Consider the following 54,982-nt stretch of genomic DNA (forward strand, 5'->3'; position numbering starts at 1 on the left):
CACCTGCGCCGCAAGGGGTCGCTCGAATGAGCGGCCGGGTCGTGGTCGTCGGCGGCGGCGTGATCGGCCTGTCCGTCGCCTACCACCTGGCCGAGGCCGGCGTCGGCACCGTGCTGCTGGAGCGCGGCACGCTCGGCTCCGGCGCGTCACGCGCCACGGCCGACGTGCTGCGGGCCTACTTCGCCGGCGACCCGGTCAGCTCCGCGCTGGCCGTGCGGAGCCTGGACGCCTACCGCGACTTCGCCACGCGGCCCGGCGCCCGGCTGCCGATGCGCCAGGTCGGCTACCTCGTGCTGTTCACCGACGCGGACCAGGTGGCGGCGTTCGAGGCCGACCTGCCCGCGCAGCGGGCCGTTGGGGTGGACGTCGAGCTGATCGACGCCCGCCGGGCCAGGCGGCTCAACCCGCTGATCGGCGGTGACCTGCCGCTGCTGGCCGCCGCCTGGTCGCCGCAGGCGTACGTGTCCGACACCGCGGCCATCGTCGACGGCTACGCGCAGGGCGCCAGGATGGCCGGGGTGCGCATCCGCACCGGCTGCCCGGCGCTCGCGGTCCACGACGGCCGGGTCGAGACGCCCGGCGGCACGATCACGGCCGACGCCGTGGTGTGCGCCGCCGGCGCCTGGTCGGCGCCGCTGGCCAGGTCGGCCGGGGTCGATCTGCCGCTGCCCGAGCCGGTCACCCAGGAGCTGCTGGTCACCGACCCGCTGGAAGCGCTGCCCGAGCTCCCGATCACCCTGGACGCCGCCAGCCGGCTGCTGGTGCGGCTGCGCGGCGACCGGCTGCTGATCGGCATGGGCTACCCGGACAACGACAGGGCCGCCTGGCGCGCCGGGGTCGCCGCCCAGCTCGCGGTCACGTACCCGAGCCTGAGCGGGGTCCGGCTGCACACGGCGGTCACCGGCGCGCGCGACGCCAGCCCGGACAGGACCGCGTTCATCGGCCACCGGCCGGGGCCGCCCGCGTTCCTGTACGCGGCCGGGTTCTCCGGGCACGGGCTGTGCAACGCGCCCGCCGCCGGCGAGCTGGTCCGCGACCTCTACCTGGGGCGCGAGCCGTGGCTCGACACGGCCACGCTCGCCGTCACGCGGGAAGGGGTGGGCTGAGCCGTGGACGCCACGACGGACGCCGATACGGGCGCCGATACGGGCGCCGGGGTCGAGTTCGTGCTCGACCCGGCCACCCTCGACGTGCACGCGGACTGCGAGCGGCTGCGGGAGCTGGGGCCGCTGGTCCGGGTGGAGATGGAGGGCGTGCGCGCCTGGGCCGCCACCCGGCACGCGACCCTGGCCGCGGTCCTCGCCCACCCGGACCTGTCCAGGGACATCGCCTACTGGGATCCGGAAGGCCGGGCCGCCGTCCGCGACGGCACCGCGGTGCGCCGGATCACCTTCGACACGTCCATGCTGAACGCCGAGGGGGAGGAGCACCGGCGGCTGCGCGGCCCGATGGCCCGCGTCTTCAACGCCCGCCGGGTCGAGGAGCTGCGGCCGTGGGTGGCCAGGCTGGCCGCGGAGAGGGTGGACCACCTGGCCACGCTGCCGCCGGGGCCGGTGGACCTGCGCGAGCAGTTCGCCTACCCGATACCCAGGGACGTCATCACCGAGCTGATGGGCATCCCGCCGGCCATGCGGGCCCGGGTGCACGAGCTGACCGACGTGGCCGCCGGCGTCGGCGACACGCCGGTGGACGTCACCGAGGCGAGGAAGGTCCTGTACGGGATGGTCGCCGAGATCATCGAGGGCCTGCGCCGCACGCCGGGGCCCGGCCTGATCAGCGCGCTCGTCCAGGAGGGCGAGCTGACCGGGAAGGAGCTGCTGGACACGGTCGAGCTGGTGTTCATCGCCGGGCACGTGACGACCGTCAACCTGCTCACCAACGGCGCCCGCGCCCTGCTGCGCGAGCCCGCCCAGCTCGCCCTCGCGCTCGGGGGCGAGCTGGCGTGGAGCGCCGTGGTGGAGGAGACCATGCGGTGGGACTCGCCGATCGCGCACTTCCCGATGCGGTACGCGGTCCGCGACCTGGAGATCGAGGGGGTACGGGTGCGCAAGGGGGAGGCGGTGGTCGCCTGCTTCGCCTCGGCCGGCCGCGACCCGGAGCGGTACGGGGCGCGGGCCTGCCGGTTCGACGCGGTGGCGGAGCAGCCCGGTCACCTGTCGTTCGGGCACGGCCGGCACTTCTGCCTGGGGGCGCCGCTGGCCAGGCTGGAGGGCGAGGTGGCGCTGGCCGCGCTGTTCGAGGCCTTCCCGGACATGCGGCTCGCCGGGCCCGACGCGGGCACCCGCCCGCTCGGATCCGTGCTCGGCAACAGCACGCGCAGCCTGCCGGTCCTGCTCGGCGAGCGCCACAACTGAGAAGGGCGCCCGCTCCGCCACGGCGGAGCGGGCCGCCTCAGGCCAGGGCGGTGAGGAGTCCGATCGTCAGGGCGGTGCGTTCCGGGATGTGGCCGACGAGGACGTGCTCGTGCCGGGCGTGCGCGCCGTCGCCGACCGCGCCGATGCCGTCGAGCACCGGCCGGCCCAGCCCGGAGACGAAGTTGCCGTCGCTGGCGCCGCCCACCGCGGCCTCCTCCAGCGTCCAGCCCTGCCCGGCGGCCACCGCCTGGGCCTCCTTGAACAGGCGCTGCGACGGCGGGTTCGGCGTCATCGGCGGCCGGTTCCAGCCGCCGGTCACCGACACCGTCACGCGCGGGTCCGCGGCGTCGAGGCCGGCGAACAGCTCGTCGACCCTGGCCATCTCCGCGAAGTCGCTCACCCGTACGTCCACCCCGCACGTCGCCAGGCCGGCGGCCACGTTGCGGCCGGAGCCGCCGCTGATCAGGCCGACGTTCACGGTCGTGCCACGTTCAGGCGCGGCCCCGGCGGCGATGCGGGTGACCAGCTCGGCCAGCGCGTGGATGGCGCTCGCGCCCGCCGCCGGGTCGAGCCCGGCGTGCGCCTCCACACCGGTCACCGTCACGTCGAACAGGCCCACCCCCTTGCGCGACGTCTTCAGCGCGCCCCGCAGCGACGCCTCGAACACGAGGGTGGCCAGCATCCCCTCGCTCGCGGCCTCGATGCGCGGCCGTGACGCCAGGCTGCCGATCTCCTCGTCACCGTTGAACAGGAACCGCACGCCCGGATGCGGCAGCCCCAGCTCACGCAGCCCGCGCACCGCCCAGATCGCCTGCACCAGCCCCGTCTTCATGTCGAACACGCCGGGCCCGGTCATCCGCCCGTCCTCGATCGCGAACGGCCAGGCCGCCAGCGTGCCCGCGGGCCACACCGTGTCGTAGTGGCCGAGCAGCAGCACCTCACCCGGCGCGGTGCCCGCGTACCGCAGCTCCAGCACGTCCCCGTACTGTCCGCCGTCGTGCAGGGTCTCGCCCGCGGGCGGGCCGAGTCGCTCGGCGGTCAGCTCGCGGACGGCGCGCAGCCCGCGGACGAGCGCGGGCTTGTCGTGGCTGGGGGTCTCCAGCTCGACCAGCGCCCTGATGTCGTCCAGCATCGCGGGCAGCGCCTGCCGGGACCACTCCTCGATCGACATGGGGTTCCTTCCTTCAGAGGTGAGACCATCCAAGCGTGAAAGTCACCATGCCCGGCATCACGGTCGCCGACCACGTGTTCACCGTCCCCCTCGACCACGCCGACCCCGGCGGCCGGACCATCCAGGTGTTCGCCCGGGAGATCCGCGACCCGGCCGTCACCGGCGACCTGCCGTGGGCGCTGTTCCTCCAGGGCGGCCCCGGCGGCAGCTCGCCCAGGCCCACCGGCCCCGGTCACTGGCGGCCGCTGCTGCGCACCCACCGCGTGCTCCTGCTCGACCAGCGCGGCACCGGCCGCAGCACCCCGGTCTCGCCCGTCGGCACGGACGAGGAACTGGCGGGTTACCTGCGGCACTTCCGCGCCGACGCGATCGTGGACGACTGCGAGCACATCAGGAAGGCGCTCGGCGTCGAGAAGTGGGAGACGTGGGGGCAGAGCTACGGCGGCTTCATCACCCTCACCTACCTGTCCAGGGCGCCGGAAGGGCTCAGGGCGTGCCACGTCACCGGCGGGCTGCCCGGCCTCGACGCCACCGCCGACGACGTCTACGCCCGCACCTACGAGCGGGTCCGCGCCAAGGTCCGCCGCCACCACCTCCGCTATCCCGGGGACGAGGCCGCGGCCCGGCGCGTCGCCGAGCACCTGGCCGGGGAAGAGGTGCTGCTGCCCGACGGCGACCGGCTGACCGTGGAGCGCTTCCGTACCCTCGGCATGAAGCTCGGCATGGGCGACGGCTCGGAGCGCCTCCACTGGCAGCTCGCGGAGGCCTGGGACGGCGACCGGCTCGCCGACCCGTTCCTGTACGAGGTCATGACGGAGACCGGGTTCGTCGGCAACCCGCTCTACGCCGTGCTGCAGGAGATCATCTACGCCCAGGGCGCCGCCACCCGCTGGGCGGCCGAGCGGTTGTTCCCCGCCGACTTCGGCACGTTCGGCATGTTCACCGGCGAGATGGTCTATCCCTGGATGTTCGACGCGATCCGGTCCCTGCGGCCGTTCAAGGGCGCCGCCGAGCTGCTCGCCGCCGCCGACGACTGGCCGCCGCTCTACGACCTGGACCGGCTGGCCGCCAACGAGGTGCCGGTCGCCGCCGTCGTCTACCACGACGACATGTTCGTGGACGCCGGGCTGTCGCTGGAGACCGCCGGGAGGGTCGGCAACCTGCGCGTGTGGGTGACCAACGAGTTCGAGCACGACGGCTTCCGCGTCGCCGCGGATCAGATCGTGCCCCGGCTCATGCGGATGGTGATCGACCCCCGTTAGCCTCACGCAGCGGCAGCCGCACCTCGAACCAGGTCTCGCCCGGCACCGAGCGCACCTTGATCTCGCCGCCGTGCCGCCCCGCCACGATCCGGTACGAGATGTCGAGCCCCAGCCCGGTGCCCTGGCCGACGGACTTGGTGGTGAAGAACGGCTCGAAGATCCGATCCTTGATCTCCTCCGGCACGCCGTGGCCGGTGTCGCCGATCTCCACGATCGCCTCGTCCTCGTCGTACGCGGTGCGGATGGTCAGCGTGCCCTCGTCGTCCATGGCGTCGAGGGCGTTGTGGATCAGGTTGGTCCACACCTGGTTGAGCTCGCCGCCGTAGCAGGGCACCGGCGGCAGCGTCCGGTCGTAGTCGGTGACCACGGTGATGCCCGGCGGCAGCTTGCCGCGGAAGATCGCGATCGTGCTGTCGAGCAGGCCGTGCAGGTCGAGCACCTGGAACGGGGCCCGGTCCATCTGGGAGTACTCCTTGGCCGAGCGGATCAGCGTGGTGATCCGCTCGGTGGCCTCGGTGACCTCGTTGAGCATCTGCGAGATCTCCACCGCCTCCGACAGCCAGCGCAGCGCCGCCGGCGCGTGCTCCGCGCCGGCCTCGCGCCGCACCTTGTCGAGGTGCTCGGTGCCGAACCCGGCGCTGACCAGGGCGGGAGCCAGGTCCCACGCGTCCTCGACGCCGAGCTCGTCCAGCGCGTCGCCCAGCTCGTCCTCGGCGTCGGAGATCTCCAGCGGGCTGCGGGAGGGCAGCTTGCCGACCGCCTCCATGCACGCCTCCTGCATCTCGATGAGCGCGCGCAGCCGCTCGGGCGGGATGCCGTTCTCGGCGAGCTGGGCCAGCTCCACCCGCGACGACCTGACCAGTGAGCGCAGCTCGCTCACCGCGCGGACCGCGGCCGCCGCCGGGTTGTTCAGCTCGTGGGTGAGCCCGGCCGTGATGGTGCCGAGCGCGGTGAGCCGCTGCCGCCTGTCGATCATCTCCCGCTGCATGCGCCCGCCGGACTGCAGCCCGTCGAGCAGGTGCATCGCCATCGGGAACCACTCGGTCACGATGTAGGCGAACTTCTTGGCCGGGAGCACGAACAGCCGCGACGGCGCGGTGGCCCGCAGCGTGTGCTGGTAGGTCTGCGGCGCCCGGTCGCCCAGGTAGGCGGAGGTGGCGCCGCCGTAGACGCCGGGCTGCGAGGTGCGGGGCATGGCGACGGTGCCGGCGCTGACGGTCTCGGAGATCATCTGCACCTCGCCCTCCATCAGCACCACGAAGCAGTCGGCCGGCTCGCCCTGGCACACGACGTCCTCGTCCTGCTCGGCGGTCGTCATCCGGCCGCTGGTGGCGAGCTTGGTGAGCTGCTCGTCGGTCAGCCGCTCGAACAGGAAGAGCTTGCGCAGTTCGTCGATGTCGACTGTGTCTGTCACTGCTTCTCCAAATAGCGGTGTACGAGCGCGACGGCCATCGCGCCCTCCCCGACGGCGGAGGCCACCCTCTTGATCGACTCGGCGCGCACGTCACCGGCCGCGAGCACCCCCGGCACGTTCGTCTCCAGGAAGTAGGGCTGGCGGCGCAGCGTCCAGTTGCGCGGCCGCTGCCCGCCCTGCACCAGGTCGGGCCCGGTGAGCACGAACCCCTTCTCGTCACGCTCGACCGTGTCGTCCAGCCACGAGGTGTACGGCTGCGCGCCGATGAACACGAACAGCCACTGCGCGTCGACGACGCGCTCCTGGCCCCCGCTCGACAGGGTCAGGTGCTGCAGGTGCCCGTCGCCCTTGCCGCCGGTCACCCGCGTCTCCAGGTGGACCTCGATGTTGGGGACCGCCTGGATCTGCTCGATGAGGTAGTGGGACATGGACTTCTCCAGACCGTCACCTCTCACCAACAGATGCACGGTCCTGGCGAATCCCGACAGGTAGACGGCCGCCTGGCCGGCCGAGTTGGCGGCGCCCACGATGTAGACGTCCTGACCGCGGCACGACGGCGCCTCCGTCAGCGCCGCCCCGTAGAAGACGCCCCGGCCGACGAAGTCGTCCAGGCCGGGCGCGTCGAGGCGGCGGTAGGCGACGCCGGTGGCCAGGATGACCGCGTGCGCGGCGATCTCGCCGCCGTCCTCGAAGCCGACCACCCGCGCCTGCCCGCGCGGCTCCAGGCGGGTCACCCTGCGCGTGGTCAGCAGCTCGGCGCCGAACCGCAGTGCCTGCCTGCGGGCCCGGTCGGCGAGCTGCTGCCCGGACACCCCGTCGGGGAAGCCCAGGTAGTTCTCGATGCGCGAGCTCTGGCCCGCCTGCCCGCCCGAGGCGTGCGCCTCCACCAGCACCGTGCGCAGCCCCTCGGAGGCGCCGTAGACGGCCGCGCCCAGCCCGGCCGGGCCGCCGCCGACCACGATCAGGTCGTAGAAGTCGGTGGCCGGCGTGGTCGACAGGCCGACCGTCGAGGCCAGTGTGGACTGGTCGGGCGCCTGCAGCATCGACCCGTCGGCGGTGACCACCAGCGGCAGGTGGCAGTCGTCGCCGGCCGCCGCGACGAGCTGCGCGCCCTCCGGGTCCTCGGCCAGCATCCACTGGTAGGGCACGTGGTTGCGGGCCAGGAACTCACGCACCTTGTAGGACGGCCGGGACCAGCGGTCGCCCACCACCCGCAGCTCCGCCACCTCCACCCGGTCGGTGCGCTGCCAGGCGTCGAGCTGGCCGTCGATCACCGGGTAGAACTTCTCCTCGGGCGGGTCCCACGGCTTGAGCAGGTAGTGATCCAGGTCGACCACGTTGATCGCCTGGATGGCCGCGTCGGTGTCGGCGTAGGCCGTCAGCAGCACCCGCCGGGCGTACGGGTACATGTCCATCGCCGCTTCGAGGAACTCCACCCCGTTCATCTGCGGCATGCGGTAGTCGGCGAGGATGGCGCAGACCTCGTCACCCCGCAGCCGCATCTCACGGACCGCTTCCAGCCCCTGCACGGCCGTCTCGGCGCGGACGATCCTGTAGTGCTGCCCGTAACGGCGCCGGAGGTCGCGAGCGACGGCCCTCGACACCCCCGGGTCGTCGTCGACCGTCACGATGACCGGCTTGTCCATGCCCCTGCCTTCCATTTGTCCCCTATGTGCAGGATGCCTTCTTTCCTGCCCGTCGGGTCAAGCGATGACGCGGCTTTCGCCGCCGTCCACCAGCAGCGAGATCCCGTTGACGAACGAGGCGCGCTCGCTGGCGAGGAACGCCACCACGTCGCCGACCTCCTCCGCCCGGCCGACGCGCCCCAGCGGCACGTTCGCCCCCCGCTCCGCCAGCCCTTCCACGCCGCCGGACAGGTCACGCAGCCGGTCGGTGTCGATGGGCCCCGGCATCACGTTGTTGACCAGCACGCCGTCGCCGCCCACCTCGCGGGCGAGGGTGCGCACCATGCCGGCCACGGCCGAGCGGGTGGCGTTCGACAGGGCCAGCCCGTCGATGGCCTCCCTGGCCGACCTGCTGGTCACGGTGACGATCCGGCCCCAGCCGCGGGCGCGCATCTCCGGCAGCGCGGCCCGCATCAGCCGTACGGTGCCGAGCAGGTTGCGCTGCACCGCCACGTCCCATTCGGCCGCGGTCACGTCCACGAACCGGCCCGGGGGCGGCCCGCCCGCGTTGGCGACCAGGATGTCGATCGGCCCGAGGACGTCGCGCGTCTCGCGTACCAGCCGCTCGGCCGACTGCGGGTCCTCCACGTCGGCGAGCACGGCGTGCACCACCTTGCCGTACTCCTGGAGCTCCACCACCGCGTCGGCGAGGCGTTCCGGGTTGCGCGCGGCGACGCACACGTCACAGCCCTCCCGCGCGAGGCTCTTGGCGGCGGCGAGCCCGATGCCCGCGCTGCCGCCCGTGACGAGTGCGACCTTGCCTGAGATACCGAGATCCATGACTGGACTATAGAGCCGGACGGACTCTCACATCGGCGGGCGCACGCGGGTGAGTTTGTCCGGATTGAGCACTCCGTACATCGTGCGGACCCGGCCGTCGCGCATGTCCACCGCGAGCAGCTGCATGTGGTCGCCCAGCAGGCTCCAGAGCACGGGCTGGCCGTTGGCCGAGCCGATCGCGGCCCTGCCGTACGGGTAGCGCGTCCACAGCCCGGCCAGGAAGCGCACCACCTTGTCGCGGCCGACCACCGGGCGCAGCGCGGAGCGGACCTTGCCGCCGCCGTCGCCGTAGAACACCACGTCGTCGTGGAGCAGCTCCGCGAGCGCTTCCAGCTCGCCTTCCGCGGCCGCCGCGATGAACCGGTTGAACAGCTCGGCGTGCTCCTCCGGCGACGGCCGGAACCGGTCGCGCCCCTCGGCCAGCCGGCGGGTGGCGCGGTGGTGCAGCTGGCGCGCGTTCGCGACGGACACGCCGATGATCTCGCGGATCTGGTCGTACGGCAGCTCGAACGCCTCCCGCAGCACGAACACCGCGCGCTCGGGCGGCGACAGGCGCTCCATCATGTGCAGGGTCGCGAACGACACCGTGTCGCGCAGCTCGGCCGTGTCCATCGGCCCGGCGTCGCCGTCCGCGACCGGCTCGGGCAGCCACGGGCCGGCGTAGGCCTCCCGCTTCACCCGGGCCGAGCGCAACTGGTCGAGCGCCAGCCGCGACACCACGGTGATCAGGAACGCCCGCGGCTCCCGCACGTCCTCCCGGTCCGTCGCCGACCAGCGCAACCACGCGTCCTGGACCACGTCCTCGGCGTCCCACATGCTGCCCAGCAGGCGGTAGGCCAGCCCGATCAGCATGGGACGGTAGGCCTCGAAGTCGTCCACCGTCATGCCGCGCAGCGTACCCGTCATGGACCGCCGCTCCTCCGCCGGGCGCATCCGCTTCGCCGGCGAGCGGAGCCGGGTGTGGCGGGGCACCGGGTGGAAAACCCGGGGCGGGCGTGATGAGCTTGGCGGGTGGCACGCAATCTGATCCTGTCAGGAGGCCCGTTCCACGACTTCGACGCGACCTCGGCGGCGCTCGCCGAGGTGCTCGCGGAGGTGGGGGTCGAGTCGGAGGTCACCGAAGACATCGCCGGCGCGCTGAGCGAGCCGCCGGAGGTCCAGCTCATCACCGTCAACGCGCTGCGCTGGCAGATGGATCTCGACCGGTTCGCCGACCTGCGCGACCGGTGGCGCTTCACGCTCCCCGCCCAGGCCCGCACCACTCTGCTCGACCACCTGGAGCAGGGCGGCGGCCTGCTGTGCATGCACGCCGCGGCCATCTGCTTCGACGACTGGCAGGGCTGGCCGCGCGTCCTGGGCGGCTGCTGGGCCTGGCCCAAGTCCCACCACCCGCCGCTCGGCTGGACCGGCGTGCGCGTCCACGGCGGCCACCCGGTCGTGGACGGGCTGCGCGACTTCGACGTCGTGGACGAGGTCTACAGCGACCTCGACCTGCTGCCCGACGTGCGGCCGCTGGCCTCGTCCAACGGCCAGCCGCTCATGTGGGCCCGCCCGGTCCGGCGCGGCCGGGTCTTCTACGACGCGCTGGGCCACGACACCCGCGCCTACGACAACGAGGTCCATCGGACACTGCTGCAACGTGCCGCGCTCTGGCTGCTGAAACGGCCGGTCACGGTCCGAGACTGAAAAACGTCACACCCGCCTGCGATCGTGGGCGGGTGAACCAACTCGTGGAACGCGTCGACGAACAGGACGATGTGCTCGGCGTGGCCGACCGCGCGGAGGCCGCCAGGCGGGGCTGGCTGCACCGCGTCGCCACCTCGATCTGCCGTGACGAGGAGGGCCGGATCCTCGTCTTCCGGCGCTCCGACCGCGCCGACCGCTTCCCCGGCTACTACGACGTGACGGTGGGCGGGGCCGTCACCCCAGGGGAGTCCTACGAGCAGGCGGCGGCCCGCGGGCTGGCCGAGCAGCTGGGCGCGCGGGTGCCGGTGCGGCCCGTGGTCAGGTTCCTGTGCCGGGGCGTGTCCGGCTCCTACTGGCTGGGGGTGCACGAGGCCGTCCTGGCGGGGGAGCCGCGGCCCGACCCCGAGCGGGTGCCGTGGCACGGGTGGATGAGCGAGGGCGAGCTGCGGCTGGCCGTCTGGCGCTGGCCGTTCACCCCCGACGGCCAGGACGCCTTCACCCGCTATCTCGCCCTAGCCCGCCGCTGACTCCTTCAGGAAGCCCGCGAGGGCCGCCGCCAGCTCGGCGGGCGCGTCCTCGGCCAGGTGGTGCCCGCCCTCCACGGCGTGGCCCCGCACGTCCTCCGCCCACGAGCGCCACACCCCGACCGGGTCGCCGTACAACTCCTCCATGTCGTCGCGGGTCGCCCAGAGCACCAGCACCGGGCAGCCGATCCTGCGGCCCGCCGCCCGGTCGGCGTCGTCGGCGGCGCGGTCCGGGCCGAGCCCGGCCCGGTAGTCCTCACACATCGCGTGCACGGTCGCGGGGTCGTGGATGGCGCGGCGATAGTCCTCGTACGCCTCCGCGCCCATCTGCTCGGGACCGGAGCCGTACCACGCGTCCGGGTCGGCGTTGATCACCCGCTCGGCGGGCTTGGCCGTCTGACCGAGGAAGAACCAGTGCCACCAGCGCGCCGCGAACTCCGCGTCGCAGCGGGCCAGCGCCTCGCCGATGGGGACCGCGTCCATGATCACCAGGTGCGTCACCGCGTCCGGGTGGTCGGCGGCCAGCCGGTGCGCCACGTAGGCGCCCCGGTCGTGGCCGGCCACGGCGAACCGGTCGTGGCCCAGCGCGCGCATGAGGGCGACCAGGTCCCGTGCCATGGCGCGCTTGGAGTAGGGCTCGTGGCCCGGAGTGGTCTGCGGCTTGGACGAGCGCCCGTACCCCCGCAGATCAGGACAGACCACCGTGTGGCGGGCGGCGAGCAGGGGAGCCGTCCGGTGCCAGGTGGCGTGCGTCCTGGGGTGGCCGTGCAGGAGCAGCAGCGGCGGCCCGTCGCCGCCGTGCCTGACGTACAGCTCCGCCTCGCCGGTGTCCACGCGGCTCTCCGCGAATCCGTCGAACATCCGGCCCGCTCTACCCGGCGGCGGGCCCGGGATGCGTCAGGGGCAGCCCTGCCCGCCCGGCACGTGGCCGGACGCGTCCTCCAGCCGGGTCAGCACGATGCGCTGGAGCGCGTCGACGAACCGCTCGCGCTCGCCGGGTTCGAGGTCGGAGAGCAGGTCGTCCTCGACCGCCCTGATCTCGGCGGAGGCGGCCTCGCAAGCCTCGCGGCCGGCGTCGGTCGGGTCGACCAGCCGCGCCCGCCGGTCGCGCGGGTCGGGGCGGCGGCGCACCAGGGCCGACGACTCCAGCTCGTCCAGGATGGCCACCAGCTTCGTCTTGTCCACCGGCACGGCGGCGGCCAGCGCGAGCTGGGTGCGCGCCGGGCCGCTCACGACCTCGACCAGGACCGTGTAGCCCCACAGGCTCATGCCGTGGCGGGCGGCGATCCGCTCCTCGATCCCGTGCAGGCCGATCTTGAGCCGGGCGGCCAGCCAGTGCAGGTCTCGCCGGAGCGGGCTGCCCATCTGACCACACATAACGCAAAGCGTATCAGCGACAAATAATTTGCCTTTGAGACGATTTATGATTGCATCTATCTCGTACGCCAACGAATCGGTCCGAACGAGAGGAGCAGGCATGGACACCGGCCTGCGAGAGCGCGTCGTCCTGGTGACCGGAGGGTCGTCCGGCATCGGCGCCGCCACCGCCGTGGCCTTCGCCCGTGAAGGCGCGAAGGTCGCGATCACGTACCGGAAGGGGGAAGAGGCGGCCCGCGCGGTCGCGGCGGCGATCACGGAGGCGGGCGGCGAGCCGTTCGTCACCCCGATGGACCTGGAGGACCTGCCGTCGGCGCGGCGCGCCGTGGACGCCGTGCTGGCGCGCTGGGGGCGGGTGGACGTGCTCGTGGCCAACGCCGTCCGCTGGGGCGGCGACGCGCCGGACCCGGCGGTCCGGTTCGAGGACGTGCCGGTCGAGGAGTGGCTGGCCATGGTCGGCGCCAACCTGGTGGGCGCCGCGGCCGCCGTGCGGGGCGTGCTGCCCGGCATGCGTGCCCGCGGCTGGGGGCGGATCGTGCTGATCTCCTCGGGGGTCGCGGAGGAGGGCCTGCCCGGTCCCGGTCCGTACGGGACCGCCAAGGCGGGGCTGCACGGGATGGCCCGCGCGCTGGCGTGGGAGGGCGGGCGCGACGGCATCCTGGTCAACGTGGTCGCGCCCGGCTTCACGCTGACCGAGAAGGCCTCCGGGTTCCCTCGGACGATCATCGACGAGCTGGCGGCCGGCGTGCCGACGCGGCGGCTCTCGGATCCGGAGGACGTGGCCAGGCTCGTGGTCTTCCTGGGCTCGGCGGCCAACGGCAACCTGACGGGCGAGCTGGTCCGCGAGGGGTCGTCGGCCGCCCGCGCGCCTCACGTGGGCTGACCGGGCCCCCCGCGAGTGAAGCGGCGGGCCGACTCCGACTCCTGGGCGAGGCGGCGCAGCGCCTCCAGTGCCCGCCCGTACAGGACCGTGCCGAGCACCAGCGCCTCGACGGCGGTGTCACGGTCGTCGCTCACCGGGATGGCGTCGAGATCCACCTCCCGCACCAGCCGCTCCGCCATCTCGGCATATTTGCGGATATCGTCGCCCATGCCGAGCCGGCGCATCCTGGCCATGGTCTGGGTCAGTTCGTTCCTGCCCGGGGCCTCGGGGTTCACCTGCCAGCCGAGGTCGGCGATGAGCGCGTCCACCTCGGCCTTCGCGGCCTCCCACTCGGGCGTCGGCTCCGGCTCGACCTGAGGGCTCAGCGCGTAGTGGGCGGTGCCCAGCATGTGGTGGAAGGGCAGCGACTCGTCCTCGATCGCGGCCACCACCTTCTTGACGGCCGCGATCGGCAGCCTGCCGACCTCCACCATGGCCCTGATCAGGCGGAGCCTGCGCAGGTGGGACTCGTCGTATTCGGCGCGGGTGGCGGCCACCTGCTCGCCCTGGTGGAGCAGCCCCTCGCGCAGGTAGTACTTGATCGTGGGTATGGCGACGCCGGACCTGGCGCTCAGCTCGGACATCCGCATCTGTTGGATAGTAGCACTATCCATGCCGTGCCAGATGCCGGGCCGCTCCCAGTAGATCGTGCACCTCGGCCTGGCGGTTCCACAACAGCACGATCTCGATCGGCGGCACGTCCTCCGCGATCGGCACGAACGCCAGCGACTCCGGCACCGGCGTCCCTTCCCGCACACACAACGTGTATCCGGCGCCGTCGGCCACCATGGCGATCACCAGCTCGTGCGTCGAACCCGAAGCTCCCAGCCGGGGATGCAGCCGGTGCCGCACGAACGCCTCCAGGAACCGCCGCGCCCCCGCCACCGCCTCCGACTCCGGCATCACCAGCGGCTCCGCCGCCAGCGCGGCCAGCGGCAGCCGCCCCCGCGACGCGAGCCGATGGTCGCGGGGAAGCAGGGCGCGCACGGGGGAGCGATGCACGAGCATGCGCGCCACCCCACGCGGCAGCGAGCCCGGCGCGTACCCGAGCCCCGCCTGAAGCGTTCCATCCATCAGCGAGACGAGCTGCTCCGCCGTGCCCATCGGCGCGACCCGCAGCGGCGCGTCCGGCAGCGGCGACAGCAGCCGCGCCACCACGTCGCCCAGCCCGTCCGCCACCCCCAGCCGGGTGCACTGATCCGTGCGCCGCGCGGCCGCCACCGCCCGCTCGAACGCCGCCACCGCCACCGTCGCCTGCGCCAGGAACGCCTCCCCGGCCGCGCTGAGCCGGACCCCGCTTGAGGACCGGGTGAACAACTCCACCCCGATCTCCTTCTCCAGCGCCCTGAGCTGCTCCGACAGCGTGGGCTGGGCGATGTGCAGGACGGCCGCGGCCCGGCGCAGGCTCCCGGCGCGGGCGATCGTGATCGCGTACCTGATGTGCCGCAGATCCATCGGACACCTCGCCAGTCAGATGATCGCACCTCTGTCTTACAGAACCCGGCAGCGGGTGTGAAGACCCGGAGTCGATTGCGGAAGGGTGAAATGGTGCCTCACTCGCCGACATGTAGGGGATGTCCTGACAATTCCTGGAGATGAGGGGGCCGACCATGGGGACCGCCCGTGGATGACGACCGGAGGCGCCGGTTCGAGGCCGTGTACCAGCAGACCTACGAGCAGATACTCGGCTACGCCGTACGGCGCTGCGCCACTCCCGAGGACGCCGCCGACGTGGTGGCCGAGACGTTCGCCACCGCCTGGCGGCGCGTCGACTCCCTGCCGCGCGGCGACGAGGCCAGGTTGTGGCTGTACGGGGTCGCCAGGAACGTGCTCGCCAACCACCGCCGGGGCCAGGCGCACCGGCAGTCGAGACTGGCGACGCTGACCGCCGACATCGCCGACGTCTACACCCGCTCACCGGAGGGCGCCGCCGAACGGGACGTGATCGCGCGGGCGTTCGCCGGGCTGCCCGACGCCGACCGTGAACTGCTGGCGCTGGTCGCCTGGGAAGGGCTGGACCACGGCCAGATCGCCACCGTCCTGGACATCTCCCGCAACGCCGTCCGGATCCGCCTGCACCGGGCACGCAAGCGCCTTTCCCAAGCGCTGGAAGACGACGGAATCACCGCCAACCGATTCGCCGTGGAGCCGACATGAACGAACTGCAAGGGCTCGCCCGCGTCCGTGACGAGGACCTGGCGGGCCGATCCACCGGGCCGGCGGCCCGAGCCCTCTTCGACGCGATCCTCACCGCCGAGCCTCCATCCCCGGCGAGGACACGCCGGCCGAGGCGCCGCCTGGTCCTCGGGCTCGCGGTCGCCGCCGCGTTCACGTCGGCCCTCGTGGTCGGCCCCACCCTGGTGGCCGGCCCGCACGGCGCGACCTCGTACGCCAACGCGGCGATGCACATCGAGCTGCGGGACGGCCTCTGGGTGGCCAGGGTGAAGGACCCGCACGCCGACTGGGCCCTGTACGAGGAGGCGTTCCGCGCGGTGGGGGTCGACGTGACGCTGGAGATCGTGCCGGCCGCACCCGACCACGTGGGCCATCACCTCGGTGGGGGAAGGTCCGGAATGACGTCGGGAGGTCCCAACACCCTGGTCACCGGCATCGAGCCGGACGGCTGCCTGATCGGCGAGGAAGGCTGCCATCTGGTCATCAAGGTGGACGAGAACCTGAGCGGCCGCGCCTACATCAGGCTCGGCCGGGCGGCCAAGCCCGGTGAGGTGTACAAGTCGCACGGCACCGCCACCAAGGCGGGCGGGATGCTGAGCGGCTTCCGGGTGGACGAGCGGCCCGTGAGCGTGGTGCGGAAGGAGGCGGAGCGGCGCGGTCTCCAGGTGGTCTACCAGATCATCGAGCCGAACCCGGACGGCCAGGGATTCGGCCTCGATCCTGACGACCAGTCGCTTCCCGTCGGCGACGACTGGATCGTCTGGGACGCCGAACCGCACGCCGACGGCGTGGTCCGGCTCATCGTGTCCGAGGAACGCGTGCCCCTCAACCCCCTCTACGGCGGACCCAAGCCCCGCGAACTGACGAGCGGCCGGTAACGCGCACAGCTATGCCCCTGGCTCTCAAGGCACTCGGAGTCGGGGGCTTTCCGCTGCGGCCGTAAGCATCTATTGTCCCGGCTCAGGGCGGTGGCCGGACGGGACGAACTGCTCGGCCTGATGGAAATCCCCGTCATCCGCACCGCCCACCTTTCTTGGAAGGTGCCGGAAATCCAGGAACGGCCGTTCAGGAGCGTGATGTTCACAAGATGGAGTCGGCCGGTACTGGCCGGATTATGCTGCGCGACCCTGATGTCGTGCGGCTTCCTCGACCAGGACCGAGGTGAACCTCGGCACCGCTACTCCGACATCACGGAGTTCGGCCACGTCGTCGCCAACGCCTTCCGGATCACCCACCCCGAATATTCGCTGACGCGCGCCGACTGGGCATGGGAACGTGAGGAGGGCGAGATGGCCGTCGAACTGGGCATCGAGCCGCTCCTCGGCCCCGAAGCCGGCGCCTCCGCGAATTTCCTCATCCGCCAGGACAGCGACTCAGGACGCCTCTACTACACGGAACCCTATGGCCGCGCGCATCTGCAGGTCGAGAACGTTCTTCATGAACTCGACACGCTGCCTGACACCACCGCGCTGACCATGACGCTTCGCCGCCTCGGAAGGTCCGGAGCCGAGACCGTACCGGCGAAGAAGGAAGTCGACGAGGTGCTGAAAGAGATCGGCCGGACAAAGGATGTGACCGCGGTCGTCGAATGGAAGAAACCCATGACCGCTGAGGACGTTCGGAGCAGGAAACATCTGCATTTCGACAACGCGATTCTCGCGCCTCCCACTCGGCGCGACCCGATCGTCTACTGGGACTACAGCCAGAGGCCCTTCTGCCAGAGCTGTCAGGGTAGCTCCGACAGGATGACGCAGAGCTTCGAGGCCTGGGTGAACCGCCTGGAGCCATCTGACGAGCCGGCGCTGCGTCACTTCGGCTTGAGCCTCGACCGGCTCAGAAAGGCGGCCAGTGGAAAGTCGTACGGCTACATCGAGCAGGACGCGAACCCTGTTCTTCTGCGTAAGCTGCTGAAGCTGAACCATGTCAAGACCATGTACATCGTGCGGACCCGGGATCACTGCGAAGACGATGAACACGGCGAATGCGTTCCCGCCGCCTGGCCCAAGGACGACGACCAGCTTTACGGCTGAAGAAGGACTCGGGCGGCCTGTGAAACTTTCACCGTAATGTCGCAAATTTCGACCGGAAGCCCTGCCTCTCTTCCCAGGTGACCATGAACAGCGTTCCCAAGGACGCCCTTGAAGTGGCATTTAGCGGCTGACCGGATCGGCCGCATCGACGCGCCGTGCTGGACCGGCCTGCGACGCCCTCCTAATCTCCGGGCACCTGGCACTTCCGAAACGGAGAGGTGTGAATTGACCGTACGCTCGAAAGGACGTCGTCTGGCGGCGTCGATCGCCGCCGCCCTCGCGGCCCTGGCCGTCGCACTCCTGCCGATCAGCCCCGCACACGCGGCATACGGCCCGGACCAGCCCGTCTACGTGCAGCTCAATGCGACCGGCGGCTACGGGGCGCTGGCCCTGCTGGACGGCACGGTGGCGTTCGACGACGGGAACACGAAGTACCGCTACGCGCTGCGCCTGTGCTGGCAGAGCGCCTACCCCGCGCCCTACTTCCAGATCATCGTCAACGGCGCGAACTCGACATGGCCCGTGGAGTCCGGCACCACGACCGCTCCCGGGTGCCAGCGGGTCTTCCTGTACAACGCCGAGGTGCAGTTCGGCGGCACCGTGAGCAACGTCCGCTTCGACGTGACCGGAGGCTGGTTCAGCAGCAGCGGATACATGATGCGCACCAGGAGCAGCATCACGTACGACAACCCCTTCAACTGACCACCGCGTCCCCGGGCGCGCCATGACCGCACCGGGCCGGCGACCGGGGCGTCCTCGCTTATCGCGGGGACGCCCTTGATCTTGACGTCCGCCGTTTCCAGGGTCTATCGGGCCAGACGGCCATCGGCGGGGTGGTCAGCGCACGCGAAGCCCTCATCGAACCAGTGACCGCTCATGATCTCCCCACTCAGCGCAAGGGGAGATGACACTATGTGACTGTGCGTCCACCCCGGGCGAGATCCTTCAACACCGCGGGTCCTTGCGACCCGCAACGCCATTACATGTTGCCCCCCACGCCGCGGATCCCCGAGGCGCGAGTGCTGATCGACCTGGATCGATACTTCGCGCTGCACGCGCCCCGGCAGACCGGTAAGACGACCGCGCTGGAAGCCCTGGCATCCGAGCTGACCGCAGAGGGTGACACCGTCGCCTTGACGTTCTCCTGCGAGCGTGCCAAGTCGGCCGGTGACGACTACGCGGCGGCGGAGGAGATTCTGCTGAGGTCACTCCGCCAGGCCGCCGAGTGGTCGGGCTGGCCGGAGGAGCTGCTGCCACCGGATTCTTGGCCGCAGGCTCCGGCGGGCACCAGGTTCGATTCGGCGCTGACCGAGTGGTGCCGTCGCAGCCCGCGCCGGGTGGTGCTGCTCATGGACGAGATCGACGGCCTGCAGGGCAACAGCATGATCAGCATTCTCAGCCAGCTCCGTGACGGCCACAACGCGCGGCCGAAGGGGCGTCCGTTCCCCGCGTCCGTGGTGCTGTGCGGGCTGCGCGACGTGCGTGACTACAAGGTCGCCTGCGGCGGCGACGCCGACCGGTCGAACCCGATCAGCCCGTTCAACATCGTCACCAAGTCCCTGCGCCTGGGCGACTTCACCGCCGGCCAGATCGGCGAGCTGTACGACCAGCACACCGAGGCGACCGGCCAAGAGTTCACCAAGGACGCCGTCGACCGGGCCTTCGAGCTGACCCAAGGACAGCCATGGCTGGTCAACGCCCTCGCCCACGAGATCATCGTGGAGATGGGGGTGACCGATGCCGTCACTGTCGCGCGGGTGGATGAGGCCAAGGAGCGGCTGATCCGGGCGCGGGCCATGCACCTGGACTCCCTGATGGCGCGATTGCGCGAGCCCCGGGTCAAGCGGGTGATGGAACCGATCGTGGCCGGCGACCTCTACACCGACTCCGCCTTGTCCGACGATCTGTCCTATGTCCGTGACCTGGGGCTGATCAAGCAGAAACCCCCGCTGGAGGTGGCCAACCCGATCTACCGGGAGGTCATCCTGCGCGTGCTGGGCGATTCGTCGCAACAGAACGTGCGCGCGGATCCGCGGAGTTTCGTGCTGCCGGACGGCCGGTTCGACCTGCCCCGGCTGCTGGAGGAGTTCGTGGTCTTCTGGCGCGAGCACGGCGAGGTGCTCATCCGTCAGGAGAACTACCACGAGGCCGCCTGCCAGATCATCCTCATGGCCTTCCTGCACCGCCTGGTCAACGGCGGAGGCTATCTCGATCGCGAGTACGCCGCCGGCACCAAACGCCTGGACGTGCTCGTCCGCTGGCCCTACACCGGCCCGGACGGCGAACGCCTGGTGCAGCGCGAAGCGATGGAGCTCAAGGTCTGGCGAGTCGGCAAGGACGACCCGCTGACTGAAGGGCTGGCCCAGCTCGACGGGTACCTCGACCGGCTCAGCCTCACCACCGGCGTCCTGGTGATCTTCGACCGGCGCCCCGAGGCCCCGCCGTGGCAGGACCGAGGCGCCTTCGAGGAGGCGACCACCCCGTCCGGCCGCCAGGTCACGGTTCTCCGCGCATAGTGGAGTACGTGGCGCAGGCGGTGGCCTCGTCGGCTCTCGTCGCAGACAACCGGTGCGGTGTTGGAGTCGATTTATTCACCACTGATCGCGGCTATATGACTACACGTTGAGAGCAATCTGGATAAAGAAATCCGAATTACCGATTACCCAAAAAATCTTGCCCGTTGGGTTTCGTTTGAGACTCCAGAAGGGTTACAGGTTTCCCGTCCTTTAATTTGTGATCTTTGTCATATTGATCAAGGTGATCTTCCGCCTCCTATTTGATGCTGTGAGATGATCTTGCTATGGAAATACCAGCTGAAGACTTCCGGAGAGAAGGCACGAGAGGCTGTTGGGATGCTTCGTATGGTCGGCTCAGCCTTACTGCTCACGAGTGGTGGTTCGGCCGTAGCCGCGCTCGTCTTCGCTGATGGGGAGCCGCCTTTCCAAGTCTTGCTTCTTTTCATCTGCGCAGCGGCCATCGGGATCGGTCTACGGGTCGAAGCCGCCATGCGTGATCGTCGCTGACTACACATGAGGAGGTCATCGCCGCCTGGCGGCAGGAGGTGTGGCCGGCTGCAAGGTCACCGCGGCGGACGGGCGCAATAACGACCCCAAGAGCTCAGCCTGGAGCGACTGCCGCGACCTGATCACGGTGGGTCCACCAGCAATTCCGCACGCCGCTGGTGTGGTGCTGGGACAACCTGAATGCGCACCCGTTCGCCGGCTGGTCGGTTGCGCCGAGGCCAACGCTGACTGGTTGCGCGTCCAACGGCTCCGGGCCTACGCCCCGAGCTGATGCACTGCGCCATGGCCGACTTCGTGTCACCGGCCTGACCACACTCGTCCGGATCATCCAGCGAAAGCTCAAGAAGATCCAAAACCGGCCCCATCTGATCGATGGCTGCCTCGCTCGGGCCGGACTCATCATCGAGGAGACCACCGTGACCACATGGCCGTGTCCATAAATACAACCTGTGGCCGCCGCCGCGCACTCCCATAGAAGGAGACGTCATGATCGGTACCGGCATTTTACGGAAGTGCGCGGCTGCCGCGCTGATGCTCGTGTTCCTGACCGGCTGCGAGTCCGACGGGCGCGACGTCCAGGTGGGCGATGGGCGCGAGCACTTCTATGTCGTCGCCAGGAACGGGATCTCCGTCGCGAATCCCGAGTTCCGCTTCGCCACGGTGTCGTGGCCGGGACGACCTGCCGACGAGCATTCCGTCCGGGTGGCGGCGGAGCCGCAGTGGGCCCGCGCCGGGGAGGAGCCCTATTCCGTCCAATCATTCGACATCTACCGCAACGTCCGTGGCAGCACCCTGATCTCTCCCGCCGGGACGTCCGATATCCACAAGCCGGTGTTCCCCGATACCCGCATGCGCCAGGTGCTGCGGCGACTCGGCGCGGAGAAGCAGCCGGACGACAGCGCCGGCCTGCTCGACCAGTTGGGCAACGGTGTCGCCGTGACGGCCGTCGTCGAGCTGCGCACCCCGATGACCTCCGAACAGTACGAGAACGCTTACGGAGTCCGTGGGGACAACATCCTGATCTCTTCCGGGCTGGCCGGCGACGTCCCCCTGTACTGGGACAGGACCCCGGCATGCGAGGAGCGGCGGGTGGCGCGCAACTGTGAGGACCTGCCCCTCTTCGAAGAGTTCCGCGCGTGGGTCGCCCTGCTCCGCTCGGCCGACCAGAGCGTCCTGTCCGCTGTGGGGCTTCAACTGCCGAACCTGCAGGAGGCCGCCGCACGTGGCCGCATCGTCGGGTACGTCGACGACAACACCGCTCCGAGCGAACTGCGCCTGCTCCTCGACGACAAGCGGGTCCGCGCCGTCCACATCATCGACGCCCGGCTCAACTGCGAGACCGCCGGCAGCATGGTGTGCGAGCCGGCTCTGTGGTGACCGGGGTCCCTGGACGTGTGCCATGTCGCCCGGCCCGGAGCCGCACCGGGCGACATGTCAGTTGCCGGACAAACGGCCGGTGAGCGGGTGCCCCGGCCGGTCCAGCCAGATCCGCTGCCCGTCCGGCCCGACCGTCATGCCGAACCGATCGAAGTCGGGCTCACCCCAGCCCACCCACCGGAAGTAGGCGTCCGTGACCTCCTCCCAGACGGGCCGGTCGCCCACCTGGAACACTTCGTACTCCTCGCAGCCCGGCCGCCAGTCCATCACGGCCCAGGTGTCGGGGTTGCGCGGGTCGGTGACCCACATCCGGTAGAGCTCCCCGTCCTCGTCGGGTTCGTCGCTGCCGTGGGCGGTGAGCCCGGTCATCGCTCCGATGGCGAGATCGGCTCCGATGGGGGCGTAGGCGATCGTGCGGGGGTCGATGCGGGTGGTGAGGTGCCGCTTGTTCTCCGTCTCATGAGGTTGCCGGCCTGGGAGGGAACGCTGGGCACGCATCAGCATGTACGAGGCGAGCCCGGGGAACCGGCCATGGGCGACGCCGTCAGGGGTGACGACGAGCCGGAGCGCGAAGTTGGTCTGGAAATCCTGCATGAAGGGCGCCGCGATCACGGCTCCCGGTCTTGACTGCTCCACCCACGTGTACGGCACCGTACGAACACCGCAGGTGACGTGCACACGGTCGTACGGCGCCCTCGATGGGCAGCCCTCCGCGCCGTCGCCGACGATCAGGTGCGGCTGGAACCCGGCGTCGCCCAGGTTCTTCGCCGCCTGCTCCGCCACCACGGGATCGACCTCGATCGAGGTCACGTTGGCGGTGCCGACCATGTGGCAGAGCAGGGCGGCGGTCCAGCCGGTGCCGGTGCCGATCTCCAGCACCCGGTGGCCCGGCTCGGGGTTGAGCCACTCCAGGAAGCGGGCGATGATGCAGGGTGCGGAGGACGCCGACGTGTGGCGGCCGGAGGCGGCCCTGATATCGGTGGAGCCGTCGTCAAGCTGCGTGACGATGGGGATGTCGGAGTAGACCGCCTCCCACCAGGCGGCGGGGTCGGCCTCCCGGTCGATGACGCGTTCGTCCCCGTCGTCGGGGCATGCCAGGGCGACGGGCGGCACGAACAGGTGGCGCGGCACCGCGCGTATGGCGTCGGCCACCCGCCGGTCCAGGGAGCCGAGATTCTGGATGAGTGCCTCGGCGCGGTTGCGGGAGCTGATCATTTTTTCTTCTCGTCCTTCCCGTCGCCCTTGGCATGCCTGCCCTTCCCGCCCGGCCAGCTGTCGTCCTTCGGATCCTGGCCGGGCTTGAGCGGCTTGTCCTTCTTCGGTTCCCCTGCGTGCTTCCCGCCCATCGGCGTGGTCTCCTCTCGCGGCCTCGGTGACTCCAAGTGATCGCAAGATTACGTCAAGGTGCAAGAACGCGCTTCGGTCAAGAATTATTATTTGCACCGCTTGACCGGGGGCCTGTCTGAGCATAATTTTCACCGCATGGAGCTCCTTGGCCGGATCAGGACCGAGCGGCATGAGATGCCCGACGCGCTGCGCAAGGTGGCCGACGCCATCTTGGAGAACCCCGCCGTGGCCGCCCGCCTGACCATCGTCGATCTCGCCGAGCGCAGCGGCACCTCCACCGCCACCATCACCCGCTTCTGCCGCGCCCTCGGCTTCGGTGGGTACGCGGAGCTGCGGGTCGCCGTGGCCACCGAGATGGGACGGGTCAACCAGCAGACCTGGCAGACCGACATCGGCCAGGAGATCCTGCCCGGCGACACCCTGGAGAAGGTGCTGGGCGTGGTGTCGGGCAACGACATCCGGCTCATCCAGGAGACGGGCGACCAGCTCGACCTGGCCGTGGTGGAGAAGGTGGCGCAGGCCATCGCGCGGGCGGGGCGGGTGCTGCTGTTCGGGGTGTCGAGCAGCGCGGCCGTGGCCAGCGAGATGGAGTACCGGCTGCAGCGCATCCGCATCCCCACCTGGAGCAGGTCCGACGCGCACAGCGCGCTCACCGACGCGGCGCTGCTCGGGCAGGGCGACGTGGCGATCGGCATCTCCCACAGCGGCCGGACGCGCGAGGCGATCGAGGTGCTGGCCGAGGCCGGCAGCCACGGCGCGATCACCGTGGCCGTGACGTCGAACCCGCGCTCGCCGCTGGCCGAGGTGGCCGAGCTGGTGCTGACCACCGCCAGCAGGGAGACGACGTTCCGGTCCGACGGGTTCGCCGCGATCCACTCGCAGCTGCTCGTGCTGGACGTGGTCTACGTGTCGGTCGCGCAGCGTACGTACGAGCGGACCAAGCAGGCCTTCGACGTGACGGTCAGGGCCGTGGCGGGGCACCGCCTCTCGGAAGGTGATTCATGACGATAAATCCGGAAAAATTCGCCGACCATATCGCCGACCTCGTCGAACAGATCCCCGCCGACCCCGCCATCCAGAAAGCCGCCGACCTCTTCGTCAAGGCGTTGACCAGCGGCGGCGTCATCCACGCCTTCGGCTCCGGCCACTCTGAAGCCGTCGCCATGGAGATCGCCGGCCGGGCCGGCGGCCTTGTCCCCACCAACCGCCTCGCGCTCAGGGACATCGTCCTGTACGGGAACGCCCCCCGGGAGACGCTCGACCGCTACGACCTCGAACGCGACCCGGTCGTCGCCCGCACCATCCTCGACCTGGCCCCTGTCGAACGAGAGGACCTGTTCGTCGTCATCTCCAACTCCGGCGTCAACGGCGTCGTGGTCGAGCTGGCGACGCTGGTCAAGGAGCGCGGCCACGACCTGGTCGCCATCACCTCGCAGGCCCACAGCGGCGCGGTCGCCTCCCGTCACCCCTCGGGCCGCAAGCTCACCGACCTCGCCGACGTCGTGCTCGACAACCGGGCGCCGTACGGGGACGCGGTGCTGCCGCTGCCCGGCGGTGGCGCCACCGGCGCGGTCTCCACCATCACCTCCGCGCTCATCGCCCAGCTCGTCGTGGCGCGGACCGTACGCGACCTGCTGGAGGCGGGGCAGGCGCCGCCCGTCTACCTGTCCGCCAACGTGCCCGGGGGCGACGAGCACAACCTCAAGCTCGAAGCGCTGTACGAGGGCCGCCTGCGCCGCGGCACCTGACCACGATCTCGGGGGACCGTTCGACATCGGGGGACCGCACACCAAGGAGAACCCCACCCATGTCACGAAATGTCGGAAAAATCCTGCTGTCCTTAACCCTCCCCCTCGCCCTCCTCATCACCACCCTCGTGGCCTCCCCGGCGGGCGCCGCCCAGTCGGTACGCCTCCAGTACCGCACCAGCGCCCCCGGCGCGACCACCGCCCAGGCAGAGCCCTGGCTCCAGCTGATCAACGACGGCACCACCACGATCCAGCTGAACCAGGTCAAGATCCGCTACTACCTCACCGGCACCGAGACCTACCGCTTCGCCTGCTCCTGGGCCGTGGTCGGATGCTCGACCGTGACGGGACACTTCGTCGACCAGGAGGGCCCGGCCCAGTACCTGGAGGTGGGCTTCACCTCGGGCACCCTGGCCCCCGGCGCGAGCACCCGCGACCTGCAGCTCCGCTTCTACCGCGCAGACTGGCAGACGTTCACCCAGAGCGACGACTACTCCTACGGCCCCCAGACCTCCTACACCGACTGGGACAAGGTCACCGTGTACGTCGGCGGCACCCTGGCCTGGGGCACCCCCTCGGGCAGCGACCCCGGCCCGACGCCCACGCCGACGGACCCGCCGCCCGGCCCCGGCGGCGTGCTGTTCGACGACTTCTCGTACACGAACTCGTCCGACCCGCGACTGGCCCAGCGCGGCTGGACCGTGCGCTCCAGCTCCGGCGGGCCGGGCGTGCCCGGGGCCACCTGGTCGCCGTCGGCGATCACGTTCCCCGGCGGGCTGCTGACGCTCGACTCGCGCACCGACGGCACCGCCGGCGGGACCGTGCACACCGAGCTGTCGACGGCCGGCCGGAAGTTCTTCGAGGGCACGTACGCGGCCAGGGTGCGCTTCAGCGACGCCCCGACCAGCGGCCCGGACGGCGAGCACGTCGTGCAGACGTTCTTCACCATCACCCCGCTCCGCTTCAACCTCGACCCGGACTACGGCGAGCTGGACTTCGAGTATCTGCCGAACGGCGGCTGGGGCGAGCCCTCGAACATCCTCTACGCCACGAGCTGGGAGACCTACCAGGGTGAGCCGTGGCAGGCGGTGAACACCCACACCGAGGAGCGCGCGAGCTTCGCCGGCTGGCACGACCTGGTGATCCAGGTGTCGGGCGGGCGGATCAAGTACTACGTGGACGGCCGCCTGTTCGCCGACCACGGCGGGATCCACTACCCCGAGACACCCATGTGGATCATGTTCAACCAGTGGTTCATCGACCTCCAGGCCGCCACCGGCACCCGCACCTACCGCCAGCAGGTCGACTGGGTCTACCACGCCAGGAACGAGGTCGTCTCGCCCGCCGGCGTGCTGAGCCGGGTCGGCGACCTGCGCGCCGAGGGCACCTCGTTCCGCGACACCGTCCCCAACTCCTGAGAGAGCGCGATGAAGCACCGACTCACCGCCGCGGTGGCGGCCCTGGCCCTGGCCGCGGCGGCGTGCGGCTCGGACGCCGGGACCGGCGCGGCGCCCGAGAGCAGCGGCCCCGCCGGGCTGACCGTCTGGATCATGGACGGCAGCGTCACGCAGGACCTGCTCAAGACGTTCGAGACCGGCTACGAGGCCGCCCATCCTGAGGTGGACCTGGACATCCAGATCCAGGCCTGGGACGGCATCGGCGAGCGGGTGACGGCCGCGCTGGCCAGCACCGACGCGCCGGACGTGATCGAGGTCGGCAACACCCAGGTCGCCCAGTACGCGGCCAGCGGCGGCGTCACCGACCTCACCGCCAAGGTCGCCGACCTCAGGGGCGAGGACTGGCTGCCCGGCCTGGCCCAGCCGGGGAACATCGACGGCAAGCAGTACGGGATCCCCTGGTACGCGGCGAACCGGGTGGTGGTCTACCACAAGGACCTGTTCGCGAAGGCCGACGTCCAGCCACCGAAAACCCGTGATGAATGGCTGGAAATCACGAAAAAGCTGAATCAAGGGGGTAACCAGGGCATCTACCTGACCGGGCAGACCTGGTACGCGCTGGCCGGCTTCATCTGGGACGAGGGCGGCGACCTCGCCGTCCAGGAGGGCGGCCGGTGGAAGGGCGCGCTCGACACCCCGCAGGCCCTCGCCGGCATGGAGTTCTACCAGCGCCTCCAGGCTCTCGGCAAGGGCCCCAAGGACGCCGACGAGGCCAACCCGCCGCAGCACGAGGTGTTCGCCCAGGGCAAGGTCGCGCAGATCATCGCGGTGCCCGGCATCGCCGCCCGCGTCCTGGAGGTCGAGCCAGAGCTCAAGGACAAGATCGGATATTTCCCGATCCCGGGGAAGACGCCCGACAAGCCCGGCTCGGTGTTCACCGGCGGCTCCGACCTGATCGTCCCGGTCGCCTCCCAGCACCAGGAGGAGGCGTACGAGGTCGTCAAGGCGCTGGCCGGGGAGGAGTTCCAGACCGACCTGGCCAAGGCCATGAGCTTCGTGCCGAACCGCACCTCGCTCGCCGGCGTGCTCTCCGGCGACGAGGGCACCGCCGCCATGGCCACCGGCGCCGCCAACGGCCGGGCCACCCCCAACACCCCCAACTGGGCCGCCGTCGAGGCCACCTCGGTCATCAAGCAGTACATGACCGCGGTGCTCACCGGCGGCGACCCCGCGACGGAGGCGAGGAAGACGTCGGAGTCCATCACGGCCACCCTCAACAGCGGGTCCTGAGTGCGCGGCCGTCCCTTCTGGCCCTACCTGCTCATCGCGCCCACGGTGGCCGGTGGGGCCTTCCTCCTGCTCTACCCGGTCGCCAAGGCGGCGGTGATCTCCCTCCAGCACTTCCGCATGGGCGAGCTGATCAAGGGCGGGGCCGCCTTCATCGGCTTCGGCAACTACGCGGAGCTGCTGTCCGGGGACGAGTTCTGGGCGGTGCTGCTGCGCACCGTCTGGTGGACCGCGGTGAACGTGGTGCTCATCGTGGTCCTGTCCACCGCCGTCGCGCTGCTGCTCGTACGGCTGCGGCGCGGCATGCGGCTGGCCCTGATGAGCGCGCTGGCGCTGGCCTGGGCCACCCCGATCATCGCGGCCACCACCGTCTTCCAGTGGCTGTTCCAGTCGGAGCTGGGCGTGGTCAACTGGCTGCTGGTCACGCTCGGCCTCGACTCCTTCCGCGGCTACACCTGGTTCGCCGACGGCGACGCCACCTTCGCGGTGCTCGTCGTGCTGGTGGTCTGGCAGTCGGTGCCGTTCGCGGCGCTCACCCTCTACGCCGGGCTGACCACCATTCCCGCCGAGCTGTACGAGTCGGCGCGGATCGACGGCGGCACCGGGTGGCAGATCTTCTGGCAGGTCACGCTGCCGATGCTGCGCACCCTCTTCGCCCTGATCGTCTCGCTGGAGGTGATCTGGGTGGCCAAGTGCTTCCCGCAGATCTGGGTGCTCAGCCAGGGCGGGCCGGGCGACGCCACGACCACCCTGCCGGTGTACGCGTTCAAGATCGCCAGGGTGCTGCACCGGTACGACCTCGGCTCGGCGGTCGCCATGCTCACCGTGCTGATCCTGGTCGTGGCCCTGATCAGCAACCTGCGACGGATGGTCGGATCATGAGAAGGCTCGCCCTGAACGCCGTCGCGCTGGCCGTGCTGGTGGTGACGATCTTCCCGGTCTACTGGATGTATCTGACGGCGTTCAAGCCGACCCGGGACATCCAGGCGGCCACCCCCACCTTCTGGCCCTCCTCGCCGACGCTCGACCACTTCGTCACGGCCGTGAACGCGCCGGGGTTCTGGACCTTCTGGCGCAACAGCCTGCTGGTGACGGTGGCGGCCGTGCTGCTGGCGCTGGTGGTGGCGATGGCGGCGGCGTTCGCGGCGACGCGGATGCGGTGGCGGGGCCGCGGCGCGTTCGTGGTCATGGTGTTCGCCGCCCAGATGGCGCCGTGGGAGGCGCTGCTGGTGCCGGTGTTCATCATCGCCAGGGACACCGACCTGCTGGACTCGCTGGCCATGCTGACCGGGGTGTACTTCATGATCACCCTGCCCTTCACCATCGTCACGCTCCGCGGCTTCCTCGCCGCGATCCCGCCGGAGCTGGAGGAGGCGGCGCAGGTGGACGGGTGCTCGCGGCTGGTGGCGTTCCGGCGGGTGACGTTCCCGCTGCTGGCGCCGGGGCTGATGGCGACGTCGCTGTTCGGGTTCATCACGGCGTGGAACGAGTTCGCGTTCGTGAACGTGCTCATCATCAAGGACCAGGACAAGCGGACCCTGCCGGTCTGGCTGTCGTCCTTCCGTGACGTCTTCGGCACGGACTGGGGAGCGACGATGGCGGCGGCGGGCCTCTTCGCCCTGCCGGTCCTGCTGCTCTTCCTCTTCCTGCAACGCCGCGTCGGCACGGGCATGACCGCGGGCGCCGTCAAAGGCTGACGCGCCGCGGGCTCAGGCGGGGGAGGTGAACGCGGCGTGGGCCTCCTTCGCGCGGTCCTCCGGCAGGTGGTCGCGGGCCGCCAGCCAGGCCGCCGCGCCCGCCGCGTCGCCCGCCGTGCGGACCTGCTCGCCGGCCAGCAGGTCGAGGACGTGCTCGCGTACGGGGCCGTCGTTGGTGAGGACGCTCCCGGCGAGCACCACGGGGCCCGAGACGTGGATTCTCCGTACGGTGGAGGCCAGGTGTTCGGCGGCCCGCCGGGTGATCGCCAGCGCGGCCGGGTCCCCGTCGGCGGCGGCGCGGCTCACGAGCGGGGCGAGCTCGGCCAGGCGCATGTGGTCGCCCTGGATCAGGCGGACGAACCGGTCGTCGGTCTCGCGCGCCGTGGCGCCTCGCCAGTCGCCGAGGAAGTGGGTCACCACCAGATCGGCCAGCCCGCCAGAGGCGGGGGTGGAGGGAACGTCGAAGGCGGCGGCGGTGTGCTGGGCGGCGGCGCGACCGATCCAGAAGCCGGAGCCCTTGTCGCCCAGCAGCCAGCCGAGCCCGTCGGCGATCCGGTGCAGCCGGTAGGACCTGATGGCCGACGCCACCGCTCCGGTGCCCGAGAGCAGGAGCGAGCCGTCGGGGGCGGGGGTGCCCGCGGTGTAGGCGATCTCGACGTCGCCCGTCAGCCGGGGCGCGGACGGGATGCCCAGGTCGGCCCAGGCCTTGGCCAGGTCGGGCGCCATCTGCTCGACGTGCCCGGCGACCCCGGCGAGCGAGGCCACCACCCGGGAGCCGTCGTGGCCGGAGAGGGCCTCGCGCAGCGCGCCGGTGATGGCGGCCACCGCCTTGTTCAGCCCGTGCGCGGTCGGGTTGCCCGCGCCCGCTCGCGCGTACCCGACCCGGGCGCCGTCGAGGGTGTGGACCGCCACCCGGGTGGCGGTGGCACCGGCGTCGATCCCGACCACGAGCGAAATAGTCACGATCAGATTGTGGGTCTTGACGTGACCGGTAAGCAAGAATAATTTTCGCCGAAAGGCCGGATGTTCGGAAGGAATGTTCGTGACTCCAGGTGCCCTGGGCCGCATCGAGACCGAGCTCCCCGCTCTGCCCGAGGCGTTGCGCAGGGTCGGCGAGGCGATTCTCGAGGACCCGGCCGAGGCCGCGCGCTCGACCATCATCGCGCTGGCCGAGCGGGCCGGCAGCTCGCCCGCGACCGTGACGCGCTTCTGCCGGGCGTTCGGCTTCTCCGGCTACGCCGAGCTGCGGGTGGCGCTGGCCACCGAGACCGGCAGGGCCGCGCAGGCCGGCTGGGGCGCGGGCGTGGGCCACGAGATCGGCCCCGACGACCCGATCGACGCCGCCATCGAGGTGATGGCCGCCGCCGACACCCGGCTCATCCAGGACACCGCCGCCCAGCTCGATCCCGAGGTGGTCTCGAAGGTCGCCGACGCCGTGGTGGCCGCCCGCCGGGTGCTCCTGGTCGGGGTCTCCACCAGCGGCAACGTGGCGACCATGCTGGAGGGCCGGCTGCGCCGCATCGGCATCCCGTGCTGGAGCGCGTACGACGCGCACGTGGCCCTGTCCGAGGCGGCGCTGCTGCGCGGCGGCGACGTGGCCATCGGCATCAGCCACAGAGGCCGCACCCGCGAGGTGATGGAGTCGCTGGCCGAGGCCGGGAGCCACGGCGCGCTGACCGTGGCCGTCACCTCGTTCGCCCGCTCACCGCTCGCGGAGCTGGCCGACCTGGTGCTGACCACCGCCAGCAGGGAGACGACGTTCCGGCTCGGCGGGCTGGCCGCCGTGCACTCCCAGCTGTTCGTGCTGGACGCGGTGTACGTGGCGGTCGCGCAGCGGACGTACGAGCGCACCAACGAGGCGTTCGAGCTGACGATCACTGCTGTCGAGAGTCACCGGGTGGAGAGAGGCTGAATGACGTACGCAACCGTGGCACTGGAGCTGGCCCGTCAGGTCGCGGAGAGCCAAGCGGAGCCGGTCGGGCGGGCCGCCGAGGCGCTGGTCGCCGGGCTCCGCGCGGGCGGTGTGGTAAACGCTTTCGGTTCCGGCCACTCCGAGGCCATCGCCATGGAGATCGCCGGACGCGCGGGCGGGCTGGTGCCGAGCAACCGGCTCTCGCCCAGGGACCTCGTCCTGTACGGGGGAGAGCCGCCCGGCGTGCTCACCTCCGAACTGGAGCGCGACCCGGCGATCGCGCACCGGATCTACGAGCTGGCGCCCGTGGACCCGCGCGACGTGTTCGTGCTGATCTCCAGCTCCGGCGTGAACGGCGCGGTGGTCGAGCTCGCCACGATCGTCAAGGAGCGCGGACACCCGCTCATCGCGATCACCTCGGTCAGGCACAGCGTCCAGATGACCTCACGCCACCCGTCGGGCGGCAAGCTGCTCGACCTGGCCGACGTGGTCCTCGACAACGGCGCCCCGTACGGCGACGCGGTGCTGGAGCTGCCGGGCGGGGGAACCTACGGCGCGGTCTCCACGATCACCTCGGCGCTGCTCGCGCAGCTGATGGTCACCCAGACGGTCGAGCGGCTGGTGGCGCTCGGCGAGACGCCGCCCGTCTACCTGTCGGCCAACGTGGCCGGCGGCGACGAGCACAACAGAGCCCTGGAGAGCCGGTACGCAGGGCGCATCCGACGTTGAGCCAGACAAGTCAGGAGTAGTACCTATGGCGAACACCCCCCACATCACCCGGCGCGGCCTTCTCCGCGCCGCGGCGCTGGTCCCCGTGGCCGGCGCGCTCGCCGCCTGCGCCACCCCGCAGACCCAGGCGCCGGCCTCGTCGGCGGCCCCGGCGGCCACCAGCGCGGCCAACCCGCTCGGCGTCGACGCCAAGAAGCCGCTGGAGGTGTGGATCTTCGACGGCGGCTTCGGCAACGCCTACGCCACCGACATCCACCAGCCGCTGTTCAAGACCAAGTACCCCGACGCCGAGATCAAGCACAACGTCACCAAGGAGATCACCAAGGTCCTGCAGCCGCGGTTCGCCGGCGGCAACCCGCCCGACGTGATCGACAACTCCGGCGCGAACGCCATGGACATGGGCGCGCTCGCCCAGGACGGCCAGCTCCAGGACCTCGCCCCGCTGCTGGACGCGCCGAGCTGGGACGACCCGAACGTCAAGGTCAAGGACACCTTGGACCCGGCCGTCGTCGAGTTCGGCACCTACGACGGCAAGTTCCACGTGCTCGGCTACGTCAACTACATCCACGGCATCTGGTATTCGCAGAAGACCTTCAGGGACAACGGCTGGACCGTGCCGAAGACCTGGGACGAGTTCCTCGCCCTCTGCGAGACGATCAAGAAGGCCGGCAAGATGGCGCCGTTCACATACGCGGGCAAGCACCCGCAGTACCTGTACGAGCCGCTTCTCACCATGGCCGCCAAGATCGGCGGCAACGAGGTGCTGGTCAACATCGACAACCTGGAGGACGGCGCCTGGTCCGCCGAGCCGGTGCGGCAGGCGGCCGAAGCCTGGGCCGAGGTCGGCGCCAAGTACCTGATGCAGGGCACGGCCGGCCTCGACCACGTGCAGACCCAGACGGCGCAGAACAAGAACGAGGTCGCCATGCTGCCGTGCGGCTCGTGGCTGGAGAACGAGCAGAAGACCACCACGCCCGAGGGCTTCGAGTACGGCATGTTCCCCATCCCCGACTTCACCGGCTCCGACAAGATGCCGTACGGCACCCTGCACACCCAGCCGGGAGAGTCGTTCATCGTGCCGTCGCGGGGCGCCAACCCGCAGGGCGGCATGGAGTACCTGCGGGCGATGCTGTCGAAGAAGGCGGCCGGCGACTTCAGCGAGCTCGTCAGCACCGTCTCCGTGGTGAAGGGCGCGGGCGAGGGCCGCGACCTGTCGCCGGGCGCCAAGAGCGCCACCGAGGCGCTCGCCGCCGCCGGCGCCAACACCGTCTACTACCGCTGGCGCAGCTGGTACGGCCAGCTGCACGACGAGGCCGTGGCCGCCACCGGCCAGCTCATGACCGGCGGCGTCACGCCCGAGAAGTACGTGGAGCGGCTGCAGAAGAAGGCGGACGAGCTGAAGGCCGACTCCGCGATCAAGAAGTACAAGCGCTGATGTTCAACACGTACCGCCGGGGCCTGTTCATCCTGTCCTTCCTGGCGGCGCCCGTCACGCTCTACCTGGTCTACGTGATCTCGCCGTACATGCAGGCGTTCTACATCGCGATGACCGACTGGCGGGGGGTGACCGCCACACCCAACTTCATCGGGTTCGACAACTTCATCCGGTTGTTCTCCGACGGCATCTTCTGGAAGGCGGTCACCCACAACGCGGCGCTGCTCGTGCTGCTGCCGCTGCTGACGATCGTCATCGCCCTGTTCTTCGCGTTCCTGCTCAACGTGGGACGCGAGGGGCGGGGCGTGGCGGGCGTGGCCGGGTCCAGGTTCTACCGGGTGGTGTTCTTCTTCCCGCAGGTGCTCGCCGTGACCGTGGTCGCGGTGCTGTTCCAGCAGGTGTTCAGGCCCGACGACAGCGGCATGCTGAACGCGCCGCTGATGGCCATCGGGATGGACCCCGTCGGCTTCCTGTCGGATCCGGACATCGCGTTCTGGTCCGTCCTGGGCGTCATGGTGTGGCAGGCGGTCGGCTTCTACGTGGTGCTGTTCTCGGCCGGGCTGGCGTCGATCCCGCGCGACATGTTCGAGGCGGCCCAGATCGACGGGGCCGGCCGGTTCAGCCTGTTCTTCCGCGTCACGCTGCCGCTGCTCTGGGACACCGTGCAGGTCGCCTGGGTCTACCTGGGCATCCTGGCGCTGGACGTGTTCGCGATCGTGTGGGTGATGACCGACCAGCACGGCGGGCCCGACTTCTCCACCACCGTGATGGCCACCGAGATCTACCGCAACGCGTTCCAGTACTTCCGCTTCGGCTACGCCTCGGCGCTGGGCGTCGTGATGTTCTTCTTCACCATCGGCTTCGCGATCCTGTCGCTGCGCCTGTCCCGCCGCGAACGAATCGAGTACTGACGACAATGACCACGACATCATGGACGGTCGCGAACTCGCGCAGTCTCGCCCGCCGCGAACGCCGCAGGCGGCTCGGGCCGCTGTCGATCCTCACCCACATCGCCCTGCTGGTGTGGACGGTGCTGACCGTGGTGCCGATCCTGTGGACGTTCCTCGCCTCGGTGAAGAGCGAGGAGGAGATCTTCGGCGACGCCTGGTCCCTCCCCGCCGCCCTGCAGTGGGACAACTTCGCCCGCGCCTGGGAACAGGCACAGATCGGGCAGTACATGCTCAACAGCGTCGTCGTCGTGTCGTTCAGCACGTTCGGCACCATGCTGGTCGGGTCGATGGCCGCCTACGTGCTGGCCCGCTACCCGTTCCGCGGCAACCGGGCCGTCTACCTGCTGTTCGTGTCGGGGCTGGCCTTCCCGGTCTACCTGGCGCTGACGCCGCTGTTCTTCGTGGTGCAGAACATGGGGAACGTCCCGCTGGTCGGCCCGTTCATCGGGCTGAACACGCACGCCGGGCTGGTGCTGGTGTACATCGCGTACTCGATGCCCTTCACCGTGTTCTTCCTGTCGGCGTTCTTCCGTACGCTGCCCACCGCGGTCGCGGAGGCGGCCAGGGTCGACGGGGCCTCGCACACCCGCGTGTTCTTCCAGATCATGCTGCCGATGGCCAAGCCGGGGCTGGTGAGCATCACCATCTTCAACGTGCTCGGCCAGTGGAACCAGTACCAGCTGCCGCTGGTGCTGCTGCAGGAGCGCGACAAGTGGGTGCTCACCCAGGGCATCGCCGACATCTCGACCGCGGCGGGCTACGACCAGGACTGGGCGGCCCTGTTCGCCGCGCTGACCCTGGCCATCCTGCCGATGCTGGTGGTCTACACGGTCTTCCAGCGCCAGATCCAGGCCGGGCTCACGGCGGGGGCACTCAAATAACCAATCATGAATATGGCTCGCGTGCACGAGGTGGTGGCCCTACGCTTCAGGATGTGATCGGCGACATCCGCGCGTTGCTGGCCCGCCACCTCCCCGGCTACGAGGTGCACACCGCCGTGCCCAGCGGTGACGGCCTGGACAACACCGTGCATCTGGTCAACGGGGAGCTCATCGTCCGCGCCCGCGTCTCGGACCCGGGCTCCGTCCGGCGCGAGGTCGCCCTGCTGGCCGTGGTCAAGGACCTGGTCGCGGTGCGGGTGCCGGAGGTGCTGTTCGCCGACGAGCGGGCGGGCGTCATCGCCTACCACGCGCTGCCGGGGCTGCCCCTCGACCAGCACCCCGTGCCCGACCCGAAGCGGCTGGCCGAGCCGCTCGGCGGCCTGCTCAGCGCGCTGCACGCCGCACCGGTCGAGCGGATGCGCGAGCTGGCGCCGCCCGACCTCTACCCCGCGCCGACCCTGCTGCACGACGCCCAGCTCGACTACCGCGACGTCGAGCGGCACGTCCCGGCCGGGCAGCGGCCCCTGGTGGAGCGGTTCCTCGCCGCCGAGCCGCCGCCGGAGCCGAGCACCCTCCGCTTCTGCCACAACGACCTCGGCGCCGAGCACCTCCTGGCCGACGCCGCGACCAGCACGCTGACCGGCGTCATCGACTGGACCGACGCCGCCGTCACCGACCCGGCCCACGACTTCGCCAAGATCTTGCGTGACCTCGGACCGGAGGTGCTCGACCTGGTCCTGGCCTCGTACGACGGGCCCTTCGACGGCGAGGACCGGCGGCGGGCGCTGTTCTACGCCCGCTGCGCCCTCATCGAGGACCTCGCCTACGGCCTCAGCACCGGCCCGGCCCGCTACGCCGAGGCCGCCCTGGCCCACCTGGAGTGGACCTTCACCGGCTGAGCTCGGCGCGCAGCCCCGCCGCCGCCGCGACCACGTTCGCCAGCGACGCCTCCACCTCCTCGTAGGTGCGGGTCTTCAGCCCGCAGTCCGGGTTCACCCAGACCCGCCCGGCCGGCAGCACCGCCAGCGTCCGCCGCAGCAGGCCCTCGACCTCGGCCGCGTCGGGCACCCGCGGCGAGTGGATGTCGTACACGCCCGGCCCCAGCCCGCGCCCGAACGACCCGACCGCGTCCAGGATCCGCGCCCCCGACCGGGCCGACTCGATCGTGGTCACGTCCGCGTCCAGCCCGTCGATCGCGGCCAGGATCTGGTCGGCGTTCGAGTAGCACAGGTGGGTGTGGATCTGCGTGCGGTCGCCCGCGCCGGAGGTCGCCCTGCGGTACGCGGCCACCGCCCACTCCAGGTAGCCGGCCTGCGCCGACCGGCGCAGCGGCAGCAGCTCGCGCAGCGCCGGCTCGTCCACCTGGATGATCGGCACGCCGGCCGCCTCCAGGTCGCGCACCTCCTCCCGCACCGCGTCCGCCACCTGGCGCACCACGTCACGCAGCGGCAGGTCGTCCCGGACGAACGACCAGGCCACGATCGTCACCGGGCCGGTGAGCATCCCCTTGACCGGCCGGTCCGTGAGCGACCCCGCGTACGCGGCCCACCGCACGGTGATCGGCTCCGGCCGCGACACGTCGCCGTGCAGGATGGGCGGCCTGGTGCAGCGCGACCCGTACGACTGGACCCAGCCGTTCGCGGTCACCGCGAAGCCTTCGAGGTGCTCGGCGAAGTACTGCACCATGTCGTTGCGCTCGGGCTCGCCGTGCACCAGCACGTCCAGGCCGAGGCGCTCCTGCAGCCGGATCACCCGCTCGACCTCGGCCCGCACCCGGCTCTCGTACTCCTCCGCGTCGAGCGTCCCCGCCGCCACGCCCGCCCGCGCCGCCCGCAGCTCACCCGTCTGCGGGAACGACCCGATGGTGGTCACCGGCAGCAGCGGCAGCTTGAGCCGCTCCGCCTGCGCCCGCGCCCGCACCTCGTACGCACTCCGCCCCGCGCCCACGCTCACATCCGCCGCGCCCGCCCGGTGTGCCCGCGCGTCCTCACCGCCGTCCTGCACCGGCGGGGCCGTACGGGAGAGGGCCACGACCTCGGAGACCTTCTGCTCGGCGAAGGCGAGGCGGCCCCGGAGCGCCGGGTCGAGGCCGGGCTCGGCGGTGACGTCGTACGGGACGTGCAGCAGGGAGCACGACGTGCTGACCGTCACCTGGTCCGCGTGCTCGCGCACCGCAGCCAGGGCGCGCGCCGCCCGCGACGGCGACGTCCGCCACACGTCCCGCCCCGACACCACGCCGGCCACCACCGTCTTGCCCGCCAGCGCGGCCAGCCCGTCGGCGCCGCCGCGCACCAGGTCCACCCCGACGGCCTCCACCGGGGTCGCCGCCAGCACCGGCAGCGCCTCCCCGAGATGCCCGAAGTACGAGGCCACGAACAGCCCCGGCCGGGCCGCCACGTTCCCCAGCCGCTCGTAGGCGGTCCGCACCGCCGCCAGCTCGGCCGGCGTCCGGTCCGCCACCAGCGCCGGCTCGTCGAGCTGCACCCATGCCACGCCCTCGGCCGCCAGCGCCCCGAGCAACTCCTCGTAACAGGCGAGCACGTCGTCCAGCCGCGCCAGCGCCGCCTCGGGGTCCGCCGACAGCAGCAGGAACGTCACCGGCCCGACCACCACCGGCCGCGTCTCGTACCCCAGCGCCCGCGCCTCCCGGACCTCGCCCAGCGGCTTGGCCGCGTCCAGCTTGAAGGCCGTCTCCGGGCCGATCTCCGGCACGATGTAGTGGTAGTTCGTGTCGAACCACTTCGTCATCCGCAGCGGCGCCAGCCCGTCGGCGCCGCGCGCCATCGCGAAGTACGGGTCCGCCGCCTCCCGGTAGCGCTCCGGCACCGCGCCCAGCAGCACGGCCGTGTCGAGCACCTGGTCGTAGAGGGAGAACGTGTTCGACGGCAGCCCCTCCAGGCCCAGCTCGGCCAGCCTGCGCCAGGTCGACGCCCGGATCGCGGCGCCCGCCGCCTCCAGCTCGTCACGGGTGGCGCGGCCGTCCCAGTACGACTCCAGGGCGCGCTTCAACTCCCTGCGGGGGCCGATCCGCGGGTATCCGAGCACGGTGGACTGGGGGAAAGCGGGCATCGAAGCTCCTCAAGACGATCGTGGACGTCCGGGCATCGTGCACGGCTCCGGCCGCCTCGTGCATCATCTATTCGTGACGCTTATGGCCAGGGAGATACAGTGCTTCGCCCGGGTGGCGGCGCGGCTGAGCTTCTCCCGTGCCGCCGCCGACCTGGGCATGTCCCAACCGGCCGTCAGCCAGGCCGTGGCCCGGCTCGAACGCGCCACCGGCGTCCGCCTCTTCGAGCGCAGCGCCCGTACGGTACGGCTCACGGCGGCGGGGGCGGCGCTGCTGCCGTACGCCGAGCAGATCCTGGAGTCGGCGGCGGCCTTCACGGCGGAGGCGTCCCGGCTGGCTCGGCCGGTCATTCACCTGGCTTATCCACCGCTCGCCGGCCCGCTGGCCGCCCGCATCGCCCGGCGCATGGCCGGCCGCACTCCACCGGTGGCGGTCGAACTGCACGCGGCGGGCCGCGCCGCCGCCGCGGCCGCCCTGGACGCGGGCGAGGTGTCGGCCGCCATCCTGGCCACCCCGGCCCCGGCCCGCTTCACCACCGCCGCCCGCTTCCACGTGACCGTCGACCACCTCGCCGTCCCGCCCACCCACCCCCTGGCGGCCCGCGCCCCCGAGCCCCACCTCACAAGACCGTCCCGCACACCCCGTACGACGACGCCGGACACGCCCCGTCCAGCGGAGGCCCTCCGGAAAGAACCAGGCGCGACGGAACCCCGCCCGGCGGAGTCCGGACGGGGCGAGGTGCGTCCGGCGGACCTTGCCGGGCTGGTGGTGCTGACGCCTGGAGGACGGCGGTGGGCGGGGCTGCCGGGGCATCCGCGCATGGTGCGCGACGACGACTTCGGGGCCGCGCTCGACCTGGTGGCCGCCGGGGCGGGGGTGCTGCCGATCCCGCACCTGCTGGTGCGGAGCGTGCGGCGCGACGACGTCGTGTTCGTGCCGCTGGAGGGCGCCGACCTCCAGATCACGTACGCGCTGGCCTGGTCCAGGGAGCGGGTCACGAACGAGCTGCTGGCGCTCGTCCAGGCGATGCAGGACGCGCTGTGGACCAGATGAGCTACTGGGTCGTCCGCAGTGCTCCGGCCTTCAGGCCGGGGGTGAAGCGGACTCTCCCGCGTAGCGGGGCAGGGAAAGCCGGATCGCCCCAGGCGATCCGGCGTCTACCCGGCTCAGACCGGGCGGTTGTGTTGCTGGATGTACTGCCGCAGGACGCTGACCGCAGCGCCGCCCACGCTTCCTGCGAAGGAGAAGCCCGACCACGGCTTGTTCGCCCGGTAGTAGTGGCGGGCCAGTCCGGGGAACTCGGTGCGCAGCCGCCTGGAGGACACCCCTTTCAGCGGGTTGACCAGGTGGGACAGTGCGACCTTCGGCGGGAAGTTCACCAGCGGGTGGACGTGGTTGCTCTCGCCGTTGAACTCGGCCGGCTCGCACTCGAAGTCCGCGCACACCTGCCGCATGATCTGCTCCATGCGCTCCAGGTGGGTCCCGGTGAACACCCGATGCCGGAACCTGGCCGCGGAAACCACGTGGGCGTGCAGGATGAAAACCAGTGTCTACCTGTGCTCATGTGCCCATGCTCAGCCATGAACCAGCGGTAAGGTCATGGCGTGCAGCTCCGGTACAACTTCCGGCTCCACCCGTCTGCTGGTCAGCGTCAAGCGCTGGCTCGGGCGTTCGGGTGCGCACGGACGATGTTCAACGACGGGCTGCGCGCCAGGCGGGAAGCCCACGCCGGCGGCTTGCCGTACATCTCGGACGGGGACCTGTCCAAGCAGGTCATCACCCAGGCGAAGAAGACGCCGGAACGCGCCTGGCTGGGCGAGGTCTCCGCCGTGGTGCTCCAGCAGGCGCTGGCCGACCTGAACACGGCCTACCGCAACTTCTTCGCCTCCCTGTCGGGCGAGCGGAAAGGATCGAAGGTCGCGCCGCCCCGGTACCGCTCCCGCAAGGACAACCGGCAGGCGGTCCGGTTCACCAGGAACGCCCGCTTCACGGTCACGGCGGGCGGGAAGCTGCGCCTGCCGAAGATCGGCGACGTGCCGGTGCGATGGTCTCGTGATCTGCCCGCCGAGCCGTCGAGCGTGACGGTCATCAAGGACGCGGCGGGGCGGTACTTCGCCTCGTTCGTGGTCGAGACCGGCGCAGATCCGTTGCCGCAGGCGCCGGACGAGGTCGGTATCGACCTGGGGCTCACCCACTTCGCGGTGCTCTCAGACGGCCGGAAGATCGACAATCCGAGGTTTCTGCGCCGTGCCGGACGACGGTTGAAGAAGGCTCAGCAGGCCCTGTCCCGCAAGGCCAGGGGGTCGGCGAACCGGAAGAAGGCCGCGGCCCGGGTCGCCCGTGCTCACGTCAGGGTGGCCGACGCGCGCCGGGACTTCGCGCACAAGCTCTCCACGCGGATCATCCGCGACAACCAAGCGGTGTACGTGGAGGACCTGTGCGTGAAGGGCCTGGCCCGCACCCGGCTGGCCAAGAGCGTTCACGATGCGGGCTGGTCGCAGTTCGTGACCATGCTGGAGTACAAAGCCGGACGGTACGGCCGGGGCTTCGCCAAGGTCGGCCGGTTCTTCCCATCGAGCAAGTCGTGCTCGGCGTGCGGCGCCGTGGCGGGCACGATGCCGCTGAACATCCGGTCGTGGATCTGCCCGTGCGGAGCGGTCCACGACCGGGACGTCAACGCCGCGATCAACATCCTCGCCGCCGGACGGGCGGAGAGGCTAAACGCCTGCGGAGGGACCGTAAGACCCGCCGCCTGACGGAGGGCAGGACCCGGCGAAACAGGAAGCCACAGAGGTGCCGCACGTGCGGCACGGGCTGAATGTCCGGCCTTCAGGCCGGAGAGCGCGTCAAGTGATGTTCTTCAGCGCCTCCCGGCGGCTCAGCCCCGAGATGCCCTTGGCCCGTACGTAACGCACCACCTCGTCCGGGTTCGTCTTGGCGTACTCGCGCAGCGCCCACCCGATCGCCTTGCGTGCGAAGAAGTCGTTGTCGGACAGGCTCGGCTCGATGCACGCGTACAGCAGGGCGGTGTCCGTGCGGGCCTTGAACCGGTTCTGGCACAGGATCGCCGTGCGCCGCTTCCACAGGTCGCCGGCGTGCGCCCACTCCAGCATGAGCGGCCGCATCGTCTCAGGAAAGGCGGTCAGCAATCCGCCGACGCGGTGTGTGGCCAACTCGTCCACCAGATCCCACCAGGCGCCGGTGACGATCATCTCCTCGTACATCGGGACCGTGTAGAGGGTCTGGAAGTCGCGGTAGAGGCGGAAGCCGGTCAGCTCGATCGCGGCGTAGCGCTCCTCGCGGAACTCGGCCTCGCGCCACAGCCGCAACACCGCCCGCCGCCACTCGGGCGCCGTCTCCAGGGGGTGGTCGGCGAACACCTGCCTGAGCGCGGCCCGCCGCGGCCCGGCCTGGACGCCGAGGAACGGCATCGCCGACTTCATGTAGGCCCGCATGGCGGCAGCCTTGCCGGGCTCCGCCGCCTTGCGCAAGGCCAGCCGCACCTCGTCGGTCAGGCTCATGCCCGCTGCGAGGTCCGCTCGCCGGTGGCCAGGCCGTCGAACAGGACGGTGACGAAGTGCTCGGCCAGCGCGGCCGTGTCGAGCCTGCCGTCGGGGCGGAACCAGCGCACCGCCACCCAGATCGTGTCGCGGATCATCCGGTAGGTCAGCTTCGGGTCGACGTCGTCGCGGAGCTGCCCGGCCGCCTGGCCGGCCCTGATCTGCGTCACCCAGATCTGCTCGACCTCCTCCTCGGCCTTGACCAGGTAGTTGAAGCGCTCGAACTGACGCAGGTAGTTCCAGTCGTTCTGCATCACGGTGATCGCGGCGCGGTGCGGCTCCAGCGTGCCGAACCCGATGCGGACCATCTCCGTCAGCACCGCGAGCGGGTCGTCGCCGCCCGCGACGGCGGCGCGGTAGCGGGCGGTGACGTCGTCGAGGAAGGTGGACAGCACCTCGTCGACGATCGCCTCTTTCGAGTCGAAGTGGTGGTAGAGGCTGCCCGAGAGGATGCCCGCCTCCTGGGCGATCTGCCGGACGGTCGTGGCCTGGAATCCCTTGGCGGCGAAGAGCTCCGCGGCGAGTCTGACGAGATGTTCGCGGCGCTCGGACGCCGCCCCCGAGGAGGCGGCGCCGGCACGCTTCGCCTGGGTGGCGGTGTCGCCGGAGTTCTTTCGCGTTGTCACGGACACCATTATGCGCCCTCGACCAAGCGCTTGGTGAACAGTTGATTCCACCGCTCCCAGCCATTATCCAGCGCTTCCGGGTCACCATGAACACACGGCAAACCTGTTCACTATCGGCGTCGCGTCGGGGTTCGCTGCCCGACGGCATGATCCTCCGGACCGGACCACCCCACCAGCGCGCCCCTTCGGCGGCGGGCGCGTTTCGTTCCCGGCCCTGACGGCGACCAAGAGATGCGGGGCGGCGGCGGGACTTCATAGGCGGAAGGGTGCTCGCGGGTGACGGTGGGGGACTTCGTCATCACGGGGGACGGGGTGACGTTCGGGAACGCCTCTAGCAAATAAGAAACTTTCCTATTAGATTGCGGTTCATGCCTCCGAGCCGCGATCTCCTCCGCATGACCGACGCCGTCCTCCTGCCGGGTTTCGCGGGGCACACGCCGCCCGAGTGGCTGCGCCGCAGACTCTCCGAGGGGCTGGCCGGGGTGGTGCTGTTCTCCCGCAACATCGCCGATCCCGAGCAGGTGGCCCGCCTCACGGCGGCCCTGCGCGCCGAGAACCCGCACGTGCTGGTCGGCACCGACGAGGAGACCGGCGAGGTGACCAGGCTGGAGGTCGCCACGGGCAGCAGCCGCCCCGGCGGTTACGCGCTCGGCGTCGTGGACGACCCCGCCCTGACCGAGGAACTCGCCCGCGACCTGGGGCTGGATCTCGCGGCCGTCGGGATCGGCATCGACTTCGCGCCCTCCGCCGACGTGAACTCCAACCCCCGCAACCCCGTCATCGGGCTGCGTGCCTTCGGCGCCGATCCCGAGCTGGTCGCCCGGCACACCCGGGCGTTCATCCGCGGCCTGCAGTCCGCCGGCGTCGCGGCCTGCGCCAAGCACTTCCCCGGGCACGGGGACGCCTCGGTCGACTCCCACCACGGCGTGCCGGTCGTCGCGGACGGCGGCATCGAGCAGGCCCTGCGGCCGTTCCGCGCGGCCATCGCCGAGGGCGTGCGGGCCGTCATGACCGGGCACCTGCTCGTGCCCTCGTACGACCCGCACCTGCCCGCCACGCTCAGTCCCAAGGTCCTCACCGGCCTGCTGCGCGAGGAGCTCGGCTTCGACGGCGTGATCGTCACCGACGGGATCGAGATGACCTCCGTCTCCGGTCCGTACGGCATCGGGGGTGCCGCCGCCCGCGCCCTCGCCGCCGGCGCGGACGCCATCTGCGTCGGCGGCGAGAGCTACGACGAGGCCACCATCGACGCGATGCGCGACGCCATCCTCACTGCGGTGACCGAAGGGCTGCTGCCCGAGGAGAGACTGGCCGACGCCGCCCGCAGGGTCCGCGAGCTGGCACTCTGGACCACTTCCCCGGGCAGCACAGACGGTGCCGGCGGTACCGCGGATGCCACGCGGGCCGGTGGTGGGATCGGGATGGTGGCGGCGCGGCGGGCGTTGCGCGTCACGCGCCGGGCCAGCCCGCCGGTGCTGCCGCTGACCGATGCCCCGCATGTCGTGGAGCTCGCCCCCGAGACGCACATGGCCATCGACAAGGCCACTCCATGGGGGGTGGCCGGGCCGCTCGCCGAGCTGCTGCCGGGCACCACCGCGACCCGGTTCGCCGCCGGCGAGGCAACCGGGGCCGCGATCGAGGACCTGCTCGCCCGAATCACCGGCCGCGGGCTCGTGCTCGTGGTCCGCGACGCACACCGGCACCCGTGGCAGGCCGAGGCGCTGCGTCACCTGCTCAGTGCCCGCCCGGACGCGGTGGTGGTGGAGATGGGCCTGCCGCACCGCGCGGACCTCGGCGCCGTCCACATCGCCACCTACGGCGCCGCCCGCGTCTGCGGCCAGGCCGCCGCAGAAGTAATCGCCGGCGCGCCCGTCACCTGAGGACCAAGCGGAGGGGGGGCGCTTCCGTTATCTGAGGGCTGAGCGGGCGGCGGGGGAGAGGGGGAGGCGGTGTGGGGGTGCTGTCAGGTAAGCGTCGAGGGTGGGGAGGGGAAGTTCGTCGGCCGCCCGTTCGAAACGCGTCAGCCAGATGAACACGTTCTCTCCCTCCCGTACGGGAAGCGCAGGGAAGGTGTTGGCCGCGGGCTCGGTCTCGAAGCAGGCGAGAGGCGGCGCCCCGGCCGACACCAGGGCGGGCGCCACCTGGGAGGCGAAGTACGCCGCGAACCCGTCCTCGACGTGGCAGATCGTGGCCACGTACAGGGAAGAGGGGAGAGCGGTGGCCCCCACAGGCGGGCGCGGGCCGGTGGGGGCGAGGGGGCGCGGCCAGGACCAGGCGGGGGTGTGGGGCGCGGAGACGGGGCGGAGCAGGAGGACGTCGTCGGAGTCCAGCATGGTGGCGTTGGCCGCGTCGCGGTTCGCCTTCCAGGCGGGCCCCGAGTAGAAGGCGGTCAGCGCCGCCTTGCGTGCCTCCATGTCAGGAAATGAGCGGATCCAGGGGTACTGGTCGGGGTCGTCGGGATTGCGGAAGTGGCCGACGACCCGCATCCCCGCCTCTTCCTGCGTCTCGACGAACTCCCGCTCGAACAGGTCGATGAGCACGTCACGGGCGCCGGGCACCATGGTGTAGCGGCGAAGCTCGTAGATCATGCGGTGACGCTAGGCCCGGGACACTGACGTCTTCCGTCAGGGATAGCGCAGAACAATCTTCTGATCACCATATGCTGTTGATTGGCTACCCAGGGTTATACGATCGCTTTGGCTTTGACCCCCCCGGGTCAAGGCAGGTCAATGAGGGCGTTCGCCTGCCCTCACACGACGAAGGAGCTGAAGTGATCAAGAAGCTGTGCGCCACGGGCTTCGTGGTGGCGACAGCGGTCGGCGTCACGGTGCTGGCCGCACCGGCGCACGCCGACAGCTGGACCGACAACTGGAGCACCAACACCTCGTCGTCGCAGTCGGGCAACACGTTCTCCCGCGTCGGCTCGGCCAACCACGGCTGGGGCCGGTCGGTCAACGTCAACAACCTCAACGGCTACGCCATCACGGCGGCCAACGGCAGCACCGCCATCACCTACATCTTCTTCTGATCCGAAGGGACCACCAAGAAATGATCAAGAAGCTCGCGCTCGTCGGGTTCACCGCCGCCGGCCTCGCCCTCATGGCCGTCCCCGCTCACGCCGACACCCGGATCGACAACGACAGCCGCAACAGCGAGTCGTCGCAGACGGGCAACAACTTCAGCAACATCGGCACGAGCAACCGCGGCGGCTCGGCCGCGACCAACGTGACCAACATCAACGGCAACGCGGTCGTGGCGACCAACCGCAGCTGGGCCCGCGTGGCCGTCGACGTCGACTAGCAGGTGGATGCGCCCGCGCTGCCCGGGGGCGCGGGCGCTACCATCTCCGGATGGTTCTGTGTGCTTACGTCACCTTCGACGACCCGGATGGCCACGATGACGAGCGCGACCTCGTCCTGGCCGCCTGGCGCGAGGCCGGCCTCGAAGGCCGGACCGAGCGCTGGGACGACCCGGAGGCCGACTGGAGCGCCTACGACGCCGTCGTCGTCCGATCCGTCTGGGACTACTGCGACCGCAGGGCCGAGTTCCTGGCCTGGACCCGGCGTGTGGAGCGCGTCGCCCGGCTGCTCAACCCGGCCGCCGTCCTGGAGTCCAACACCGACAAGACCTACCTGCGCGACCTCGGCCTGCCGATCGTGCCCACCCACTGGTCCTCCCGCGACCTGCCGGACCACCGGGAGTACGTCGTCAAGCCCACGGTCTCGGCGAGCGCCCGCGACACGATCAGGACCTCCGACCGCGCCGAGGCGACGGCCTTCGCCGCCGCGCTCGAGGCCGCCGGCCGCACCCCCATGGTCCAGCCCTACCTCGACATGGTCGAGGCGGAGGGCGAGACCTCGCTGCTCTACTTCAACCGTCGCTTCAGCCATGCCGTCCGCCGCTCGCCCATGCTGGCCCCCGGCATGACGGGCGTCGACAACATCCGGGCGCAGCCGCGCACACCGGCCCCGGACCAGGTCGAACTCGCCGAGAAGGTGCTCGCCGCCATCCCACAGCCCCTTCTGTACGCCAGGATCGACCTGGTCCGGCTACCCGGCGGCGCCCCTGCCCTGATCGAGCTGGAGCTGACCGAGCCGTACCTCTACCTGCGCCAGGTCCCCGGCTCCGCCGCCGCGTTCGCCGCGGCGCTGCGCGAGCTGCTCTAGGCCGTGATCCCGCCGTCCACCGGGATGACGGTCCCGGTCAGGTAGGCGCCGGCGCGCGAGGCCAGGAAGATCGCCGCCCCGGCCATGTCGTCGGGCCGCCCGATGCGGCCGAGCGGCACGTTCGAGGCGATGGAGGCCCGGGTCGACGGGTCGTCCAGCGCGAAGGCCATCATCTTGGAGTCGAACGGGCCGGGGGCGATCGCGTTCACGGTGATGTGCTCCGGGGCCAGCTGCCTGGCCAGGTGCCGGGTCAGCATGTGCACGGCCGCCTTGGTGGAGGAGTAGGCGTACGTCTCCATCACCGGCACCCTGATGCCGTCGACCGAGCCGATGTTGATCACCCGTGCCGGGTCGTCCTCGCCCGCCGCCTCGCGCAACCGCGGCAGCAGGCGCTGGACGAGCGTGAAGGCGCCCTTGACGTTGATGTTCCAGAGCTTGTCGAAGGCGTGTTCGGGATACTCCTCCAGCGGCGCGCCCCAGGTCGCGCCCGCGTTGTTGACCAGCACGTGCAGCGGCCCCGTGACGGCCGACACCAGCGCGTCCACCCCCTCGGGCGTGGACAGGTCGGCGACCACGGGCGTGCAGCCGAGTTCGGCGGCGGTCCGCTCCACCTCGGCGGCCTTGCGCGCGGAGATGACGACCTTCGCGCCGGCCGCCGTGAACCCGGCCGCGATCATGCGTCCGATGCCCCGGGAGCCGCCGGTGACGACGACTGTCTTGCCTTCCACCGAGAACAGAGTCATGTTCCGGAAGCATGCCATACCGACCGGTTGGTCGCCATCCCTCTCAGATGCCCGGGAGGCGGCCGTTCCTGAACAGGTCCACGAACCGCTGGTGGTCCTCCCTGGCCTGGGCCCCGTACCGGTGCGCGAACTCCACCAGCATCCCGATGAACCCGGCGCGATCGTCCCCCGCCACGCCCACGATCGCCTCCTCCGTGGAGAAGGTGACCAGGTCGTGGGCGGACTCGTCGTCGGCCACCGCGTGCATACGCGCCACCGCCCGGCCCAGGTCGAGCATGATCGCGTGCAGCTCTTCCGGCTCGTTCACGTCGTCCCAGTCCAGATCGGCCGAGTACGGTGACACCTCGGCGACGAGCTGTCCGGCGCCGCCCAGGGTGGTGTAGCCGAGCCACGGGTCCGCGTACGCCTGCAGCGCACGCTGCGACTCCGCCGTCCGGTGCCCCTGGTGGCGGAAGTAGCGGGTCACCTTCTCGTCGGTGATGTGCCGAGCCACCGCCGGCACCTGGGCCTGCTTCATGTAGAGGATCACGTCGTTCTCCAGTGCCTGCGAGCGCCCCTCCAGCAGCAGGTTGTACGAGGGCAGCCCGGCCGAGCCGATGCCCACGCCGGTACGCAGCGCGATGTCCTTGATCACGTGCTCCACCGGGTTCGACGGGGTGGGCAGCGTGGTCAGGTAGTCCTCGAACGCCGACCGGACCGCCTGCCGGGTCGTGTCGGCGACCGGCTCGCGGCCTTCCATGAACGCGAAGCGCCGCTCGTAGTCGTCGATGACCGTCTCGATCTCCAGCATCGCCACCCGGGTGCGCAGTCGGGCCGTCTGCAGCACCCGGTGCAGCACTCCCGAGGTGGTGTCCAGGGTGAGCGAGCCGACGGCGTCGTCGCCGCCCCGCGCGATCGCGGCCAGCTCGGTGAGGTAGGCGCCGCCGAAGTCGCCGACGAGCCGCCCGATGGCCTCGTCCGACAGCGCCTTGGCGTACCCCAGGAGCGCCACGCTGGCCGCGAACCGCTTGAGGTCCCAGGTGTACGGGCCGACGTACGCCTCGTCGAAGTCGTTGACGTTGAACACCAGGACGCCAGAGGCGTTCATGTACGTGCCGAAGTTCTCCGCGTGCAGATCGCCGTGGATCCACACGCGGCTGGTCGCCGGGTCGAGGTACGCCTCGTCCGCGTACCCGGAGGTGAGGTCCGCGTAGAACAGGCAGGCGCTGCCCCGGTAGAACGCGAACGGGGAGGCCGCCATCTTCCGGAACTTGCGCCGGAACGCGGCCGGGTCGCGCTTGATCGATGCGCCGAACTCCGCCATCAGGACATCGAGCAGGAAGGTGGAGCGTGAACTCATACCCCGGACGGTAGATCGCCCGACCCTTCCCGCCTAGACAGGCTCGGGTAGCGCGCGCCTTCCCGTGATGGTGAGACCGGTCGCGAGGACGGCCAGGAGCACCACCTGGACGCTGCCCGTGACCAGAAGATCGCCGTACATATCCGCCATGTCCAGGAGCCGCACTGCCATCAGCAGCGCCGCGACCATGCCCAGGGCGAGCCGCCAGGGCGCCGCCGGCCGGCGGATCGCGCCGGCCGCCACGCCCGCCACCAGGGCGAGCACGCCCAGCCCGATCGGATCCGTCCAGGGGTACGACCACGACCACGTGGGATCCCGGGGCAGCAGGGCGAGGGAGGCCGCGAACACCGCCACGGTGAGCGGCAGCACCGCCTGCCACCACGGCCGCGTCACCGGAAGGACGTCGCGGTGGTAGGCGAGCAGCAGCGCGATCACCGGGACCACGGTGAGGACGAGCCACGAGGCTGTCTGCGACGCGGGCTGCGCGGAGTCCGAGGCCTGGAAGGCGACGGTTCCGGTGACCGGCAGCAGGGCGAGGACCGCGGCGCCCTTGGCCGTCGGCAGGTGCCCGCGTACGAGCGCGAGGAACGCCACGACCCAGCAGCAGGCCTCCGCCGCGGCCAGGAAGAAGAGAGGCTCCGCCACCCCGCCGGCCGTGGTGACGACGGACAGCGCGGCCTGGAACCCCAGGCCGAGCAGTGCCACCAGCCGTACGGCCTCGCCCCGGGCGAACGCCCGCGGGGCGGAGTCCTGGCCTCCGAGCCGCAGCCGCAGGGCGAGCGCGAGCACGCTGCCCACTTCGCCCCACCCGGGGCGCGGGTTGTCCGCGCTGGAGACGTCGCCGGCCGCCTCCAGAAACGCGGCCACCATCTCGCTCTCACGCTCGCGCCGGTAGTCCTCCGGCAGCAGGCGCAGCACGGATCGGTAGCGCCGCTCCAGCAGCTCGCTCACCCGGCACCTCCCAGGTGAGGCGTGCCGGCGATCCGGATGGCGAGGCCGCCGGCCGGGCGGGCTCGCAGGCGGGAGTTCGCGGCCTCGGCGTTGGCGGCCAGGCGGGCGGCCTCCTCACGGAGGACGGTGGCGCCCTCGTCGGTCAGCCGGTAGTAGCGCCGCAGCCGGCCCTGCCGGACCTCCTCGCGGTCGAGCGCGATCAGGCCCTGCGCCGCGAGCCGGTCGAGCACCCCGTACAGGCTCCCGATCTTGAGCTGGACGCGGCCGCCGGAGATGCGCTCGACCTCCTGAACGATGCCGTAGCCGTGCAGCGGCCCGTCCACCAGCGCCGTGAGCGCGAGGAACATGGGCTCCGTGACGTTCATGCCCCCAACATATATTGCCCGTCAAGATATGGGGTCGAAGCCGCCATAGGAGCGGTTGTAGAACACCAGCGGGCCGCCGTCGGCGTGGGTGTCGAGCTGCAGCACACGGGCCACCACGATGACGTGGTCCCCTGCGGGATGCTCGGCGTCTATCCGGCAGTCGATCCAGGCCAGCGCGCCATCGAGCACCGGGTTCCCGCCGGGCGACTCCCTCCAGGTCAGGCCCGCGAACTTGTCTCCGCCGCGGGTGGCCATCTGGGCACAGACGGCCCGCTGGTGTTCGGCCAGGATGTTCAGGGTGATCACCTTGGCCGCCCGTAACCGGGGCCAGCTCGTGCTGCTGTACGCCACGCAGAACGCCACGAGCGGCGGGTCGAGCGACACCGAGGTGAACGAGTTGGCCGCGAGGCCGTGGGGCCGACCCTCGCGGTCGAGCGCCGTGATGGCGACCACGCCGGTGGCGAACCGGCCGAGGACCCCGCGGAACGTCTCGGGGTCCACGGGGTCGCTCGCGGCCGGGCGCGGCCTGCACAGCAGGGAGGCGAGCCGCCGCTCCTGGGTGAGTAGCTCACGGGTCTGCGCCATGGCCGCCTCCCTGACTCTTACCAAGCGCTTGCTTGGTAAGCTAGGCGTCCAGCTCCCGCTCGTCAAGGGGGTGTCGAGGTCCTTATTACGGTCAGCGCCGAATCCCCCGGACGGTCAGTCCTCGGATAGGGAAACCTGGCCGCGTGGGCAGGCGAGAAAAGCATCACCCGCCCCGCGCCGAACCGTCACCGTGCCGCGGGGACACAAAGCCGGGACGCGGCGCCTGCGGGCTGGACGGCGGGAAGGGGAAGGCCTCCGAAGGAGGAACGCGCGCCCTGGCGGGCGTGGGGGACCCGCCAGGACGCGCTTCCTGCCCCGTGAGCGGCGGTGCCAGGACTCCGGCGAGGGATGGAGTCCTGAACCGCGTGGTCGCACACGGAGTTGGTGGGGGAGTGACCCTCTCGCGAGGACTCCGGGTGTTGGTCTAGCTGCGGCGATGCCACTTTCCCTGTCGGGCCGCACTGCTCCGGGACGCAGGCGGGGGCGCTTCCCTCGCGTGGGCGAGGGGCCCGTCTTCGCACCGGACGTTCGGCTCGGCTGACAGGGAAGGCGCGGAACTGCCGGGCTGGACGCACTGGCTGATGTGGAGGAACCCGTGGCGAGGCAACTCGTAACGCAGTAAACGTGTTGCTTCGCAAGGGTCCCGCCAGGGCACGTACGGCATACCCGCGCGGTCCGGCATCACCGGCCCTCACCCCCTCACCGGCCTTTCGATGGATTTGTACCAACGAATGGATGATGCGGCTGCGGATGCCGTCCGGTCAAGGGGGAGATGGTCTGCTAGAACCAGATCGTCTAAATTGTTGGAACAAAAGGGGTGAAAGTGGCAAGGTCGGTGCTGTATCAGCAGGTGGCTTCGGAGCTGAGAAGGGCCATCTACTCCGGCGTACTCGGCCCCGGAGCACAGCTGCCGACAGAGGCGCAACTCATGGAAGACCATGGGGTGAGCCGCAACACCGTCCGATTGGCCCTCGGGGAACTCGTGAATGAAGGGCTCGTAACGCGTACGCCACGGCGCGGCACGGTGGTCAGGGATCGCAGGCCGCTGCTCATCTACCCGCAGCGCGAGTTGGAGCCGCAGCCTTCTGGAGAGCTGCGCGAGGCCTTCGCCTTCGCCGTCACGCAGGAAGGCCGCGAGCCCAGCCAGTACATAGAGGTTCTGACCGTATCTCCGGTGGAGGAGATCGCCAGCAGGCTGGAACTGTCCGACGGGGAGCTCGCCGTGGTACGGCGGCGCCTGCGGTTCGTGGACGGCCAGCCCTACAACACCAACGACTCCTACTTCCCGCGGAAGCTGGTGGCCGACTCGGCGATCGCCCGGCCGGGCGACATCGAGCGAGGCGCCAACCGCGTGCTGGAGGAACTGGGGCACGAGCAGGTGCGCGTGGTGGACGACATCTGGGCGCGGATGCCCAATCAGGAGGAGGCTGAGCGGCTCCAACTGGAGCTCGGCACGCCGGTCATGGTCTATGTGCGCGTGGGCTACGACCGTTACGAACTGCCGGTGCGCGTCGCGGTGTCGGTGCTGCCTGCCGACAAACATCTGATCAGATACGAGCTCGACCGCCGCTGACAGAGCTCGGTTGGGGGTGATCCCGCCGGCCGCGGTACCAGCGAGCCTGCCGTCTCGCTGGACGCGGGGAGCCGTAATGCTCCCCTTGTAGCGATTTATCCGTATATATCGGGCTATCGGATATATCGGGCCATAGGCCACCATTTGGGATTCGTATCCCATCCATCGATCACTTTGCGTATTCGTACGCGCGCGTATCGCAATGAAAGGTGAATCATGCGCACGAACACCCTCCTGCACCCGCTCACCCTCCGGCGGGCGGAGCCCGTCGACCTCCGGGGGGTTCTCGACCTCCTCGCCGACACGGCCGGCTGGCTGCACTCGCGGGGCGTCCGCCAGTGGCCCCGCGAAGGATTCGGCCCGGACCGTATCCTGCCGCTGATCGAGGAGCGCGTGCTGTTCCTGCTCGACGACGAGCTGCGCGCGCTCGACCCCGACGGGCCGGCGCCGCTCGTCGCCACCATCGCCCTCGACGGGCACGCCGATCCGGAGTTCTGGACCGAGGCCGACGACCCCGGCGCCGCCCTGTACGTGCACAAGCTCGCCGTGGCGCGGCCCTGGTCGGGGAGCGGCCTGGGAGACGCCCTGCTGGACTGGGCGGGCGCCACCGCGTACGGGTCGGGACTGCCGTGGCTGCGGCTGGACTGCGCCAAGCGCAACGAAGGGCTCCAGAGCTACTACCGGCGCCGCGGCTTCCGTCACGTGCGCACGGTGGACCTGCCGCATCGCGCGTCGGGCGCGCTGTTCCAGCGCAGGGCCGCCGACCCGGCGATCACGGCCTTCCGCGACCTCACGGCACCGGAACTGATCGTCGCCTGACTCCGGATCCGTTCCGCGTGGCCGGCGATGTTCACGTTCACAGCATGGCCGGTCCGGCCGGTGGCTGACAGGGAGTGCGGGCCGTCGCCCGCGCTCCCCGGGTGTCCGGCGTATGCCGGCCCGCCAGGAGGATTTCCCCACCTCGGCGGGCAAATCAGGGCAGAGCTGCCTATACCCTCTCCAGCATGACGGGATCCCTGCTGGAGGTCATCGCGCTCGGCGTGCGTGACGCCGTGGCGGCTGAACAAGGTGGCGCCGACCGCCTGGAGGTCGTCACCGGGATGGCGGAGGGCGGGCTCACTCCGGCGCCCGAGACGGTCGCGGCCATCGCAGCCGAGTGCCCGCTGCCGCAGATGGTGATGCTCCGCTGCGACGGCGGGTTCGCCGCGGACGGCGACGTGCTGGAAAGGCTGCGCGCCGACGCCCGCGAGCTGGCGCAGGCGGGCGCGGCCGGGTTCGTCTTCGGGTTCCTGGACGAGGCGGGAGCCGTGGACCTGGCGGCCACCGAGGCGCTCATCCACGCGGTGTCCCCGCTGCCCTGGACGTTCCACCGGGCGGTCGACCACGCGGCCGACACACAGGCCTCCTGGCGGGCCGTCCGCCTGCTGCCCAACCTCGCCACGGTGCTGACGGCGGGCTCGCCGCACGGCGTGGGGGACGGGCTGCCCGTGCTCAAGGGCCGCGCCGACGCCGGCGACGGCTCCATCATCATGGCCGGCGGCGGTCTCAGGCCCCGGCACGTGGCGGACCTGCTGGACTACGGCGTACGCGCCTTCCACGTCGGCTCGGCGGTCCGGCGGAGCTGGACGGACCCGGTGGACGCGCAGCTGGTCCGCCGCTGGCGCTCGCTCGTCGAACGCGACTAGCCGGTCAGGGCAGGGCCGCGTCGGCCCGGCGCAGGGCCGCCACCAGCGTCTTGACGGTCGCCGGCTCGTCCATCACGCCGCCCCCGGCCGCGCGCCGCTCCTCCCAGGCGCGCACCCGCTCCCGGTAGGCGTCGTAACGCGCCAGATGGAAGGCGTAGACGGTGGCGAACCGGCTCACCAGATGCGACGGATGCATGTCCCACCCCTGGTGGAACCCGTGCGCCAGGGAGTGACGCACCAGCGCCGCATGCCGCCGCCACAGCGCCCGCACGTCGGCGGACGAGCCGGAGGCGGGGGAGGCGGCCAGCGAACCGTCCGACAGCTCCACCCCGGTGCCCGCGAACGCCGTCTGCGTCACGTGCCGCGCGTGGTCGCAGGCCGGATGGTCGAGCCGCTGCTCGTGCGGCGGCAGCCCGAGCGCCGCGGTGTAGTCGAACACCCCGAAGTGCGCCGCCGACAGCCGCCCGCCCAGCTCGCCGGCCAGCTCGGCGCGCAGGAACCGCACGGTCTGCGGCGCCTCCACCTGGATCTCGAACCGCAGCGGGGAGAGCCCCAGCGCCCGCTCCAGCCGCTCCAGGAACGCGACGAACTGCCCGAGGTACGCCTCCATCAGCACCTTGGGGAAGGTCACCACGAAACCGTCCGGCAGCTCGCCGAGCCGCTCGACGATCCCGGTGACGAACCCGTCGAGCGTCCGCACGGACCGCTCCGGGTCCCCGTCGGCGAACGACTTCACCCGAGGCCCCCACCGGCGCGGCAGCGTGCCCGCCGCGCGCATCGCGGCCAGCGCCTCGACCGCCTGCTCGACGTGGCCGTCCTCCTCGTCCGGGCGCACGCCGTACCCGTCCTCGAAGTCCACCCGCAGGTCCTCGACCGGCTCGCCGGCGAGCTTGCGCAGCACCCGCTCGTGCACGGCGGCCGACAGCTCCGCCGGCACGTCGAACACCTCGGCCAGCTCGGCGGGCGTGGCCAGGTGCGCCTTAGCCAGTGCCAGCGCCTCGTCGCCCCACGCGGCCACGGTGCCGGCGCCGAACCGGTCGGCGGGCACGTACACGGTGTGCACGGGCTGCCAGCCGGGCTCGGCCGCGGGGTAGCGCTCCTGCTGCAGCCGGTAGACCTCGGGGAAGCCGGGCACGCCTGACGGGACGGTGGTACGCAT

The 54,982-nt window shown here is 71.0% G+C and carries 57 protein-coding genes and 1 pseudogene (1 of these 58 running past the window's edge); 35 read left to right on the forward strand and 23 right to left on the reverse strand.

Annotation, left to right across the window (positions count from 1 at the left end):
• The 3 genes in view from AB0K05_RS09110 to AB0K05_RS09120 are tightly spaced (at most 3 nt apart) and all read left to right on the forward strand, a layout consistent with a single transcriptional unit that may run on beyond the window.
• Positions 1–30: the final stretch of a hypothetical protein gene (locus AB0K05_RS09110; RefSeq protein WP_261808774.1), read on the forward strand. It extends 909 nt beyond the left edge of the window; the window shows 30 of its 939 coding nt (coding positions 910–939); the start codon falls outside the window, past its left edge; it ends in the stop codon at positions 28–30.
• Complete coding sequence (locus tag AB0K05_RS09115; RefSeq protein WP_148033678.1) at positions 27–1,106, forward strand: FAD-dependent oxidoreductase; 1,080 nt, start codon at positions 27–29, stop codon at positions 1,104–1,106. The genes AB0K05_RS09110 and AB0K05_RS09115 overlap by 4 nt, the downstream gene beginning before the upstream one ends.
• Before the next feature lie 3 nt (positions 1,107–1,109).
• Complete coding sequence (locus AB0K05_RS09120; protein WP_271276022.1) at positions 1,110–2,354, forward strand: cytochrome P450; 1,245 nt, start codon at positions 1,110–1,112, stop codon at positions 2,352–2,354.
• Between the two features lie 37 nt (positions 2,355–2,391).
• On the opposite strand, the gene AB0K05_RS09125 is transcribed toward AB0K05_RS09120, so the two are convergent.
• Positions 2,392–3,525: a M20 family metallopeptidase gene (locus tag AB0K05_RS09125; RefSeq protein WP_364228109.1), complete on the reverse strand. Its 1,134-nt coding sequence runs from the start codon at positions 3,523–3,525 to the stop codon at positions 2,392–2,394.
• Positions 3,526–3,560: 35 nt separating this feature from the next.
• Here AB0K05_RS09125 and AB0K05_RS09130 point away from each other — a divergent pair, with 35 nt between their 5' ends.
• A complete protein-coding gene (locus tag AB0K05_RS09130) occupies positions 3,561–4,787 on the forward strand; it encodes an alpha/beta fold hydrolase (RefSeq protein ID WP_271276020.1) in 1,227 nt (408 codons plus the stop codon).
• Here the strand turns inward: AB0K05_RS09130 and AB0K05_RS09135 are convergent.
• Genes AB0K05_RS09135 through AB0K05_RS09150 form a run of 4 tightly spaced genes read right to left on the reverse strand, consistent with a single transcriptional unit; the run spans position 4,759 to position 9,572 of the window.
• Positions 4,759–6,201, reverse strand: coding sequence for an ATP-binding protein (locus AB0K05_RS09135; RefSeq protein WP_271276019.1), 1,443 nt, complete (start codon positions 6,199–6,201; stop codon positions 4,759–4,761). The two genes, AB0K05_RS09130 and AB0K05_RS09135, sit on opposite strands and share 29 nt — an antisense overlap.
• Complete coding sequence (locus AB0K05_RS09140) at positions 6,198–7,847, reverse strand: FAD-dependent oxidoreductase (protein ID WP_148033674.1); 1,650 nt, start codon at positions 7,845–7,847, stop codon at positions 6,198–6,200. The genes AB0K05_RS09135 and AB0K05_RS09140 overlap by 4 nt, the downstream gene beginning before the upstream one ends.
• Before the next feature lie 57 nt (positions 7,848–7,904).
• Positions 7,905–8,666: an SDR family oxidoreductase gene (locus AB0K05_RS09145; RefSeq protein WP_148033673.1), complete on the reverse strand. Its 762-nt coding sequence runs from the start codon at positions 8,664–8,666 to the stop codon at positions 7,905–7,907.
• Between the two features lie 27 nt (positions 8,667–8,693).
• The gene (locus AB0K05_RS09150) at positions 8,694–9,572 is read right to left on the reverse strand and encodes an RNA polymerase sigma-70 factor (protein ID WP_364228113.1); all 879 of its coding nucleotides are present in this window, start codon (positions 9,570–9,572) and stop codon (positions 8,694–8,696) included.
• A gap of 105 nt (positions 9,573–9,677) precedes the next feature.
• Here AB0K05_RS09150 and AB0K05_RS09155 point away from each other — a divergent pair, with 105 nt between their 5' ends.
• Together AB0K05_RS09155 and AB0K05_RS09160 are read left to right on the forward strand one after the other, a co-directional pair.
• A complete protein-coding gene (locus AB0K05_RS09155) occupies positions 9,678–10,352 on the forward strand; it encodes a ThuA domain-containing protein (RefSeq protein ID WP_364228115.1) in 675 nt (224 codons plus the stop codon).
• Positions 10,353–10,384: 32 nt separating this feature from the next.
• Positions 10,385–10,879 carry an NUDIX domain-containing protein gene (locus AB0K05_RS09160; RefSeq protein ID WP_148033670.1) on the forward strand — a complete coding sequence of 165 codons (495 nt, stop codon included), beginning with the start codon at positions 10,385–10,387 and terminating at the stop codon, positions 10,877–10,879.
• Here AB0K05_RS09160 and AB0K05_RS09165 read toward each other — a convergent pair.
• Both AB0K05_RS09165 and AB0K05_RS09170 read right to left on the reverse strand, forming a co-directional pair.
• Entirely contained in the window at positions 10,865–11,737 is an 873-nt protein-coding gene (locus tag AB0K05_RS09165; RefSeq protein WP_271276016.1) for an alpha/beta hydrolase, read from the reverse strand. The two genes, AB0K05_RS09160 and AB0K05_RS09165, sit on opposite strands and share 15 nt — an antisense overlap.
• A 36-nt stretch (positions 11,738–11,773) precedes the next feature.
• Positions 11,774–12,253: a MarR family winged helix-turn-helix transcriptional regulator gene (locus AB0K05_RS09170; protein ID WP_219550229.1), complete on the reverse strand. Its 480-nt coding sequence runs from the start codon at positions 12,251–12,253 to the stop codon at positions 11,774–11,776.
• A 100-nt stretch (positions 12,254–12,353) separates the two neighbouring features.
• On the opposite strand from AB0K05_RS09170, the gene AB0K05_RS09175 reads away from it, so the two are divergent.
• Positions 12,354–13,136 carry an SDR family NAD(P)-dependent oxidoreductase gene (locus AB0K05_RS09175; protein ID WP_364228118.1) on the forward strand — a complete coding sequence of 261 codons (783 nt, stop codon included), beginning with the start codon at positions 12,354–12,356 and terminating at the stop codon, positions 13,134–13,136.
• Here AB0K05_RS09175 and AB0K05_RS09180 read toward each other — a convergent pair.
• Both AB0K05_RS09180 and AB0K05_RS09185 read right to left on the reverse strand, forming a co-directional pair.
• Positions 13,124–13,765: a MerR family transcriptional regulator gene (locus AB0K05_RS09180; protein WP_364228120.1), complete on the reverse strand. Its 642-nt coding sequence runs from the start codon at positions 13,763–13,765 to the stop codon at positions 13,124–13,126. The genes AB0K05_RS09175 and AB0K05_RS09180 overlap by 13 nt on opposite strands.
• A gap of 16 nt (positions 13,766–13,781) precedes the next feature.
• Positions 13,782–14,630, reverse strand: a complete 849-nt coding sequence (locus tag AB0K05_RS09185) for a LysR family transcriptional regulator (protein WP_364228122.1) — start codon at positions 14,628–14,630, stop codon at positions 13,782–13,784.
• A gap of 168 nt (positions 14,631–14,798) precedes the next feature.
• Here AB0K05_RS09185 and AB0K05_RS09190 point away from each other — a divergent pair, with 168 nt between their 5' ends.
• From AB0K05_RS09190 to AB0K05_RS09215, 6 genes are all read left to right on the forward strand, one after another.
• A complete protein-coding gene (locus AB0K05_RS09190) occupies positions 14,799–15,332 on the forward strand; it encodes an RNA polymerase sigma factor (protein WP_148033664.1) in 534 nt (177 codons plus the stop codon).
• The gene (locus AB0K05_RS09195) at positions 15,329–16,228 is read left to right on the forward strand and encodes a hypothetical protein (protein ID WP_364228128.1); all 900 of its coding nucleotides are present in this window, start codon (positions 15,329–15,331) and stop codon (positions 16,226–16,228) included. The genes AB0K05_RS09190 and AB0K05_RS09195 overlap by 4 nt, the downstream gene beginning before the upstream one ends.
• 90 nt (positions 16,229–16,318) lie before the next feature.
• Complete coding sequence (locus AB0K05_RS09200; RefSeq protein WP_364228130.1) at positions 16,319–17,380, forward strand: hypothetical protein; 1,062 nt, start codon at positions 16,319–16,321, stop codon at positions 17,378–17,380.
• 225 nt (positions 17,381–17,605) lie between these two features.
• Positions 17,606–18,082 (forward strand): hypothetical protein, encoded by a 477-nt coding sequence (locus tag AB0K05_RS09205; RefSeq protein ID WP_148033661.1) that lies wholly within the window; start codon positions 17,606–17,608, stop codon positions 18,080–18,082.
• 281 nt (positions 18,083–18,363) lie between these two features.
• The gene (locus tag AB0K05_RS09210) at positions 18,364–19,896 is read left to right on the forward strand and encodes an AAA family ATPase (protein ID WP_364228132.1); all 1,533 of its coding nucleotides are present in this window, start codon (positions 18,364–18,366) and stop codon (positions 19,894–19,896) included.
• A 993-nt stretch (positions 19,897–20,889) separates the two neighbouring features.
• The gene (locus AB0K05_RS09215) at positions 20,890–21,780 is read left to right on the forward strand and encodes a hypothetical protein (protein ID WP_364228134.1); all 891 of its coding nucleotides are present in this window, start codon (positions 20,890–20,892) and stop codon (positions 21,778–21,780) included.
• Between the two features lie 57 nt (positions 21,781–21,837).
• Here AB0K05_RS09215 and AB0K05_RS09220 read toward each other — a convergent pair whose 3' ends face one another.
• On the reverse strand, positions 21,838–22,995 hold the full coding sequence (locus AB0K05_RS09220) for a methyltransferase domain-containing protein (protein WP_364228136.1): 1,158 nt from the start codon (positions 22,993–22,995) through the stop codon (positions 21,838–21,840).
• Positions 22,992–23,126 (reverse strand): hypothetical protein, encoded by a 135-nt coding sequence (locus tag AB0K05_RS09225; protein WP_364228138.1) that lies wholly within the window; start codon positions 23,124–23,126, stop codon positions 22,992–22,994. The genes AB0K05_RS09220 and AB0K05_RS09225 overlap by 4 nt, the downstream gene beginning before the upstream one ends.
• Before the next feature lie 136 nt (positions 23,127–23,262).
• Here AB0K05_RS09225 and AB0K05_RS09230 point away from each other — a divergent pair, with 136 nt between their 5' ends.
• Genes AB0K05_RS09230 through AB0K05_RS09255 form a run of 6 tightly spaced genes read left to right on the forward strand, consistent with a single transcriptional unit; the run spans position 23,263 to position 29,256 of the window.
• A complete protein-coding gene (locus AB0K05_RS09230; RefSeq protein ID WP_364228140.1) occupies positions 23,263–24,132 on the forward strand; it encodes a MurR/RpiR family transcriptional regulator in 870 nt (289 codons plus the stop codon).
• Complete coding sequence (locus AB0K05_RS09235; RefSeq protein ID WP_364228142.1) at positions 24,129–24,875, forward strand: SIS domain-containing protein; 747 nt, start codon at positions 24,129–24,131, stop codon at positions 24,873–24,875. Before AB0K05_RS09230 ends, AB0K05_RS09235 begins: the two co-directional genes overlap by 4 nt.
• A 59-nt stretch (positions 24,876–24,934) precedes the next feature.
• The gene (locus tag AB0K05_RS09240) at positions 24,935–26,293 is read left to right on the forward strand and encodes a cellulose binding domain-containing protein (protein WP_271276000.1); all 1,359 of its coding nucleotides are present in this window, start codon (positions 24,935–24,937) and stop codon (positions 26,291–26,293) included.
• 9 nt (positions 26,294–26,302) lie between these two features.
• Positions 26,303–27,562: an extracellular solute-binding protein gene (locus AB0K05_RS09245; RefSeq protein WP_364228145.1), complete on the forward strand. Its 1,260-nt coding sequence runs from the start codon at positions 26,303–26,305 to the stop codon at positions 27,560–27,562.
• A complete protein-coding gene (locus AB0K05_RS09250) occupies positions 27,563–28,441 on the forward strand; it encodes a sugar ABC transporter permease (protein WP_271275998.1) in 879 nt (292 codons plus the stop codon).
• Positions 28,438–29,256 (forward strand): carbohydrate ABC transporter permease, encoded by an 819-nt coding sequence (locus AB0K05_RS09255; RefSeq protein ID WP_271275997.1) that lies wholly within the window; start codon positions 28,438–28,440, stop codon positions 29,254–29,256. The genes AB0K05_RS09250 and AB0K05_RS09255 overlap by 4 nt, the downstream gene beginning before the upstream one ends.
• 12 nt (positions 29,257–29,268) lie before the next feature.
• On the opposite strand, the gene AB0K05_RS09260 is transcribed toward AB0K05_RS09255, so the two are convergent.
• The gene (locus tag AB0K05_RS09260; RefSeq protein WP_271275996.1) at positions 29,269–30,219 is read right to left on the reverse strand and encodes a BadF/BadG/BcrA/BcrD ATPase family protein; all 951 of its coding nucleotides are present in this window, start codon (positions 30,217–30,219) and stop codon (positions 29,269–29,271) included.
• A 73-nt stretch (positions 30,220–30,292) separates the two neighbouring features.
• Between AB0K05_RS09260 and AB0K05_RS09265 the strand changes: the two genes are divergently transcribed.
• Genes AB0K05_RS09265 through AB0K05_RS09290 form a run of 6 tightly spaced genes read left to right on the forward strand, consistent with a single transcriptional unit; the run spans position 30,293 to position 36,062 of the window.
• Positions 30,293–31,168, forward strand: coding sequence for a MurR/RpiR family transcriptional regulator (locus tag AB0K05_RS09265; protein WP_219544253.1), 876 nt, complete (start codon positions 30,293–30,295; stop codon positions 31,166–31,168).
• Positions 31,169–31,897 carry an SIS domain-containing protein gene (locus AB0K05_RS09270; RefSeq protein ID WP_148033646.1) on the forward strand — a complete coding sequence of 243 codons (729 nt, stop codon included), beginning with the start codon at positions 31,169–31,171 and terminating at the stop codon, positions 31,895–31,897.
• Between the two features lie 25 nt (positions 31,898–31,922).
• Positions 31,923–33,332 (forward strand): N-acetylglucosamine/diacetylchitobiose ABC transporter substrate-binding protein, encoded by a 1,410-nt coding sequence (ngcE, locus tag AB0K05_RS09275; RefSeq protein WP_364228149.1) that lies wholly within the window; start codon positions 31,923–31,925, stop codon positions 33,330–33,332.
• Positions 33,332–34,243, forward strand: a complete 912-nt coding sequence (locus AB0K05_RS09280) for a sugar ABC transporter permease (RefSeq protein ID WP_271278509.1) — start codon at positions 33,332–33,334, stop codon at positions 34,241–34,243. The genes ngcE and AB0K05_RS09280 overlap by 1 nt, the downstream gene beginning before the upstream one ends.
• 5 nt (positions 34,244–34,248) lie before the next feature.
• Positions 34,249–35,163 (forward strand): carbohydrate ABC transporter permease, encoded by a 915-nt coding sequence (locus AB0K05_RS09285; RefSeq protein ID WP_148033643.1) that lies wholly within the window; start codon positions 34,249–34,251, stop codon positions 35,161–35,163.
• A gap of 53 nt (positions 35,164–35,216) precedes the next feature.
• Complete coding sequence (locus AB0K05_RS09290) at positions 35,217–36,062, forward strand: aminoglycoside phosphotransferase family protein (RefSeq protein ID WP_271278510.1); 846 nt, start codon at positions 35,217–35,219, stop codon at positions 36,060–36,062.
• On the opposite strand, the gene metE is transcribed toward AB0K05_RS09290, so the two are convergent.
• On the reverse strand, positions 36,052–38,232 hold the full coding sequence (gene metE, locus AB0K05_RS09295) for a 5-methyltetrahydropteroyltriglutamate--homocysteine S-methyltransferase (protein ID WP_148033641.1): 2,181 nt from the start codon (positions 38,230–38,232) through the stop codon (positions 36,052–36,054). The genes AB0K05_RS09290 and metE overlap by 11 nt on opposite strands.
• 82 nt (positions 38,233–38,314) lie before the next feature.
• Between metE and AB0K05_RS09300 the strand changes: the two genes are divergently transcribed.
• Positions 38,315–39,283, forward strand: coding sequence for a LysR family transcriptional regulator (locus tag AB0K05_RS09300; RefSeq protein ID WP_364228812.1), 969 nt, complete (start codon positions 38,315–38,317; stop codon positions 39,281–39,283).
• Between the two features lie 113 nt (positions 39,284–39,396).
• Here the strand turns inward: AB0K05_RS09300 and tnpA are convergent, their stop codons facing one another.
• Positions 39,397–39,753 (reverse strand): IS200/IS605 family transposase, encoded by a 357-nt coding sequence (gene tnpA, locus AB0K05_RS09305; protein WP_271278511.1) that lies wholly within the window; start codon positions 39,751–39,753, stop codon positions 39,397–39,399.
• An 81-nt stretch (positions 39,754–39,834) separates the two neighbouring features.
• On the opposite strand from tnpA, the gene AB0K05_RS09310 reads away from it, so the two are divergent.
• Positions 39,835–40,986 carry a transposase gene (locus tag AB0K05_RS09310; RefSeq protein WP_364228153.1) on the forward strand — a complete coding sequence of 384 codons (1,152 nt, stop codon included), beginning with the start codon at positions 39,835–39,837 and terminating at the stop codon, positions 40,984–40,986.
• Positions 40,987–41,076: 90 nt separating this feature from the next.
• On the opposite strand, the gene AB0K05_RS09315 is transcribed toward AB0K05_RS09310, so the two are convergent.
• Positions 41,077–41,751 (reverse strand): DNA alkylation repair protein, encoded by a 675-nt coding sequence (locus tag AB0K05_RS09315; RefSeq protein ID WP_148033639.1) that lies wholly within the window; start codon positions 41,749–41,751, stop codon positions 41,077–41,079.
• Positions 41,748–42,416 carry a TetR/AcrR family transcriptional regulator gene (locus AB0K05_RS09320; RefSeq protein WP_261808770.1) on the reverse strand — a complete coding sequence of 223 codons (669 nt, stop codon included), beginning with the start codon at positions 42,414–42,416 and terminating at the stop codon, positions 41,748–41,750. Before AB0K05_RS09320 ends, AB0K05_RS09315 begins: the two co-directional genes overlap by 4 nt.
• 368 nt (positions 42,417–42,784) lie before the next feature.
• Here AB0K05_RS09320 and AB0K05_RS09325 point away from each other — a divergent pair, with 368 nt between their 5' ends.
• Entirely contained in the window at positions 42,785–44,296 is a 1,512-nt protein-coding gene (locus AB0K05_RS09325) for a glycoside hydrolase family 3 N-terminal domain-containing protein (protein WP_364228156.1), read from the forward strand.
• Between the two features lie 27 nt (positions 44,297–44,323).
• Here AB0K05_RS09325 and AB0K05_RS09330 read toward each other — a convergent pair whose 3' ends face one another.
• On the reverse strand, positions 44,324–45,004 hold the full coding sequence (locus AB0K05_RS09330; protein ID WP_271278514.1) for an NIPSNAP family protein: 681 nt from the start codon (positions 45,002–45,004) through the stop codon (positions 44,324–44,326).
• A 182-nt stretch (positions 45,005–45,186) separates the two neighbouring features.
• Between AB0K05_RS09330 and AB0K05_RS09335 the strand changes: the two genes are divergently transcribed.
• The 3 genes from AB0K05_RS09335 to AB0K05_RS09345 are packed head-to-tail and all read left to right on the forward strand — an operon-like array spanning position 45,187 to position 46,582.
• Positions 45,187–45,444 carry a hypothetical protein gene (locus tag AB0K05_RS09335; protein WP_148033635.1) on the forward strand — a complete coding sequence of 86 codons (258 nt, stop codon included), beginning with the start codon at positions 45,187–45,189 and terminating at the stop codon, positions 45,442–45,444.
• A 20-nt stretch (positions 45,445–45,464) separates the two neighbouring features.
• On the forward strand, positions 45,465–45,716 hold the full coding sequence (locus AB0K05_RS09340; RefSeq protein WP_271278515.1) for a hypothetical protein: 252 nt from the start codon (positions 45,465–45,467) through the stop codon (positions 45,714–45,716).
• A 50-nt stretch (positions 45,717–45,766) separates the two neighbouring features.
• Positions 45,767–46,582, forward strand: coding sequence for a hypothetical protein (locus AB0K05_RS09345; RefSeq protein WP_148033633.1), 816 nt, complete (start codon positions 45,767–45,769; stop codon positions 46,580–46,582).
• Here AB0K05_RS09345 and AB0K05_RS09350 read toward each other — a convergent pair.
• Genes AB0K05_RS09350 through AB0K05_RS09370 form a run of 5 tightly spaced genes read right to left on the reverse strand, consistent with a single transcriptional unit; the run spans position 46,579 to position 50,565 of the window.
• Complete coding sequence (locus AB0K05_RS09350; RefSeq protein WP_271278516.1) at positions 46,579–47,325, reverse strand: SDR family oxidoreductase; 747 nt, start codon at positions 47,323–47,325, stop codon at positions 46,579–46,581. The genes AB0K05_RS09345 and AB0K05_RS09350 overlap by 4 nt on opposite strands.
• Positions 47,326–47,368: 43 nt before the next feature.
• On the reverse strand, positions 47,369–48,664 hold the full coding sequence (locus AB0K05_RS09355) for a DUF2252 domain-containing protein (RefSeq protein WP_271278517.1): 1,296 nt from the start codon (positions 48,662–48,664) through the stop codon (positions 47,369–47,371).
• Between the two features lie 33 nt (positions 48,665–48,697).
• A complete protein-coding gene (locus tag AB0K05_RS09360) occupies positions 48,698–49,615 on the reverse strand; it encodes a hypothetical protein (protein WP_271278518.1) in 918 nt (305 codons plus the stop codon).
• Positions 49,612–49,980, reverse strand: coding sequence for a PadR family transcriptional regulator (locus tag AB0K05_RS09365; protein ID WP_148033629.1), 369 nt, complete (start codon positions 49,978–49,980; stop codon positions 49,612–49,614). Before AB0K05_RS09365 ends, AB0K05_RS09360 begins: the two co-directional genes overlap by 4 nt.
• 21 nt (positions 49,981–50,001) lie before the next feature.
• Positions 50,002–50,565, reverse strand: coding sequence for a flavin reductase family protein (locus tag AB0K05_RS09370; RefSeq protein WP_148033628.1), 564 nt, complete (start codon positions 50,563–50,565; stop codon positions 50,002–50,004).
• Positions 50,566–51,415: 850 nt separating this feature from the next.
• Here AB0K05_RS09370 and AB0K05_RS09375 point away from each other — a divergent pair.
• The 4 genes and pseudogenes from AB0K05_RS09375 to AB0K05_RS09390 all read left to right on the forward strand — a co-directional run.
• Positions 51,416–51,583: pseudogene (locus tag AB0K05_RS09375) on the forward strand (winged helix-turn-helix domain-containing protein); the annotation flags it as partial.
• A 6-nt stretch (positions 51,584–51,589) separates the two neighbouring features.
• On the forward strand, positions 51,590–52,138 hold the full coding sequence (locus AB0K05_RS09380) for a UTRA domain-containing protein (RefSeq protein ID WP_261808886.1): 549 nt from the start codon (positions 51,590–51,592) through the stop codon (positions 52,136–52,138).
• A gap of 216 nt (positions 52,139–52,354) precedes the next feature.
• Complete coding sequence (locus tag AB0K05_RS09385; RefSeq protein WP_148033627.1) at positions 52,355–52,957, forward strand: GNAT family N-acetyltransferase; 603 nt, start codon at positions 52,355–52,357, stop codon at positions 52,955–52,957.
• Between the two features lie 185 nt (positions 52,958–53,142).
• On the forward strand, positions 53,143–53,823 hold the full coding sequence (locus tag AB0K05_RS09390; RefSeq protein WP_148033626.1) for a copper homeostasis protein CutC: 681 nt from the start codon (positions 53,143–53,145) through the stop codon (positions 53,821–53,823).
• A gap of 4 nt (positions 53,824–53,827) precedes the next feature.
• Here the strand turns inward: AB0K05_RS09390 and AB0K05_RS09395 are convergent, their stop codons facing one another.
• Positions 53,828–54,982 (reverse strand): aldolase, encoded by a 1,155-nt coding sequence (locus AB0K05_RS09395; RefSeq protein WP_148033625.1) that lies wholly within the window; start codon positions 54,980–54,982, stop codon positions 53,828–53,830.

This window comes from Nonomuraea sp. NPDC049486, from assembly GCF_040676925.1.
Taxonomy (GTDB): domain Bacteria; phylum Actinomycetota; class Actinomycetes; order Streptosporangiales; family Streptosporangiaceae; genus Nonomuraea; species Nonomuraea ferruginea.

Excerpts from the sequence above, each read along its gene's own strand:
- AB0K05_RS09115 (WP_148033678.1), top strand. The coding sequence starts at position 27 with ATGAGCGGCCGGGTCGTGGTCGTCGGCGGCGGCGTGATCGGCCTGTCC.
- AB0K05_RS09125 (WP_364228109.1), bottom strand. The coding sequence starts at position 3,525 with ATGTCGATCGAGGAGTGGTCCCGGCAGGCGCTGCCCGCGATGCTGGAC.
- AB0K05_RS09140 (WP_148033674.1), bottom strand. The coding sequence starts at position 7,847 with ATGGACAAGCCGGTCATCGTGACGGTCGACGACGACCCGGGGGTGTCG.
- AB0K05_RS09145 (WP_148033673.1), bottom strand. The coding sequence starts at position 8,666 with ATGGATCTCGGTATCTCAGGCAAGGTCGCACTCGTCACGGGCGGCAGC.
- AB0K05_RS09150 (WP_364228113.1), bottom strand. The coding sequence starts at position 9,572 with ATGACGGGTACGCTGCGCGGCATGACGGTGGACGACTTCGAGGCCTAC.
- AB0K05_RS09165 (WP_271276016.1), bottom strand. The coding sequence starts at position 11,737 with ATGTTCGACGGATTCGCGGAGAGCCGCGTGGACACCGGCGAGGCGGAG.
- AB0K05_RS09170 (WP_219550229.1), bottom strand. The coding sequence starts at position 12,253 with ATGTGTGGTCAGATGGGCAGCCCGCTCCGGCGAGACCTGCACTGGCTG.
- AB0K05_RS09175 (WP_364228118.1), top strand. The coding sequence starts at position 12,354 with ATGGACACCGGCCTGCGAGAGCGCGTCGTCCTGGTGACCGGAGGGTCG.
- AB0K05_RS09180 (WP_364228120.1), bottom strand. The coding sequence starts at position 13,765 with ATGCGGATGTCCGAGCTGAGCGCCAGGTCCGGCGTCGCCATACCCACG.
- AB0K05_RS09185 (WP_364228122.1), bottom strand. The coding sequence starts at position 14,630 with ATGGATCTGCGGCACATCAGGTACGCGATCACGATCGCCCGCGCCGGG.
- AB0K05_RS09195 (WP_364228128.1), top strand. The coding sequence starts at position 15,329 with ATGAACGAACTGCAAGGGCTCGCCCGCGTCCGTGACGAGGACCTGGCG.
- AB0K05_RS09210 (WP_364228132.1), top strand. The coding sequence starts at position 18,364 with ATGTTGCCCCCCACGCCGCGGATCCCCGAGGCGCGAGTGCTGATCGAC.
- AB0K05_RS09215 (WP_364228134.1), top strand. The coding sequence starts at position 20,890 with ATGATCGGTACCGGCATTTTACGGAAGTGCGCGGCTGCCGCGCTGATG.
- AB0K05_RS09220 (WP_364228136.1), bottom strand. The coding sequence starts at position 22,995 with ATGATCAGCTCCCGCAACCGCGCCGAGGCACTCATCCAGAATCTCGGC.
- AB0K05_RS09225 (WP_364228138.1), bottom strand. The coding sequence starts at position 23,126 with ATGGGCGGGAAGCACGCAGGGGAACCGAAGAAGGACAAGCCGCTCAAG.
- AB0K05_RS09230 (WP_364228140.1), top strand. The coding sequence starts at position 23,263 with ATGGAGCTCCTTGGCCGGATCAGGACCGAGCGGCATGAGATGCCCGAC.
- AB0K05_RS09235 (WP_364228142.1), top strand. The coding sequence starts at position 24,129 with ATGACGATAAATCCGGAAAAATTCGCCGACCATATCGCCGACCTCGTC.
- AB0K05_RS09240 (WP_271276000.1), top strand. The coding sequence starts at position 24,935 with ATGTCACGAAATGTCGGAAAAATCCTGCTGTCCTTAACCCTCCCCCTC.
- AB0K05_RS09245 (WP_364228145.1), top strand. The coding sequence starts at position 26,303 with ATGAAGCACCGACTCACCGCCGCGGTGGCGGCCCTGGCCCTGGCCGCG.
- AB0K05_RS09255 (WP_271275997.1), top strand. The coding sequence starts at position 28,438 with ATGAGAAGGCTCGCCCTGAACGCCGTCGCGCTGGCCGTGCTGGTGGTG.
- AB0K05_RS09265 (WP_219544253.1), top strand. The coding sequence starts at position 30,293 with ATGTTCGTGACTCCAGGTGCCCTGGGCCGCATCGAGACCGAGCTCCCC.
- AB0K05_RS09270 (WP_148033646.1), top strand. The coding sequence starts at position 31,169 with ATGACGTACGCAACCGTGGCACTGGAGCTGGCCCGTCAGGTCGCGGAG.
- ngcE (WP_364228149.1), top strand. The coding sequence starts at position 31,923 with ATGGCGAACACCCCCCACATCACCCGGCGCGGCCTTCTCCGCGCCGCG.
- AB0K05_RS09280 (WP_271278509.1), top strand. The coding sequence starts at position 33,332 with ATGTTCAACACGTACCGCCGGGGCCTGTTCATCCTGTCCTTCCTGGCG.
- AB0K05_RS09285 (WP_148033643.1), top strand. The coding sequence starts at position 34,249 with ATGACCACGACATCATGGACGGTCGCGAACTCGCGCAGTCTCGCCCGC.
- metE (WP_148033641.1), bottom strand. The coding sequence starts at position 38,232 with ATGCCCGCTTTCCCCCAGTCCACCGTGCTCGGATACCCGCGGATCGGC.
- AB0K05_RS09300 (WP_364228812.1), top strand. The coding sequence starts at position 38,315 with ATGGCCAGGGAGATACAGTGCTTCGCCCGGGTGGCGGCGCGGCTGAGC.
- AB0K05_RS09315 (WP_148033639.1), bottom strand. The coding sequence starts at position 41,751 with ATGAGCCTGACCGACGAGGTGCGGCTGGCCTTGCGCAAGGCGGCGGAG.
- AB0K05_RS09325 (WP_364228156.1), top strand. The coding sequence starts at position 42,785 with ATGCCTCCGAGCCGCGATCTCCTCCGCATGACCGACGCCGTCCTCCTG.
- AB0K05_RS09330 (WP_271278514.1), bottom strand. The coding sequence starts at position 45,004 with ATGATCTACGAGCTTCGCCGCTACACCATGGTGCCCGGCGCCCGTGAC.
- AB0K05_RS09340 (WP_271278515.1), top strand. The coding sequence starts at position 45,465 with ATGATCAAGAAGCTCGCGCTCGTCGGGTTCACCGCCGCCGGCCTCGCC.
- AB0K05_RS09345 (WP_148033633.1), top strand. The coding sequence starts at position 45,767 with ATGGTTCTGTGTGCTTACGTCACCTTCGACGACCCGGATGGCCACGAT.
- AB0K05_RS09350 (WP_271278516.1), bottom strand. The coding sequence starts at position 47,325 with ATGACTCTGTTCTCGGTGGAAGGCAAGACAGTCGTCGTCACCGGCGGC.
- AB0K05_RS09355 (WP_271278517.1), bottom strand. The coding sequence starts at position 48,664 with ATGAGTTCACGCTCCACCTTCCTGCTCGATGTCCTGATGGCGGAGTTC.
- AB0K05_RS09365 (WP_148033629.1), bottom strand. The coding sequence starts at position 49,980 with ATGAACGTCACGGAGCCCATGTTCCTCGCGCTCACGGCGCTGGTGGAC.
- AB0K05_RS09370 (WP_148033628.1), bottom strand. The coding sequence starts at position 50,565 with ATGGCGCAGACCCGTGAGCTACTCACCCAGGAGCGGCGGCTCGCCTCC.
- AB0K05_RS09385 (WP_148033627.1), top strand. The coding sequence starts at position 52,355 with ATGCGCACGAACACCCTCCTGCACCCGCTCACCCTCCGGCGGGCGGAG.
- AB0K05_RS09390 (WP_148033626.1), top strand. The coding sequence starts at position 53,143 with ATGACGGGATCCCTGCTGGAGGTCATCGCGCTCGGCGTGCGTGACGCC.
- AB0K05_RS09395 (WP_148033625.1), bottom strand. The coding sequence starts at position 54,982 with ATGCGTACCACCGTCCCGTCAGGCGTGCCCGGCTTCCCCGAGGTCTAC.